This is a genomic window from Labrenzia sp. 011 (genome assembly GCF_003075075.1).
GTDB lineage: Bacteria > Pseudomonadota > Alphaproteobacteria > Rhizobiales > Stappiaceae > Roseibium.
Genome location: NZ_QCYM01000009.1, coordinates 56608 through 111869, shown reverse-complemented (window position 1 = coordinate 111869; position 55262 = coordinate 56608). Strand labels below are relative to the sequence as shown.

General features: G+C 63.0%; 58 protein-coding genes (1 of these 58 running past the window's edge). 31 read left to right on the top strand and 27 right to left on the bottom strand.

Translation table 11 applies throughout. The annotated features are described in order from the left end of the window. Positions 1-134 precede the first annotated feature (134 nt). From DCO57_RS11815 to DCO57_RS11760, 12 genes are all read left to right on the top strand, one after another. Positions 135-638 carry an NUDIX domain-containing protein gene (locus DCO57_RS11815; protein ID WP_116699098.1) on the top strand — a complete coding sequence of 168 codons (504 nt, stop codon included), beginning with the start codon at positions 135-137 and terminating at the stop codon, positions 636-638. 199 nt (positions 639-837) lie between these two features. Then, the gene (locus DCO57_RS23790; RefSeq protein ID WP_208977909.1) at positions 838-1140 is read left to right on the top strand and encodes a hypothetical protein; all 303 of its coding nucleotides are present in this window, start codon (positions 838-840) and stop codon (positions 1138-1140) included. Continuing rightward, positions 1127-2134: an NAD(P)H-dependent glycerol-3-phosphate dehydrogenase gene (locus DCO57_RS11805; protein WP_116699096.1), complete on the top strand. Its 1008-nt coding sequence runs from the start codon at positions 1127-1129 to the stop codon at positions 2132-2134. The genes DCO57_RS23790 and DCO57_RS11805 overlap by 14 nt, the downstream gene beginning before the upstream one ends. A 145-nt stretch (positions 2135-2279) precedes the next feature. Continuing rightward, positions 2280-2570, top strand: a complete 291-nt coding sequence (locus DCO57_RS11800) for a YciI family protein (protein WP_116699095.1) — start codon at positions 2280-2282, stop codon at positions 2568-2570. Next, positions 2571-2996, top strand: a complete 426-nt coding sequence (locus DCO57_RS11795) for an EVE domain-containing protein (protein WP_116699094.1) — start codon at positions 2571-2573, stop codon at positions 2994-2996. It abuts the gene before it with no gap. Positions 2997-3055: 59 nt separating this feature from the next. Then, positions 3056-3736 (top strand): methyltransferase, encoded by a 681-nt coding sequence (locus DCO57_RS11790; RefSeq protein WP_116699093.1) that lies wholly within the window; start codon positions 3056-3058, stop codon positions 3734-3736. Positions 3737-3900: 164 nt separating this feature from the next. Then, entirely contained in the window at positions 3901-5073 is a 1173-nt protein-coding gene (locus DCO57_RS11785; protein ID WP_116699092.1) for a M20 aminoacylase family protein, read from the top strand. A 170-nt stretch (positions 5074-5243) separates the two neighbouring features. Continuing rightward, complete coding sequence (locus tag DCO57_RS11780) at positions 5244-6038, top strand: ATP-binding protein (RefSeq protein WP_116699091.1); 795 nt, start codon at positions 5244-5246, stop codon at positions 6036-6038. Position 6039: 1 nt separating this feature from the next. Further along, a complete protein-coding gene (locus tag DCO57_RS11775; protein WP_208977908.1) occupies positions 6040-6813 on the top strand; it encodes a sulfite exporter TauE/SafE family protein in 774 nt (257 codons plus the stop codon). Positions 6814-6954: 141 nt separating this feature from the next. Continuing rightward, entirely contained in the window at positions 6955-8067 is a 1113-nt protein-coding gene (gene leuB, locus DCO57_RS11770) for a 3-isopropylmalate dehydrogenase (protein WP_116699090.1), read from the top strand. 77 nt (positions 8068-8144) lie between these two features. Continuing rightward, positions 8145-8564 carry a hypothetical protein gene (locus DCO57_RS11765; RefSeq protein WP_116699089.1) on the top strand — a complete coding sequence of 140 codons (420 nt, stop codon included), beginning with the start codon at positions 8145-8147 and terminating at the stop codon, positions 8562-8564. A 7-nt stretch (positions 8565-8571) separates the two neighbouring features. Further along, positions 8572-8937, top strand: a complete 366-nt coding sequence (locus DCO57_RS11760) for a VOC family protein (RefSeq protein WP_116699088.1) — start codon at positions 8572-8574, stop codon at positions 8935-8937. Positions 8938-9226: 289 nt separating this feature from the next. Here the strand turns inward: DCO57_RS11760 and ampH are convergent, their stop codons facing one another. From ampH to DCO57_RS11725, 7 genes are all read right to left on the bottom strand, one after another. Beyond that, entirely contained in the window at positions 9227-10333 is a 1107-nt protein-coding gene (ampH, locus tag DCO57_RS11755) for a D-alanyl-D-alanine-carboxypeptidase/endopeptidase AmpH (protein ID WP_116699087.1), read from the bottom strand. 109 nt (positions 10334-10442) lie between these two features. Further along, positions 10443-10688 carry an NnrT protein gene (locus tag DCO57_RS11750; protein WP_116699086.1) on the bottom strand — a complete coding sequence of 82 codons (246 nt, stop codon included), beginning with the start codon at positions 10686-10688 and terminating at the stop codon, positions 10443-10445. Continuing rightward, positions 10685-10873 (bottom strand): hypothetical protein, encoded by a 189-nt coding sequence (locus tag DCO57_RS11745; RefSeq protein ID WP_116699085.1) that lies wholly within the window; start codon positions 10871-10873, stop codon positions 10685-10687. The genes DCO57_RS11750 and DCO57_RS11745 overlap by 4 nt, the downstream gene beginning before the upstream one ends. Position 10874: 1 nt before the next feature. Continuing rightward, complete coding sequence (locus tag DCO57_RS11740) at positions 10875-12797, bottom strand: VWA domain-containing protein (RefSeq protein WP_116699084.1); 1923 nt, start codon at positions 12795-12797, stop codon at positions 10875-10877. A 13-nt stretch (positions 12798-12810) separates the two neighbouring features. Next, the gene (locus tag DCO57_RS11735; RefSeq protein WP_116699083.1) at positions 12811-13620 is read right to left on the bottom strand and encodes a CbbQ/NirQ/NorQ/GpvN family protein; all 810 of its coding nucleotides are present in this window, start codon (positions 13618-13620) and stop codon (positions 12811-12813) included. Beyond that, entirely contained in the window at positions 13617-14972 is a 1356-nt protein-coding gene (locus DCO57_RS11730) for a cbb3-type cytochrome c oxidase subunit I (protein ID WP_116699082.1), read from the bottom strand. Before DCO57_RS11730 ends, DCO57_RS11735 begins: the two co-directional genes overlap by 4 nt. A gap of 12 nt (positions 14973-14984) precedes the next feature. Then, complete coding sequence (locus tag DCO57_RS11725; protein ID WP_116699081.1) at positions 14985-15437, bottom strand: cytochrome c; 453 nt, start codon at positions 15435-15437, stop codon at positions 14985-14987. A gap of 193 nt (positions 15438-15630) precedes the next feature. Here DCO57_RS11725 and DCO57_RS11720 point away from each other — a divergent pair, with 193 nt between their 5' ends. Beyond that, positions 15631-15840, top strand: coding sequence for a DUF1858 domain-containing protein (locus DCO57_RS11720; RefSeq protein ID WP_116699080.1), 210 nt, complete (start codon positions 15631-15633; stop codon positions 15838-15840). A 44-nt stretch (positions 15841-15884) separates the two neighbouring features. Here the strand turns inward: DCO57_RS11720 and DCO57_RS11715 are convergent, their stop codons facing one another. Continuing rightward, positions 15885-16580, bottom strand: coding sequence for a Crp/Fnr family transcriptional regulator (locus DCO57_RS11715; protein WP_116699079.1), 696 nt, complete (start codon positions 16578-16580; stop codon positions 15885-15887). Positions 16581-16680: 100 nt separating this feature from the next. Here DCO57_RS11715 and DCO57_RS11710 point away from each other — a divergent pair, with 100 nt between their 5' ends. Both DCO57_RS11710 and DCO57_RS11705 read left to right on the top strand, forming a co-directional pair. Beyond that, on the top strand, positions 16681-17112 hold the full coding sequence (locus DCO57_RS11710; protein ID WP_205756135.1) for a pseudoazurin: 432 nt from the start codon (positions 16681-16683) through the stop codon (positions 17110-17112). 95 nt (positions 17113-17207) lie between these two features. Next, positions 17208-18389, top strand: coding sequence for an NnrS family protein (locus DCO57_RS11705; RefSeq protein WP_116699078.1), 1182 nt, complete (start codon positions 17208-17210; stop codon positions 18387-18389). Here DCO57_RS11705 and DCO57_RS11700 read toward each other — a convergent pair. The 3 genes from DCO57_RS11700 to DCO57_RS11690 all read right to left on the bottom strand — a co-directional run bounded on the left by DCO57_RS11700 (position 18356) and on the right by DCO57_RS11690 (position 21304). Beyond that, complete coding sequence (locus DCO57_RS11700; RefSeq protein WP_116699077.1) at positions 18356-19177, bottom strand: SUMF1/EgtB/PvdO family nonheme iron enzyme; 822 nt, start codon at positions 19175-19177, stop codon at positions 18356-18358. The genes DCO57_RS11705 and DCO57_RS11700 overlap by 34 nt on opposite strands. 78 nt (positions 19178-19255) lie before the next feature. Continuing rightward, positions 19256-20404: a copper-containing nitrite reductase gene (gene nirK / locus DCO57_RS11695; RefSeq protein ID WP_116699076.1), complete on the bottom strand. Its 1149-nt coding sequence runs from the start codon at positions 20402-20404 to the stop codon at positions 19256-19258. A gap of 162 nt (positions 20405-20566) precedes the next feature. Next, complete coding sequence (locus DCO57_RS11690; RefSeq protein WP_116699160.1) at positions 20567-21304, bottom strand: SDR family oxidoreductase; 738 nt, start codon at positions 21302-21304, stop codon at positions 20567-20569. 99 nt (positions 21305-21403) lie between these two features. Here DCO57_RS11690 and DCO57_RS11685 point away from each other — a divergent pair, with 99 nt between their 5' ends. Beyond that, positions 21404-22297, top strand: a complete 894-nt coding sequence (locus DCO57_RS11685; RefSeq protein WP_116699159.1) for a LysR family transcriptional regulator — start codon at positions 21404-21406, stop codon at positions 22295-22297. Between the two features lie 77 nt (positions 22298-22374). Beyond that, a complete protein-coding gene (locus DCO57_RS11680; protein WP_133192661.1) occupies positions 22375-23190 on the top strand; it encodes a hypothetical protein in 816 nt (271 codons plus the stop codon). Between the two features lie 185 nt (positions 23191-23375). Here the strand turns inward: DCO57_RS11680 and DCO57_RS11675 are convergent, their stop codons facing one another. From DCO57_RS11675 to DCO57_RS11660, 4 genes are all read right to left on the bottom strand, one after another. Then, positions 23376-24182, bottom strand: a complete 807-nt coding sequence (locus DCO57_RS11675; RefSeq protein ID WP_208977907.1) for an inositol monophosphatase — start codon at positions 24180-24182, stop codon at positions 23376-23378. Continuing rightward, entirely contained in the window at positions 24179-25240 is a 1062-nt protein-coding gene (locus DCO57_RS11670) for an ABC transporter ATP-binding protein (protein WP_116699074.1), read from the bottom strand. The genes DCO57_RS11675 and DCO57_RS11670 overlap by 4 nt, the downstream gene beginning before the upstream one ends. Beyond that, the gene (locus DCO57_RS11665; protein ID WP_116699073.1) at positions 25237-27447 is read right to left on the bottom strand and encodes an iron ABC transporter permease; all 2211 of its coding nucleotides are present in this window, start codon (positions 27445-27447) and stop codon (positions 25237-25239) included. Before DCO57_RS11665 ends, DCO57_RS11670 begins: the two co-directional genes overlap by 4 nt. 73 nt (positions 27448-27520) lie before the next feature. Continuing rightward, complete coding sequence (locus tag DCO57_RS11660; RefSeq protein WP_116699072.1) at positions 27521-28543, bottom strand: ABC transporter substrate-binding protein; 1023 nt, start codon at positions 28541-28543, stop codon at positions 27521-27523. A 155-nt stretch (positions 28544-28698) separates the two neighbouring features. Between DCO57_RS11660 and DCO57_RS11655 the strand changes: the two genes are divergently transcribed. Then, complete coding sequence (locus DCO57_RS11655; protein ID WP_116699071.1) at positions 28699-29694, top strand: LacI family DNA-binding transcriptional regulator; 996 nt, start codon at positions 28699-28701, stop codon at positions 29692-29694. Between the two features lie 25 nt (positions 29695-29719). Here the strand turns inward: DCO57_RS11655 and DCO57_RS11650 are convergent, their stop codons facing one another. After that, entirely contained in the window at positions 29720-30439 is a 720-nt protein-coding gene (locus DCO57_RS11650; RefSeq protein ID WP_116699070.1) for a spermidine synthase, read from the bottom strand. A gap of 194 nt (positions 30440-30633) precedes the next feature. Continuing rightward, on the bottom strand, positions 30634-31671 hold the full coding sequence (locus DCO57_RS11645) for an aldo/keto reductase (RefSeq protein WP_116699069.1): 1038 nt from the start codon (positions 31669-31671) through the stop codon (positions 30634-30636). A gap of 99 nt (positions 31672-31770) precedes the next feature. Here DCO57_RS11645 and DCO57_RS11640 point away from each other — a divergent pair, with 99 nt between their 5' ends. Continuing rightward, positions 31771-32676, top strand: a complete 906-nt coding sequence (locus DCO57_RS11640) for a LysR family transcriptional regulator (protein WP_116699068.1) — start codon at positions 31771-31773, stop codon at positions 32674-32676. A 104-nt stretch (positions 32677-32780) separates the two neighbouring features. On the opposite strand, the gene DCO57_RS11635 is transcribed toward DCO57_RS11640, so the two are convergent. Continuing rightward, the gene (locus DCO57_RS11635; RefSeq protein WP_116699067.1) at positions 32781-34994 is read right to left on the bottom strand and encodes an esterase-like activity of phytase family protein; all 2214 of its coding nucleotides are present in this window, start codon (positions 34992-34994) and stop codon (positions 32781-32783) included. A gap of 310 nt (positions 34995-35304) precedes the next feature. On the opposite strand from DCO57_RS11635, the gene DCO57_RS11630 reads away from it, so the two are divergent. Continuing rightward, positions 35305-36504 (top strand): multidrug effflux MFS transporter, encoded by a 1200-nt coding sequence (locus tag DCO57_RS11630; RefSeq protein ID WP_116699157.1) that lies wholly within the window; start codon positions 35305-35307, stop codon positions 36502-36504. Between the two features lie 166 nt (positions 36505-36670). Here the strand turns inward: DCO57_RS11630 and DCO57_RS11625 are convergent, their stop codons facing one another. Continuing rightward, positions 36671-37180, bottom strand: coding sequence for an arsenate reductase ArsC (locus DCO57_RS11625; RefSeq protein WP_116699066.1), 510 nt, complete (start codon positions 37178-37180; stop codon positions 36671-36673). Further along, positions 37173-37535 (bottom strand): metalloregulator ArsR/SmtB family transcription factor, encoded by a 363-nt coding sequence (locus DCO57_RS11620; protein WP_116699156.1) that lies wholly within the window; start codon positions 37533-37535, stop codon positions 37173-37175. Before DCO57_RS11620 ends, DCO57_RS11625 begins: the two co-directional genes overlap by 8 nt. Positions 37536-37695: 160 nt before the next feature. On the opposite strand from DCO57_RS11620, the gene DCO57_RS11615 reads away from it, so the two are divergent. From DCO57_RS11615 to DCO57_RS11590, 6 genes are all read left to right on the top strand, one after another. Then, positions 37696-38778: a pyridoxal-phosphate dependent enzyme gene (locus tag DCO57_RS11615; RefSeq protein WP_116699065.1), complete on the top strand. Its 1083-nt coding sequence runs from the start codon at positions 37696-37698 to the stop codon at positions 38776-38778. Continuing rightward, positions 38771-39913 carry a Xaa-Pro peptidase family protein gene (locus DCO57_RS11610; protein WP_116699064.1) on the top strand — a complete coding sequence of 381 codons (1143 nt, stop codon included), beginning with the start codon at positions 38771-38773 and terminating at the stop codon, positions 39911-39913. The genes DCO57_RS11615 and DCO57_RS11610 overlap by 8 nt, the downstream gene beginning before the upstream one ends. Before the next feature lie 13 nt (positions 39914-39926). After that, positions 39927-40670 carry an aspartate/glutamate racemase family protein gene (locus DCO57_RS11605; protein WP_116699063.1) on the top strand — a complete coding sequence of 248 codons (744 nt, stop codon included), beginning with the start codon at positions 39927-39929 and terminating at the stop codon, positions 40668-40670. Between the two features lie 97 nt (positions 40671-40767). Continuing rightward, the gene (locus DCO57_RS23530; RefSeq protein WP_165814723.1) at positions 40768-40905 is read left to right on the top strand and encodes a hypothetical protein; all 138 of its coding nucleotides are present in this window, start codon (positions 40768-40770) and stop codon (positions 40903-40905) included. Positions 40906-41013: 108 nt separating this feature from the next. Beyond that, positions 41014-42048, top strand: a complete 1035-nt coding sequence (locus DCO57_RS11595; protein WP_116699061.1) for an aspartate-semialdehyde dehydrogenase — start codon at positions 41014-41016, stop codon at positions 42046-42048. 342 nt (positions 42049-42390) lie between these two features. Next, positions 42391-44031 (top strand): methyl-accepting chemotaxis protein, encoded by a 1641-nt coding sequence (locus DCO57_RS11590; RefSeq protein WP_208977906.1) that lies wholly within the window; start codon positions 42391-42393, stop codon positions 44029-44031. Positions 44032-44151: 120 nt separating this feature from the next. Here DCO57_RS11590 and DCO57_RS11585 read toward each other — a convergent pair whose 3' ends face one another. The 3 genes from DCO57_RS11585 to DCO57_RS11575 all read right to left on the bottom strand — a co-directional run bounded on the left by DCO57_RS11585 (position 44152) and on the right by DCO57_RS11575 (position 47638). Further along, positions 44152-44805, bottom strand: a complete 654-nt coding sequence (locus DCO57_RS11585) for a carbonic anhydrase (protein WP_244287930.1) — start codon at positions 44803-44805, stop codon at positions 44152-44154. Positions 44806-44983: 178 nt separating this feature from the next. After that, on the bottom strand, positions 44984-45358 hold the full coding sequence (locus DCO57_RS11580; RefSeq protein WP_116699059.1) for a hypothetical protein: 375 nt from the start codon (positions 45356-45358) through the stop codon (positions 44984-44986). 282 nt (positions 45359-45640) lie between these two features. Then, the gene (locus DCO57_RS11575; RefSeq protein ID WP_116699058.1) at positions 45641-47638 is read right to left on the bottom strand and encodes a protein meaA; all 1998 of its coding nucleotides are present in this window, start codon (positions 47636-47638) and stop codon (positions 45641-45643) included. A 288-nt stretch (positions 47639-47926) separates the two neighbouring features. On the opposite strand from DCO57_RS11575, the gene ccrA reads away from it, so the two are divergent. Together ccrA and DCO57_RS11565 are read left to right on the top strand one after the other, a co-directional pair. Next, positions 47927-49222, top strand: a complete 1296-nt coding sequence (gene ccrA / locus DCO57_RS11570; protein ID WP_116699057.1) for a crotonyl-CoA carboxylase/reductase — start codon at positions 47927-47929, stop codon at positions 49220-49222. 498 nt (positions 49223-49720) lie between these two features. After that, entirely contained in the window at positions 49721-50251 is a 531-nt protein-coding gene (locus DCO57_RS11565) for a CAP domain-containing protein (RefSeq protein WP_347876554.1), read from the top strand. 81 nt (positions 50252-50332) lie between these two features. On the opposite strand, the gene DCO57_RS11560 is transcribed toward DCO57_RS11565, so the two are convergent. Further along, positions 50333-50791 (bottom strand): SH3 domain-containing protein, encoded by a 459-nt coding sequence (locus DCO57_RS11560; RefSeq protein WP_165814722.1) that lies wholly within the window; start codon positions 50789-50791, stop codon positions 50333-50335. Positions 50792-51022: 231 nt separating this feature from the next. Here DCO57_RS11560 and DCO57_RS11555 point away from each other — a divergent pair, with 231 nt between their 5' ends. Further along, positions 51023-51514, top strand: a complete 492-nt coding sequence (locus DCO57_RS11555) for a hypothetical protein (RefSeq protein WP_208977905.1) — start codon at positions 51023-51025, stop codon at positions 51512-51514. Positions 51515-51563: 49 nt separating this feature from the next. On the opposite strand, the gene DCO57_RS11550 is transcribed toward DCO57_RS11555, so the two are convergent. Further along, complete coding sequence (locus tag DCO57_RS11550) at positions 51564-52295, bottom strand: GH25 family lysozyme (protein ID WP_116699055.1); 732 nt, start codon at positions 52293-52295, stop codon at positions 51564-51566. A gap of 333 nt (positions 52296-52628) precedes the next feature. On the opposite strand from DCO57_RS11550, the gene xth reads away from it, so the two are divergent. Beyond that, positions 52629-53438, top strand: a complete 810-nt coding sequence (xth, locus tag DCO57_RS11545) for an exodeoxyribonuclease III (RefSeq protein ID WP_116699054.1) — start codon at positions 52629-52631, stop codon at positions 53436-53438. 24 nt (positions 53439-53462) lie between these two features. Here the strand turns inward: xth and DCO57_RS11540 are convergent, their stop codons facing one another. Beyond that, positions 53463-54437, bottom strand: a complete 975-nt coding sequence (locus tag DCO57_RS11540) for an NADPH:quinone oxidoreductase family protein (protein WP_116699152.1) — start codon at positions 54435-54437, stop codon at positions 53463-53465. A gap of 176 nt (positions 54438-54613) precedes the next feature. Here DCO57_RS11540 and DCO57_RS11535 point away from each other — a divergent pair, with 176 nt between their 5' ends. Next, positions 54614-55159, top strand: a complete 546-nt coding sequence (locus tag DCO57_RS11535; protein WP_116699053.1) for an RNA methyltransferase — start codon at positions 54614-54616, stop codon at positions 55157-55159. A gap of 73 nt (positions 55160-55232) precedes the next feature. On the opposite strand, the gene DCO57_RS11530 is transcribed toward DCO57_RS11535, so the two are convergent. Next, positions 55233-55262, bottom strand: partial view of a phytanoyl-CoA dioxygenase family protein gene (locus DCO57_RS11530; protein WP_116699052.1) — the end only. The gene runs 966 nt beyond the window's last position; the window shows 30 of its 996 coding nt (coding positions 967-996); the start codon falls outside the window, past its right edge — the gene reads right to left on this strand; it ends in the stop codon at positions 55233-55235.

Genomic DNA, 55262 nt, shown 5'->3' with positions numbered 1-55262 from the left:
AACCACTAAGCGGCATGCGGGAAGATTGCAATCGCGCTTCATCCGGGTAAGGACATTCAATGCCCTATCAAGAGGTCCCGCCTGATGCCAAGTGTGCTAGGTCGAAGTGACGTTTCAACAAGAGAAGAGATTTCATGCGCGTCTACCACAAGGCCTATGTCTACCTGACCTGCGGCACGGACCTGCTGGTCTTCGACGAACCGGACACGCCCCAGCTCGGGATGCAGGTGCCCGGTGGAACGGTGGATCCGGGCGAGAGTTTCCTGCACGGCGCCATGCGGGAATTCAACGAGGAAACCGGCCTGACACTCGACGCCGCTTTCGACCATTTTTCCGATCAGGACCTGCCGTTCGAGACGATACCGCCCCTCGGACAGTTCAGGCCCGCCCCGGACAGATCCCTGCGCGGACGCCATGTGCGGCGCAACTATCATGTCCGGATCGGCGCGCGTCCCGGCGACACATGGGAACATTACGAAATGTTTCCCAGCGGCGGCGGCGATCCGATTCGCTGCCGGTTCTTCTGGATCGACCTGTTCGGCCCCCGGGCCCGGGACCCGGAAAGATTCTTCGCCGCCTTCGGTGCACCGCTGGAGGCCCTCCGCACCCGCTTGTCCGGGACCGGAAAAACCGCCTGAGCCACCGGCACCGAGGATTCCGACCGTGCACCTCCATCACTTTTCCCCTGCCGACCTGACCTGCGGACCGGCGATTTCGGTCATTGCCGAACCGGTTCACCGCAATCCGGACCGTCAGGTCCCCGGCGGCGCGGCGGATCCGCGGAAAATCCCTTTTCAGACGCCCTGCCGCGATTTTTTCGGAGTGTCTGGACTTTCCTTGGATATCGCGCCCGAATCGTTCGCGGTTCGGGATCGCTTCATCGAAGATGCTCCCGGAAGTCTCTCCGGATTGAATCGGCGGCGGCATTTTTACGGTCGCATTCCTGAAAAGCCTGCCGAACAATGGGAACATTTCGAAAAGTCGCCGGGAACCGGCGGGCCGCCCTTGCGGTTCGGTCCGTTCCCGGGTGATCCTTTCGCGAATGCTGCACCGGCCGGGACCCGCTACTTTGAAGGGTTGGGAGCGCAGCTTGATACACTACGGTCGCGTATGGAAAGGCAGAACAATGGGCGCCATTAAGACAGTCGGCGTCATAGGCGGCGGAGCCTGGGGAACCGCTCTTGCCCTGACGGCCGCCCGTGCCGGACGCGATGTCCGCTTGTGGGCGCGCGATCCGGCCATCGTTTCCGACATCCGCTCCCGCCGGCAGAATGCCCGCTATCTGCCAGGCATCACCTTCGATGAAGACCTGAATGCCACGGATTCTCTGGCGGAAGCCGCGGACGCGGATGCCGTCCTGCTGGTCACCCCCGCGCAGACCACCCGCGCCATGCTGGCCGCCCTGAAAAAGACCGGCAAGGCCCGCGGCCCGGTCGTCCTGTGCGCCAAGGGCATCGAGCAATCCAGCGGAAAACTGCTGTCCAAGGTGATGAGCGAGGAACTGCCCGGCGTGGAACCGGGCGTGCTCTCCGGACCGAGTTTCGCCGACGATGTGGCGCGCGGACTGCCCACGGCGGTCACCATTGCCTCGACGTCCACCAAGACCGCGCTCAGCCTGTGCGAGGCCTTGCAATCGCCGAGTTTCCGTCCCTACGCCTCCATCGACATTCTCGGCACCCAGATCGGTGGTGCGCTGAAAAATGTTCTGGCGATTGCCTGCGGCGCCGTTGCCGGCCGCAAGCTGGGCGCCAGCGCCCAGGCGGCCCTGACCGCACGCGGTTTTGCCGAACTCTCCCGTCTGGGGGCCGCCATGGGCGCCCAGAGCGAGACCCTGACCGGCCTGTCCGGTCTCGGTGACCTTGTGCTGACCTGCTCCTCCACCCAGTCCCGCAACTTCTCCTTCGGCCTGCGGCTCGGGGAAGGCTTCATGGCCTCCGACCTGATTTCCGCCGGCGGGAAGCTTGCCGAGGGTGCCTATTCGGCGCGGGTCGCCGTCAAGCTGGCGGAAAAATACGATGTCGAGGTGCCGATCTGCGAGACCGTCGCACGGATGATCGACGAGGACCTGACCATCGACGATGCGCTCAACACCCTGATGGCCCGGCCGCTGAAGGCCGAGACCGAAGGCGCGTGAATTTCCGTGCAAGGATCCCTGGCCGACGGCCACCCGCCGGGGCAGGGAAAGGCCTGGCGCACCACAATCCGGCTTTCCGCCATTGAGTTTATGAAAAACCGGCCCTAGGTTCGTCCGGAATTCGACAACCCGAGGGTCTCTTCTCATGCTTTATGCCCTGATCTGCACCGACAAACACGGTGCCCTGCAAACCCGCCTCGACAATCGCGCGGCGCATCTGGAATTCCTCAAGGGACTGGGCGACAGCCTCAAGGCCGCCGGACCCTTCATGGATGACGACGGCAACATGACCGGCTCCCTGGTGGTGATCGAGGCGGCCAACCGGGATGAAATCCTCGCCATTTCCCAGGAAGACCCCTATGCCGCCGCCGGTCTGTTCGAAAGCGTCGAAATCCGCCCGTGGAACTGGGCGATCAAGAATCCGGAGAGCAAGTAAGTGCGTTACTGGCTGATCAAATCCGAGCCGGACAAATGGTCCTGGGAACAGCAGAAGGCCAGGGGCGAGGCCGGCGAGCAGTGGGACGGCATCCGCAACTACCAGGCGCGCAACAACATGCGCGCCATGCAGATCGGCGACAAGGCCTTCTTCTACCATTCCAATGTCGGCAAGGAGATCGTCGGCATCGTGGAAGTCTGCAGCGACATCCATCCGGACACCACCATCGACGACCCGCGTTGGGAATGCGTGGATTTCAAGGCGGTCCGCGACATGCCCAGGCCGGTGACACTGGCCGACGTCAAGGCGGAACCCCGGCTGGCCGGCATGTCCCTCGTCACGTCGATGCGCCTGTCAGTCCAGCCCGTCACCGAAGAGGAATGGAAGATCGTCTGCGAAATGGGCGGTCTGAAGAACCCGGCCTGAAGGACCCGGCCTGAAGCTCCTGCGCAAAACGGTTTGAACCCCGCCAGACGGTGAAGCGAATGACGCCTATCAAGGACCCTATCGACTTCATCCGCCGGGAGACCCGCATAAGGCCGGTACCGCATGCGGAGGAAATCCGCCTGCATGTGGCCGACGAGGCCATGGCGCTGTGGCAGAAGACCGAAGAGGACCTGGGAGAACTGGGCCTGGCGCCGCCCTTCTGGGCCTTTGCCTGGGCGGGGGGACAGGGCCTTGCCCGCTATATTCTCGACACGCCGGATCTGGTTCGCGGCAGACGGGTACTGGATTTTGCCTGTGGCTCCGGTCTTGTGGGCATCGCTGCCATGATGGCCGGCGCCACGTCCTGCCATGCGGTCGACATCGACCCCTTCGCCCTTGCCGCGGCAGGTCTCAACGCGGAGCTCAACGGGGTCGCCCTCAGTCTCGAAATGGCGGACATCACCGCGTCTCCACCACCGGACGCCGATATCGTCTTTTGCGGCGACGTCTTCTACGACAGGGCCATGGCGGACAAGGTGACCGGCCTGCTGGACCGGCTGCTGGAGCGGGGCACGGATGTTCTGGTGGGCGATCCGGGCAGATCCTGCCTGCCGAAAACCCGGCTGACCGAGCTTGCCGTCTACAACGTCCCGGTCGTCGGCGCCCTCGAGGACAACGAGATCAAGCGCACCTGTGTCTATCGCATGAAGTCAGAACAGGTCTTGCCGGAAGGACGATGAAAAGCGGCGCGTCCGACAGTCCGGCACAAAAGTTTTTCGTCAAGCCTACTTCCCCTTTTTACCGCTTGAGGTAGGTTATTGCACACCACCTTCCGCTTCGATGGCGGGATCCGCAATGCCCGCGCCACGCGTGCTTCCGATCCGCTGTTTTTCAGGAGACCTGCATGCCCGTCATTAACCGCCTTGCTGATCTGACCGACGAGATCACGGCCTGGCGCCGCGATTTTCACGAAAACCCGGAAATTCTCTATGAAACCGTCCGGACCGCCGCAAAGGTGACGGAACTTCTGGAGAGCTTCGGGCTGGATGAAGTCGCCACAGGCATCGGCAGGACCGGTGTCGTGGGCGTGATCAAGGGCAGGAACGGCGGCATCGGCAAAACCATAGCCCTGCGGGCGGACATGGATGCCCTGCCCATCGAGGAAGTCACCGGCAAGCCCTATGCCTCCAGGGTTCCGGGCAAGATGCACGCCTGCGGCCATGACGGCCATACCGCCATGCTGCTGGGCGCGGCGAAATATCTCGCCGAGACGCGCAACTTCGACGGCACGGTCGTGGTGATCTTCCAGCCGGCCGAAGAAGGCGGCGCCGGCGCCAAGGCAATGATCGATGACGGCCTGATGACCCGCTGGCCCATCGAGGAAGTCTACGGAATGCACAACTACCCCGGCCTGCCGGTGGGTGAATTCGCGATCCGCAAGGGCGGGATCATGGCGGCCACCGACGAGTTCCTGATCCGGATCACCGGCCGCGGCGGCCACGCGGCCAAGCCGCATGAAACCATTGACCCGATCGTTGTCGGCGCGCAGATGGTCAGCGCCCTGCAGACCATCGCCAGCCGCAATGCCAATCCGCTCGATTCCCTCGTCGTCTCCGTGACGGTGTTCCAGGGCGGCAATGCGTTCAACGTCATTCCGCAGGACGTGACGCTGCGCGGCACCGTGCGCACCCTGTCTCCGGCCATGCGCGACCTGGCGCAGGAGCGCATGGAAACCATCGTCAGATCGGTCGGCGAGACCTTCGGCGCGACCGCCGAGCTGCAATTCACCCGCGGGTACCCGGTCACGGTCAACCACGATGCGCAGACCGACTTCGCCGCGGAAATCGCCGAGGGCATTTCCGGTGCGGGCAAGGTCGACCGGGACATCGAACCGATGATGGGCGGCGAGGATTTCTCCTACATGCTGGAGGAACGCCCCGGCGCGTTCATCTTCGCCGGAAACGGCGACAGCGCCGGTCTTCATCACCCGGCGTATGATTTCAATGACGAACTGATCCCCGTCGGCTGTTCCTACTGGGTGAAGCTGGTCGAAACCGCCCTGCCCGCCACAGCGTGACACGGGTCCCGCCGAAGACCGTCCGGATTGCTGCCTCCCATGGCGGCCCGGACGGAGAGGTCGGGACCGGAGGATGTACCGGCTGCCTGCTTTCGGCGACGGGATGACGACCGACAGGTTTTCCTTTTAGACTGGCCCGGCCCCGCCGTTACTTCCCTGGACGTTTCGACATGACCCTTTCCCCCTTCAAACTCTCCTTTCTGGCGGCCTATGTGCTTGTCGGCGCCGTGGTCGGTGTCCTCGTGATCCACCCCCTGAACCTGCTAGTGATCTGGTGGGAGCTGGCGCGCGCACCCGAGGCGGCCCCCGGCCTGTATGAGTTCCTCTCCAACCGCCTGTGGCTGGTGATCTTTCCGAGGCATGTCGATGTGGCGGTTGCCTATACGGCGCTTGGCGCCGTCATCGGTCTCGCCTTCGGCATTTTCACGCGCAACTACATGCGCACGTCAACCGCCTACCGCTCCCTGCGCGAGGAACAGACCGCCCTGATTCCGGACCTGATGAAACAGGGAGAGACCAACCGGGTGGAGTTCAAGGCCTCTCTGCGCTGGGACATGAAGGAAAATCACGTCAACCGGGGTCTGGAGAAGGTCATCGCCAAGACCCTGGCCGGATTCTTCAACGCCGATGGCGGCCATCTTCTGATCGGAGTGGACGACGATGGCCGGCCGCTCGGCCTCGACAAGGATCTCGCCACCCTGAAGAGCCCTGATCTCGATTCCTTCGAACGCACGGTCAACGACATTGTCTCGAAAGACCTCGGCGGCGACCTCTGCCCCTATATCCATACCGTGTTCACGCAGGTGGAAGACAAGGATGTCGCCATGATCATCGTGAGCTCGGCGCCACGCGCGGTCTATCTGGAGGAGAACAACGCCTCGGTGTTCTACCTGCGCAGCGGAAATTCCACCCGCAGGCTCGACGTGCGCGAAGCCGTCAACTACGCCAACAAGAGATGGGCCTGACGTGAGCGAATTTCTGGGGCTGATCTTTCCCGATCAGCTCGGCACGCTCCCCACGATCCTGCTGGTGTGCATGAGTTTCTTCACATCCGCCGTCACCGCAGCCGTTGGGCTTGGCGGCGGTGTGGCGCTGATCGCCGTCATGGCGATGCTGATGCCGGCAAGCGCCCTGGTTCCGGTTCACGGCGTTGTCCAGTTAGGCTCCAATGCCGGGCGCGCCCTGGTGCAGCTGAAACATGTCGACTGGCTGATCGCCTTCTGGTTCGCCATCGGCGCTGTTTTCGGAGCCGCCCTCGGCGGCAGCATAGTGGTGGAACTGCCTGCAGCGGTTCTCAAGGCGGGCATCGGCATCTTTGTGCTCTGGGTGGTGTGGGGCCGCACGCCGAAGCTGGGCAAGGCCCGGAAACGGGCCATGGCCGCCGCCGGCTTCGCCTCCACGTTCCTGTCGATGTTTTTCGGCGCCGCCGGCCCCATCGGCGCGGCGGTTCTTGCGACACTGAATCTGCCGCGCCACGATTTCGTCGCCAACCAGGCGGTCACCGCGCTGATCATGCATGTCTTCAAGATCATCGCCTTCGGCCTGCTCGGCTTTGCCTTCGCTCCATGGGCGGGCCTGATCGTGATGATGATCGCCAGCGGATTTCTGGGAACCGTGACCGGCAGCTACCTGCTCGGCCGCATGGAGGAGAAAACCTTCAGGACCGGTTTCAGGTGGGTGATGACGGCCCTGGCCCTCAATCTTCTCTGGCAGGCCGGTCGAAACTGGACCGCCAGCTGAGCAACCGGGCCGTTTGCGGCCGTCCTTGACCTTTCGCACGCCGACGATTGAGTTCTTCGCAACCGGCTTTGCCTTGAAAGACCGCGGCCGACGCGCTAACCCAACGCGAACGAATTTCTAACAATGCGGGAGGAAGCGTCCATGGCTTCTCAAAATCTTCTGCTTTTGCCGGGTGACGGCATTGGCCCGGAAATCATGCTGGAAGTGAAAAAGGTCATCGCCTGGTTCAACGACAAGGGCGGCATGTCCTTTGAAACCGACGAAGGTCTGGTCGGCGGCTGCGCCTATGACGCCCACGGTCAGGCGATCTCCGATGCGGACATGGCCAAGGCCATGGCGGCGGACGCGGTCATCTTCGGTGCCGTCGGCGGCCCGAAGTGGGACGACGTTTCCTATGACGTGCGCCCGGAAGCCGGCCTGCTGCGCCTGCGCAAGGACATGGAGCTCTTCGCCAACCTGCGCCCGGCCATCTGCTACCCGGCCCTTGCCGATGCCTCATCCCTGAAAAAGGACATCATCGAAGGCCTCGACATCCTGATCGTGCGCGAACTGACCGGCGGCGTCTATTTCGGTGAACCGAAGGAAATTCGCGACCTGGGCAACGGCCAGAAGCGCGCTGTCGACACCCAGGTCTATGACACCTACGAAATCGAGCGCATCTCCCGGGTCGCCTTCGAACTGGCCCGGACCCGGAAAAACAAGGTCACGTCCATGGAAAAACGGAACGTGATGAAATCCGGCGTTCTGTGGAATGAGGTCGTTACCCAGACCCACGCAAACGGATACCAGGACGTCCAGCTGGAGCACATGCTGGCCGATGCCGGCGGCATGCAGCTCGTGCGCTGGCCCAAGCAGTTCGACGTCATCGTCACCGACAACCTGTTCGGCGACATGCTGTCCGACGTTGCCGCCATGCTGACCGGCTCGCTCGGCATGCTGCCGTCCGCCTCGCTCGGCGCACCCGACGAGACCACAGGCAAGCGCAAGGCCCTCTATGAGCCGGTCCACGGCTCCGCCCCGGACATTGCCGGCACGGGCGCCGCCAACCCGATCGCCATGATCGCCAGCTTCGCCATGGCGCTGCGCTACTCCTTCGAACAGGTGGCCGCCGCCGACATGCTGGACAAGGCCATCGCCAATGCCCTCGACAAGGGGTTGCGCACAAAGGACATCGCGGCCGAGGGACAGGCAACCATCTCCACCGCGGAAATGGGCGACGCCATCCTTGCCGAACTGGACGCGGTCAGCGCCTGACGGCATCGCCATTTGCACCACGAGCCGCCAGCGGGTATCCCGGTGGCGGCTTTTCTTTTCAAACCCCAGTTGGTCAGATGAACGAAGACAAACTCGCACCCTTTCTCGGTACCTGGATCCTCGACACGGAGGAAAGCGATTTCGAGCAGGGCGATCCGCCGAAAAGCGCCACGCTCCGGATCGAGGACAATTTCGGCATGGCCGTGTTTTCCATGAACCAGGTGAGCGCCGACGGCGAAGTGATCAACGACACCTTCGAAGCCCTGCCGGACGGGCCGGAAGTGAAACTGGGCAAGAGCGGGCTGGTCGACGCCATGCGCCTCGTCTTCCAGGGCGACCGCAAGCTGGTCTCCGAAGCCCGCCGGGGCGGCCTGACGCTGATGAAGGCAGAGCGGGAACTCTCCGAGGACGGCAACACCCTGACCATCACCCAGACGGTGCATCTGGTCGACGTGGCGAGCTTCACCAACATCACCGTCTACCGCAAGGCGCAATAGATCCCTCATGAAACAGGTCATCGGCGCCGTGACGCTCGTTGTCCCCGATTACGATCAGGCCATCGCGTTCTACACGCAGAAGCTCGGCTTCGACCTGATCGAGGACACCCGGAATTCTGACGAGAAGCGATGGGTGCTGGTTGCCCCGCCAGGCAGCAAGGAGACCCGCCTCCTGCTCGCGCGCGCGGACGGAGAGGACCAGCAGGCCGCCATCGGCAACCAGACCGGCGGCCGGGTGTTCCTGTTCCTGAACACGGATGATTTCGACCGGGACCATCAGGCCATGCAGGACGCCGGCGTCACCTTTCTGGAGGCGCCGCGCACGGAGCCTTACGGCAAGGTGGCCGTGTTCCAGGATCCCTTCGGCAACTGATGGGATCTGATCGAACACCGCTGAGGGCACCAGACCAGCGCCGTCACCCCTCTTGCGTTCTGCCGGTCTCCTGCCAGGGCTCACGCCACCGGGCTGCACGGACCGTCCGCTTTCCTCACCACCCGGGACATATTGCACCGGCAGTCCGGCCCCGTTTTCAGGCCCGGATCTCCCGGATTGCTCGCCTCTCCCCCATTCCGGGGGAGAGGGTTTTGACAGGAAACAGACGTCAGGACATGACGCGATTTTCGCCGAATGCGCCGCGCCACGCCCTGTCAGGCCGCCCGCGTCAGCGCGGTGCCAGGTTGGTGATCAGGTCGTTGGCGACCTGCGCCATGTCCAGACCGGCGGCAAAGTTGAACTGGTTGATGGCCATGAAGACACCGACGCCGCGGTTCGGGGCAAAAGCGAGATAGCTGAACACCCCATCGCTGCCGCCGGCCTTCTGGATGATCAGCGGACGATCGCCCTCGGGCATCATGATGACCCAGCCGAGACCCATTGCGTCCATATGGCCGGATTCGTCCAGGCCGTAGACCGGGTCAAGTCCGTCCCGGATCACCCAGGCCGCGTGGCTTATCGCACGCACTTCCATGCCCTCGCTGCCGAACCGGTCGAGGTTCCACTCAAGATACCGCAGCATGTCGTTGGCCGTGGTGAAGATCTGCGACGCACCGTATCTGTTGGGGATCTCGCCCCCGCCGTCAATCTCGTTGCCGTTCCAGTCGTAACCGGTCATGACATTGTCGCCGGTCGGCAGACTGTAGCTCGTCGCGGTCAGGCCGAGCGGGTCAAGCACCTTCTCCTTCAGAAGATCGTCGTAGGGCTTTCCGGCGGCTCCCGACAGGGCCATGGCAAGCACGTCGAAACCGACGTTGGAATAAAGCAGACCGGTTCCCGGCGTGAACAGCAAGTCGGCGTCCTTGAAATTGGCCGCGAAGGAAGCGTCGCTGTATTTCTCGACGTTATCGACGGGGGTGAGTTCGCGCGGAAGGCCGCTGGCCTGGGTCGCAAGGTCGATGAGCCGGATCTCGTGACCGTCGCGTTCGGGCAGCTTCCCGATGGAGTCGACCAGCGGCCCGGCCGGATCGGTAAGCGCGACCGTTCCTTCGGCGGCCAGAGTTGCAAGTGTCAGGCCCGTGAACGATTTGGTGATCGAGCCGATATTGAGTGTCGTGTCTCCGTTCGGCGCAATGCCGCTGCCCTTTTTGAGTTCGCCGACACCGACAACTGCAGTCTCCCCATCGCGCACCACCGCGGCAATCATTCCCGGAACGCCTGTCTGCAGCTGGAATATTCCCGACGTGAAATCCAGGGTTTCGGTAAGAAGCGCATCCTCGGCAACGACCGGCGTTGCCGCGGTCAAGAGTGCGAGGGTCATGACTGTGATTTTCATTAAAATCTCCTGACAATTAAAGGTCGGTCTGCATCCTTCGGTGCGACCCCCGCACGGTAGCCGTCCCGCAAACCCCATGCCAGAAGATTTTCGTCCCGAAACCGGCCGCTCAGGCGCGGGGCTCGGCCTTGTCCATCAGCCGCCTGATGTGCCGCGCGAAGGCCCAGGTGGCGGGCAGGCCCAGCAACAGCCCTCCGGTAACTGCCTCGTAAGGCGTCAGCACCCGCCAACCGACCCAGCTAGCGATCAGCGAGGCGAAGAACAGGTTGACGGCCGCGGCACCGGCGCCGAACGGATAGAGCGCGGCAAGCAGTTTCCAGCCCGGCCGGGATGTCCGGTCGAAACGCGCGCTCATCGTCGTGCGACCAGCCAGTGCACCGCGGCCAGCGCCAGCAGAAGCCCGACCGAGGCCACGAAGAACCACAATTCGGCGGTTGCCGATTGCGGATTGGGAATCGGCCGCTGCACACCGGCGGCAAGAGCCTGGACCGGTGCCGCCAGCACAGCCGGAAGGGCAGCAAAAACGGGAAGGACGCGCATGTCAGGTCTCCTGTATCAGCGAACGATAGATGTCGGGAAGCGCGCGGGTCAGGCGCGCCGGATCGGGCAGAAGAGTGAATCCGGCCCGGTTGAAGATCCGTGCGAACCAGTCCTGGCCGTCCGCATCGATGATGATGGCATGCACCGCCTGCCCCTGCATGCGCGCTTCGCGCACCGCCATCCGGCTGTCCTCGATACCGTGCACGCCCTCATAGTGATCGAGATCGTTGGGCTTGCCGTCGGTCAGCACGAGCAGCAGCTTGCGGGTCGCGGTTTCCTTCGCCAGCTGCGCCGACGTGTGACGGACCGCGGCGCCCAACCTTGTGTAGTGCCCCGGGCGCAGACTGCCGATGCGGGCCGTGACCGCAGCCGACATCGGCGTATCGAAATGCTTGCAGCGGGTCAGGAAGACCCTGTCGCGGCGCAGCGACGAGAAACCCCAGATGCCGAAACGGTCGCCCGCCGCATCGATGCCGCCGGCCAGCGCCACCAGCGCCTCGCGCGCCGTGTCGATCACCGAGCGCTCGCCGATGACCGCCTCCGTCGACCGCGAGCAGTCCATCAGCACGGCCACGCTGAGATCGCGTTCGGTCACCCGCAGGCTCTGATAGATCCGGTCGCTGCCCGCACCCGTGGCCCGCACCGAGACCTGGGCGGCGATCAGCGCATCGAGATCCAGTTCCGCCCCTTCGATCTGGCGCGGACGCAGGATGCGGCGCGGATGCAGGGTCTCGAACTGCCGGCGCACACGGGTCACCAGGCGCGGGTCGGCAACCACGCCCTGCCGTTCGTCGGCAATGGCCTCGGCTTCCAGTACCCGGCAGTGATCGGGCATGAAGGCGCCGGAGCGGTGGTTCCATTCCGGATAGGTACTGGGAGCCGCCAGGCGTTCGTGATCGGCGTCCTGGGGGGCCAGATCCAGATGCAGGCGCAGCCGTGTCGCCGCGCGCCTGTTGTTCTGCGACAGGGTGATGTGATCCTGGTCCTCGGCCGCCTTGCTGGCGTTGTCCTGATCGTCATCGTCGACCGAGCGGTTGAGGTTCATGCTCTCGACCCAGCTCAGGATCGCCTCGAACCGGTGGATGATGAAACTGTCCTTGCGGTTGGCTTCCTCGCGATCCTCGCGGATGCCTACTTTCCGCGTCGTCGTCGCCAGCCCCGGCGGCGCCGTTCCGGCCTCCGGATCGGCAGCCGCCCTTCCGGGCGCCGCACGCTCCAGCCGCAGCCAGATCGGCACCGGTGCGGGCGGCGCATAGCCGCGCGGCGCCTGCAGCGTTCCGGTCCGGTACCGGCGCATCAGATCGCCGGCAGGCTCCGTGAGCAGAGCCGGCGCGCCCAGATGCCAGCAGATCAGCTCTTCAACCAGGGTCTCCACGCCACCATTGGCGTGGGATTCGCGGCTGTCGAGCAGTGACGCGCGCAGTGCCGCATGCGGGCCCTCCAGTCCCGGGCAGACCTTGAGGACACGGGCCGTCACCGCTTCCATCGCCACCAGATGGTGCACATCCGCGGCCAGCGGATCGGCGGGCACTTCCGCGTCCGTCAGGCCGTCGCCGCAGGCCGCCATTGCCGCCAGCCACAGATAGGCGGCACGGTTGAGATCGCGCGCCGGAAACATGTCCATCACCGGCGGCAGCCGCAGGCGCTCGCCGTCGAAACTGGCCGTATGTTCCAGTTGCCGAGAATCGCCGATGGTGCGCAACGCGCCGAGGCGATGGCGCGCGGCCGTGGCCGGCGCCGCGTCAATCTCCACGCCGCCCGCACCGCCAAGCGCGCGAAACAGCACCGCAAGACTGACGCGCACCGCTTCCAGGGGAACCGCACAGTCCCGATAGCCTTCGGTCGAGGCCATCCGGCTGGCCCAGTCGTGCCAGAGATTGCCGACGGTTTCCTCCGGCTCCATCAGGTCCAGCGGACTGATCATGACGATCCTCCGTTCACCCGTAGACCACGGCGATCAGGTCGCGCAGGGCCTGTTGCACATCCGCCTCGTCCGTCAGGGGCTCGATCACCGCCGCTTCCAGCGCCCGTTCAAGCGGCATGCCGCCTGCGATCAGCGTCGCCGCATAGATCAGCAGCCGCGTCGAGATCCCTTCCTCCAGATCCATCCCCGACAGGGACCGCACACGGCCGGCGAGCCGTACCAGGGGCGCAACCCGGCTTTCCTCAAGGCCACTCTCCCGGGCGACAACAGCCGTTTCGGTGGCCGCATCCGGAAAGTCGAAGCCGATCGACAGGAAGCGCTGCCGGGTAGACGGTTTCAGGCGCTTGAGAATATTCTGGTAGCCGGGGTTGTAGCTGGCCACCAGCATGAAGCCCGGCGGGGCGGTCAGTTCCTCGCCGGTCCGGTCGATCAGCAGCCGGCGGCGGTTGTCGGTCAGCGGATGCAGCACAACGGTGACATCCTTGCGCGCCTCGACCACCTCGTCGAGATAACAGATGGCGCCTTCGCGCACGGCCCGCGTCAAGGGGCCGTCGACCCATTCCGTCTCGCCGCCGCGCAACAAGTAGCGGCCGATGAGATCGGCCGCCGAAAGATCGTCGTGACAGGCCACCGTGTAGAGCGGACGGCCGAGTCTGGCCGCCATATGCTCCACGAACCGCGTCTTGCCGCAGCCGGTCGGCCCCTTCAGAAGAAGGGGCAGACCATTGGCGTGAGCCGTCTCGAACAACGTGCATTCGTTGCCGACGGGGCGGTAGAAGGGAATGGACAGGCCCTCGACCGCATCTTTCATGGGAGCGTTCATGCCCGGCTTCCTTCGGCAGCAGCCGCCTCGTTGCCCTCCTTGACGATCTCGCTGCGCGGAACGAGCAGGCTGTAGATGAACAACAGGGCCCCCAGCACCACGGCCGCACCGGCGCCGAAGCGCATGATGTAGAAGATCTCGAGCTGGTCCTGCACATCCATGTAGTAGTCACCGACCACCCGCTGCATATGGGTCTGGATGGTGCCGGCAAATGTCAGCACGAAGGTCATGAAGGCCATCCCGCCGGTCATCAGCCAGAAGCTGGCCATGTTCAGCACCTGGTTGTAGGGCGCCCGGCCTTTCAGCACCGGCATGGCGTAGGTGAACATCGCCAGATTCAGGGCCACATAGGCGCCATAGAAGGACAGATGCCCGTGCGCCGCCGTCACCTGCGTGCCGTGGGTGTAGTAGTTCACCCCATGCAGCGTGTGCAGGAAGCCCCACACGCCGGCGCCGAAGAAGGCAACCGTCGCGGACCCCAGCGACCACAGCAATGCCGCCTTGTTGGGATGATTGCGCCGCCCCTTCCAGACCATCAGGAAGGCAAAGCTCATCATGGCGAAGAACGGCACCACCTCGAAGGTCGAGAACACCGACCCGACCCACTGCCAGTATCCGGGCAGACCGATCCAGTAGAAGTGGTGGCCGGTTCCCAGAATACCGGAAAACAGCGCCGTCGCGACAATGACATAGAGCCATTTCTCGATCACCTCGCGGTCGACGCCGGTGAGCTTCAGCATCAGGAAGGCGAGGATCGAGGCCATGACCAGCTCCCAGGTGCCTTCCACCCACAGATGGACGATGAACCACCAGTACATCTTGTCGAGACTGAGGTTCGCCGGATTGATGAAGGCGAAGATCCACAGCAGCGACAGCATCCACAGACCGGTGAGCAGCACGTTGGTGATCGCGGTCTTGCGACCGGCGAGCACCGTCAGTGAGATGTTGATCAGGAAGATCACCGCCGCCACCAGGATGCCGAACTTGACCCAAAGCGGCTGCTCCAGGAATTCCCGCCCGCCGTGGATGCCCACCAGATAGCTCGCCACCGCGCCCAGCGTGCCGACGACAAGGATGATCAGCTGCAGATAGGCCAGCTTGACCGAATAGATCTCCCGTTCGCTTTCCTCCGGCACGAGATAATAGGCCGCTCCGAAGAACCCCAGCAGAAGCCAGACGATCAGGGCGTTGGTGTGGATCATGCGGATGATGTTGAACGGCAGAAGCTCGGACAGCGTGTTGGGGGAAATGTAGATCCAGCCCGCCAGCAGACCGCCGATCACCTGGATCCCGAACAGCCCCATGGCCGCCAGGAAGTAGGCATAAGCCACTTTTTGCGATTGATATTTCATGAAGTTTCTCCCTCAGCCCGCGTCGTTCGGCGGCCAGTTCTGGGTATCTGTCTGATCGGCCCAGCGCAGGAATTCGGCCAGGGCGCGCATCTCTTCGTCGTTGATGTCGAAATGCGGCATCTGGCGGCGCCCTTCCACGCCGGAAGGCTGCGCCTTCATCCAGCCGTCGAGGATTTCATAGGCCGACTCCGGGTCTTCCATGACGCCCCAGCGCGTCATCACGTTGCCCAGTTCGGGCGCGAAATAGGCCCCTTCGCCATGCAGCGTGTGACAGTTGATGCAGCTGTGACGCTCCCAGACTTCCTTGCCGAGCTTGACGTCCTCCGTCAGCGGCATGCCTGCGGTCGATGTGGACACCACATAAAGGTGACTGTGAATCGTCATGGCCACGAAAACGACTATGAAGAACAGCGATCCCCCATAAAAAACGTTTCTGGCCCGCGACTTGGTAAGGATCTCTGACATGGTGCCAAACCTGATCGTTGTTGCGGATCAGACCGGGTTACAGCGAACGGAAAGGGCCAATGTTGTTGCAGAACAAAGAAGTCGAAGAATTCTCATGTCATGAAGGAGACAATTCACCGTCAGGTCTCGGGGGCTCCTGACATTTCCGAACAACACGCGTTGGGGCACTTCGAAATGCACGGGAGATCGTGCCATGCAACAAGCGAAGATCGACGATCCTGATCTGCCGTTGACCCTGCTGTTCAGGGTCTGGCCACAGACCCCTTCCGTGTTCATCCGGCACCGGATGCTCTGTTACGGATGCCCCATTGCACCGTTCCACACGGTCATCGATGCCTGCAGGGAATACGATCTGGACGAACAGGTGTTTCGTGCCGAGCTGCGCGCCGCGGCGGGGCTGTAAACACGCGTTCCATGGTTCTGGCCGGCCGGATGGACCGCCGGGGCTTAGCCGGAAACCCCGCTCAACAGCACCAGCTGATGCGGCTGTGTGACCACGATGTGCCGCCGCGTGCTTTCCACGACGCCCTGTTTCTGCCAGGCACTCAGCACCCGGCTAACCGTGTGCAACGTCGTGCCCGTCATTTCCGAAATGTTCTGCCGGGTCACCGGAAAGGCGATCTCGATGCCGTTGTCGACTTTCCGGCCGGACTGGTTGACCATCCTGAGCAGCGCCGACGCGAGCCGCTGTTCCACGGCCTGCGTCGCCAGTTCGGACAGCTGCGACTGGATATCCTGCAGCCTGTCGCCGACCACCTTGTAGGTCTCGGAGGCGAACCCGTCGTATTTCGAGGTGAATTCGCCCCAGAGCCGTACCGGCCATGACAACGCCAGCGTTTCCGCAGCCGTGATTGCCGTTGCCGGATAGCTATCACGCCCGAGCGCCGGTGCTATGCCGAACAGCTGGCCGGGGGAAATATGCATGGCGATGATATGTTCGCCGCCCGGCGTGGTCTTCACCGCGCGGATATAGCCGTCGAGCAGGAGATAGAAGCGTTCGGCGGGCATGCCCTCGGAAAACACCGCCACGCCCTCGTCGAACCTCTTCGAGACAGCAAGGTCGAGGATCTCTCGGATCTCTTTCCGCTCCAGACGCCGGAAGGGCGGAATGCCCGCCAGCAGGCTTTCGTCAATTTTCGTCACGCGTCGTTCCGGAGTTTGTTGCAGCACAAAGTCTATCCACGGGGACTAAAGCATAACGGGGCCACAGAAAATACTCCGGAAACGAAGAAAGGGCTTTCCGATGTTACGCAAAACTCTCGCGCTGGCCGCCATTCTCACCCTGATGACCGGGGCCGCGTTTGCGGAAACCCATGAAGTCAAGATGCTCAACAAGGGCGAAGCCGGATCCATGGTGTTCGAACCCGACTATATTGCCGCTGAACCGGGCGATACGATCGTCTTCGTTTCCGTCGACAAGGGGCACAATGCGGAAGGCATCAAGGGCATGCTCCCGGACGGGGTTCCCGCATTCAAGAGCAAGATGAGCAAGGATTTTTCCCTCGTCGTGGAAGCCGAAGGCGTCTATGGCATCAAATGCACACCCCACTACGGCATGGGCATGGTGGCCCTGATCCAGGTCGGCGAAGCCACCAACCTCGATGACGCCCTCGCCGTGAAGCAGAGGGGCAAGGCCAAGAAGCGGTTCGAGGCGATCTTTGCCAAGGTCAAGTGACCGGCAAACCTGTCGAAAGAACTTCGGGGCGGTGCTGAGAACAGGCATCGCCCCTGCCTGTTGAAACGAAAGGCAACAAGACCGGAGGTACTGTCATGACAAATACGAACCGGCCCCCCTTCCGTGGACCGGCGCTGTTCAGCTACGGCTTCCGGCCCTTTTTCCTCGCGGCGTCCGTTTTCGCCATCGCGGCGATCGTGATCTGGATGCTGGTTCTGGACGGAAGCCTGACCATTGCCGGCCCGTTCACCCCGACCGACTGGCATGTCCACGAGATGCTGTTCGGCTATGCCTCCGCCGTCATCGCAGGCTTTCTGTTCACCGCAATTCCCAACTGGACAGGCCGGATGCCGAAGCGTGGCTGGCCGCTGGCCATCCTGGTGGCGCTCTGGATTGCCGGGCGGCTTGCCTGCGCCGGGCTTTTTGGCGCGGGTGCTGTCGTGGTGATGCTGATCGACGCCGGATTTCTGGCCGCGATCGTCGCCATGGTCGTGGTGGAGATCGTCGCCGGGCGCAACTGGCGCAACCTTATGGTCGTGGTGCCGGTCCTTCTCCTGTTCGGCGCCAACCTGCTGTTTCATGTCGAAGCGCTCAACCAGGGCAGCGCCGACATCGGCCGCCGGCTGGGTCTGGCCGTTGTCATCTTCCTGATCACTCTCATCGGCGGCCGGATCATTCCCAGCTTCACCCGCAACTGGCTGGTCAAGCGCGATCCCGCGCATCTGCCTGCTCCCGCCAGCCGCTTCGATGCGGTTTGCCTGGTGGCCGGTGCAATCGCGCTGCTGACATGGTCCTTTCATCCCGAAGGCCCAGCGGCGGGCGCCGTGCTGCTGATCGCCGCGGTGCTGCACCTCACGCGCCTGAGCCGCTGGCAGGGCGCACGCACCGGCCCCTCTCCGCTGCTGCTGATGCTGCATGTGGCCTACGGTTTCGTGCCCTTCGGCCTTGCGGCCGACGCGGCCGCCTCCGTCGGGCTTTTGCCCGTGGCGGTGGGTGTTCATCTGCTCGGTATCGGCGCCATCGGCGGCATGACCATCGCCGTGATGATGCGCGCCTCCCTGGGGCACACCGGCAACGCGCTGGTGGCCGGGCCGGTTCTGACGGCCGCCGCCGCGATGGTGTTTCTGGCAGCCCTGATCCGGGTCTGTTTCCCGGACATCTCCTTCGCCGGCCTCACCGGCCTTTGGATCGCGGCGCTGCTCTGGGCCGCCGGCTTTGCCCTGTTCCTTGTGCGCATCGGTCCCTATCTGGCGCGAACCAGCCGGAAGCCGACATAATCCGCCGGCAGGCCGACGGCGCAACCACCCACTTTCGGGTTGCGCACCAGATCGATGATGATCGCCCGGTGCTTGCCTTCCGCGATATGGGCGCCGCAATACTCCTGCTTGACGGGTGGTACGCCATCGGCGGTCAATTCCGAGTTCGCCACGCAGGTCGTGGTCCATTCCCACACATTACCGGCCATATCCGCCACCCCGTGAGAGTTTTCGCCGAAGCTTCCGCGCGGTTGCGGCTCCGGTTCGCCGCTCCCCCGGGCAGCGACATTACGCGCATAGGCGGCAAGCCAGCGCTGGGCCGGATCATCCTCCTCTTCGGGGACGATCTCGTCCTCGAAAAACCGCTCCGCCGCCGCACGTTGCCACTCCCGGTCATCGGGAAGACGCCAGTGCTGGCGGGTCTGGCGTGAAAACCAGGCCGCATAGGCGGTCGCGTCGTACCAGTTGACCTCCGTTTGCGGCAGATCCGCGCTCGTGGCACTGCCTCCCTGCGAAACCACCGATGCCTGACAGGCCCCATCGGCCACGCAGGCGGCATATTCGGCGCGGCTCACCTGAAACTTCATGATCTCCAGCGGTTTGTCCGCCACCTCCGTCTCAAGGGGCGCATCGACCAGTTTTCCGTAGAACCGGTACACCCCGGCGGGCCGGTAACTGAACGGCCCCGGTTCGATCACGACGGTTGCCGGCAGATCCGTGATGGCAGGTCGGGGGAAGATCCATATGCTTGCTACCGTCGCGGTCGCCACGACGGACAGGGCCACGCCGGCCAGGTAGAGGGATTTCATGTCAGTCCCCTTTCACATGAAAAAAGGGGCCGCCGTAAAAACGGCCGCCCCCAATTGTTAGGATCACGTCCGGCCGTTTCACGGCAACGCTGTCTTGCCCTCGAAGGCGACGTCATATTCCGTGGGGGCGACGATCTGTTCCATCAGGTCGTTGTTCCAGTCGCCCTCGACCAGCACATGCGCCGTGGCGCCCAGATTCACCGCCTCGATGAGATTGTGGTTCACATAGGCGTAGACGCCCGGCTGCAGGAATTCGTAGAGCGCGGCTCCCGCGGAACCGCCGCGGATGAACCAGGTTTCCAGATCCCGGGCAGGCGGATTGTTGAACTTGCCCATCTCCCAGACCAGATCTCCGTGCCCGCCGATCAGATGCGGCCGGGAGTCCCGGTTGGCCTGGCTGTGCACGAACAGCACCCGTTCGCCCTGATTTGCCTTCAGCGCGCCGTCGCCGGTCAGGGCGCCCACCTTGCCGTTGAACACCACATGACTTGGAATCAGCCCGTTCATGACTTCGAGCGTGTCGGCATAACTGTCGCCCACGTCCTCGAAGCGCATGTAGTCGCCGTTCTCGTCCTTCGGAATATAGAAGTCGTTCTCGCCGATGTAATAGACCCGGTCGTAGGTCACGGGCTTGCCGTTGTGATCGCTCAGCCCGTCGCGCGGCAGGACCATGATGGCGCCCGACATGCCGGAGACCACGTGCCACGGGATCATGGGGCCACCCGGTGCGCAGTGATAGACAAAGGTGCCCGGCCGTGTCGCCTTGAAGCGCAGCGTGGTCTTTTCGCCCGGATTGACCAGCGTCAGAGACCCGCCGCCCAGCGCACCGGTGGCGGCGTGAAAGTCGATGTTGTGCTGCATCATGTTGTCGGCACTGTTGAACAGCGTCAGCTCGACATAGTCGCCTTCATGCACCACCATAAGCGGACCGGGAACCGAGCCGTTGAAGGTCATGGCCTGAAGATAGGCGTCATCAGCGACCTGGATTTCCTTCTCGACGATCTTCATCTCGAATTCGACGATCCGCGGCTCGGCGGGCCCCACCTGATCGTGCGCATGCACGAAGGGTGGAGCCACCAGCTTGTGCTTGATGCGTTTGAGAGTGGACAGGTCGGCGGGCGGAGCCATGGACGTGTCCATGATCTCATCGCTCTGGGCGGCCTTTACGACAAGCGGACTCGCGGCAATGCCAGCGGCCCCCATCAATGCGGCTCTACGCGTCAACATCGGTCTCTCCTTCCGATTTCAAATTCCGTCGGAAAGAGATTTAGCAACCCGGCTGCCCCGCCACGTTGTTCCAGCACAAAGTGGAAGCACTCCGGCACGGTGGAATACGCCGGCACGCCCGCAAACCACGCGACACCCTGGCTTTCTCGCGGGGCAGTGCGGTCAGATGATGCCACCGTTGGCACGCAGGGTCTGGCCGCTGATCCAGCGTCCGTCCGGCCCGGCCAGGAAGGCTACCGCCGAGGAGATGTCCTCCGGTGTCCCGAGCCGGCTGAAGGGGGACATCTGGCGGATCTTCTCGACCATCGCTTCCGGTTTTCCGGCCAGGAAGAGTTCCGTTTCCACAGGACCCGGCGCGATGCAATTGACGGTGATGCCGCGCGCGCCGAGCTCCCTGGCCAGTACATGGGTCATGGCTTCCACGGCGGCCTTGGTGGCGGCATAGACGCCATAGGTCGGCTGATAGAGGCCGACGACACTCGAAGACAGACTGACGATGGCGCCATTGTCCGCCAGCCGGTTGGCGGCCTCGCGCAACCCCCGGAAGGTGCCGCCGATATTCACCGCGCACTGGGCATCGAAATCCGCATCGGAAACGGCGCCGACCGGTTCGCAATGCATGACGCCCGCATTGTTCACCAGCACGGTCACCGGACCGAAGGCCTTTTCGGCGGCATCGAACAGGGATTTCATGCATCCCGGTTCCGCCACATCCCCCTTGACGGCCAGTGCCCTGCCGCCGGCACCTTCGATCACCTCCACAACCTGCCTGGCGCTCGTCTCGTCACGAGCGTAATTCACCACCACCGCGTGACCGTCGCCGGCAAGGCGCTGCGAGATCGCTGCGCCGATACCCTTGCTGCCCCCCGTCACGATGGCTGTCTTCCGTTCCTGGGTCATATCGGTCTCCTTGTTGCCGAGACCTGACATCTAGCGAAGAACAGCTGCCGAACAATCTGTCTGGTTTCGGAAAATCAATTCGGTTATTACGAACAAATGATCGATCGCCTCGAAACAATGCGCCTGTTCGTGCGGGTGGTGGAACGCGGCAGCTTCTCCAGGGCCGCCTCCGACATGAACATCCCCCGCTCGACCGCCACCGAAGCCGTGCAGCGCCTGGAAAAGGCTCTGGGCAGCAGGTTGCTGGAGCGCACGACCCGGCATGTCGCGCCGACGCCCGATGGCGAGACCTACTACCGGCGCTGCGTGGCGATCCTGGCCGATCTGGAAGAGGCCGAAGGCGCTCTGCGGGGGCACGAACCTTCCGGCCTGCTGCGGGTCGATGCACCTGGCACCCTGACCCGCGTTTTCCTGCTGCCGCATCTGTCCGGCTTTTTCGAGAGATATCCCGGGATCACCCTGCAGCTGGGCCAGAGCGAACGGCTGGTGGATCTGGTCCGCGAGGGCGTCGACTGCGTCCTGCGCGCCGGAGATCCCGACGACAGCGGCATGATCATGCGCAAGCTGGCCAGTCTGCCGGAAATCACCTGCGCCAGTCCGGCCTATCTGCAACGTTTCGGAACGCCGGCATCGGTCGGGGATCTCGCCGGTCACCGCATGGTCGGCTTCCTCTCCTCGCGCACCGGCGCAGCCCTGCCGCTGGAGTTTCAGACCGGCGACCGCCGGGAAGAGATCACCCTGCCCGCAACGGTGATCGCCAACGATGCCGACACCACCCATCACCTCGCCCGGCAGGGTTTCGGTCTCATCCAGGCGCCCCGCTACCGCTTCCGGGAGGACCTTGCCGCCGGACGGCTGGTGGAGGTCCTGCCCGACACGCCACCCCCGCCCCTGCCCCTGGCCGCCTTCTATCCCCAGAACCGCCAGCTTTCGCCCCGCGTGCGGGTGTTTCTGGACTGGATCGTCGGCATATTCGCGCGCGCGGAGATGTGATGTTTCATACTTGGAGCCATGCTGACTCCAACGGTTTGAAACACCTGATTGGATGAGAAGAGGACATTTGGCACCGATTGCAAAAGGACAGCAATGCGTCATTTGCTGATCATAACCTTCTTGCCTCAATATTACAGAGAAAGGCGTCTGTAGATTGGTGGGGAATTCAGAACGGGGTGAAAATGCAGGATAGATATGCCGGTGATGTCGGAGATTTCGTAAAGCTCGGGCTATTGCGCGCAATCGCGCCGGGCCACCAGCTTGGTCTGGCATGGTATCGTTTTCCGGATGAAGCCCACAACAAGGATGGCCGCCACATCGACTATCTCCAAAAACCAGATACCTACAAGGCTCTCGACCCGGAACTCTTTGATCATCTTGGGAAGGTCGTGCTTAGCGCGCGGAAGCTCGCAACCTTGTTGCCCGTCCTGCCGGGCGCTATTTCATTTGAGGAAAGCCTAGAAGTCACAGGTGTCCCGGCACGAAAACGGCGAGATTGGCGACAGAGCTGGTTCTCAAGAGTCATCCAGAAACTCAAGGGATGCGACCTTGTCTTCGCAGATCCTGACAACGGTATTGTTGATGATAAAGACACGCGTAAGGGGCGAGCCACGTTCGGCAAACAGATACCACTCTCTGAGGTTCGTGATCTGGCGCGCGGGCGTTGTGCGGTGATTTACCACCATAACACGCGCCGCCCTGGCGGCCATGATGAGGAAGTAAACCACTGGATCAATCAATTCGGAATGCCAGCAATAGCCATTCGGGCAACAGCATACAGCCCGCGGACATTTTTCGTTATAAACCCGTCACCCGAAATCGAACATCGTGCTGAAGCCTTTTGCGCAAGCTGGCGCACTATGAAAGTCCGGCTACACGTGACAACCAGCTAAACCAGTCCATCTATTCCGGCATTGCGGTGCAGCGGTTGACGCAGACAATCTATACCTTCTCGCCGCTTGAACCCCACCCGGGACCCCTCGCGAACTCAATTCTCGCATCAAAGGCGAAACACATCACCGCAGCACTCTTGGGTCCCAAAACGATCTCTGACGCTCTTGCCCCTTGCAGATAACTCCTACCAGTCCGGAGTCGATCCGAAGGCGCAGATCTCGTGGAGTTCGTCGTAGGCGCCTGCACAGGTTCCCATGACCGGTGCGGGAACCAGCAGGCCGGGGCCGTCGGGGAACGGCAGCACGCGCCCGCCCGCCTCGTTGATCAGCACATAGCCCGCCATGCAGTCCCAGGCGTTCATGCGCGGTTCGGCATAGCCGACCAGCCGCCCGGCGGCGACCCATGCCAGCATCAGCGCGCCGGAACCGTAGCGCATCCAGCCGACGCCGGCGTCCATCAGGTCGGTCAGCATCTGGCCGACCCGTTCGCTGGCCACCCGGTCGTTGGCACCGATCCCCAGCAGACCGGCGCGCAGATCGCCCCCGAGCGCCTGGATCGGCGCTCCGTTCAGCGTGGCGCCCTTGCCCCGGAAGGCCACGAAGAGCTCATCCAGCACCGGCGCATAGATCACGCCCAGCGCCGGCCCGTCGCTATCACAGGCGCCGATGGAGACACACCAGCCTGGCAGACCGTTCAGGAAGGGCGCCGTCCCGTCGATCGGGTCGATCACCCAGGTGAAGCCGGAGTGCCCTTCGCTCAGGCCGTGTTCCTCGCCCAGTTGCGCGTCGTCCGGAAAGGCCTTGTCCAGGGCGGTGCGGATCAGCGTTTCGAGTTCCCGGTCCGCTTCCGACACCAGATCCGTCACATGGCGCTTCGTCTCGACAACAAGCGCGTCGCGCCGGCGGAAATAGTCGAGACCCAGGTCTCCGGCACGCCGGGCCAGATCAACGGCCAGCTTGAGCCGCTCTGCATTCATGTCACTGTGCATCATGCACCTCCAGGGATCAGTGCAACGCCCCGCGGGCGCACTTCCAGGGCAACCGCCGTGCCCGAAGGCAGGGGCGTGTCGCTTTCATCGTCAACCACGAAAATCCGCCCCAGCGGACCGTCGATTTCATATTCAACATGATCGCCGAGATAGGCCGAAGAGGCGATTGTGCCCGGCACCCCGGATCCATCGACCGTCACTTTCAGCGCATTGGATCGCAGCGACAGCTGAACGGGGCCCGGATCCTGTCCCCGCGCGGGCAGGGACAGCGTCACACCGCCCAGTTCCACCTGCGCGACATCGCCTGCCACCGACAGCACCCGGCCGTCGACCACATTCGCCTCGCCGATGAAGTCGGCGATAAACTCGGACGCGGGAGATTCGTACAATTCCCGGGGGGTGCCGATCTGGGCGATCCTCCCGTCCTTCATGACGACAATCGTGTCGGAGACCGCAAGAGCCTCTTCCTGGTCATGCGTGACATAAACGGCCGTGAACCCGAGCCGCTGCTGCAATTCGCGGATGTCCGTACGCACCTTGCGGCGCAGCCGCGCGTCGAGATTCGACAGCGGCTCGTCCAGCAGCAGAACCTGCGGTTCGAGCACCAGCGCCCGGGCCACGGCGACACGCTGCTGCTGACCGCCGGAAAGCTCCGCCGGCAGCCGGCCCGACAGACCGGCCAGGCCCACCAGTTCCAGAGCCTCTTCCGCGCGCTTGCGCGCCTCGGCCGTTTTCATGCCGCCCGCTTCCAGCCCGTAGGCGACATTCTGGCCGACCCGCATATGCGGGAACAATGCGTAGCTCTGGAACACCATAGACACGTCGCGCCGATCCGCAGGCAGGCGGGTGACATCGTCACCGCCGATCAGGATCTGACCGTCCGTCGGACTTTCCAGCCCGGCCAGCATGCGCAGGGTGGTTGTCTTGCCGCACCCCGAGGGACCGAGGAGCGTGACCAGCTTTCCCGGCTCGATGTCCAGCGACAGGTCGGGAATGGCAGTGAAACTGCCGAAGGTCTTCCGCACGTTGCGGAAAGTCACAGCGCCCTTTGTCTGACTCATGCTCGTGCTTCCTCTGCATGGGGAATGGACGTGGCGTCCGTTTGCTCGGTCCGCCGGATACGGCGTTCGCCGACCAGCAGCTGGAAGCCGCTGATCACCGAGATCATCACCAGGATCAGGACCGAGGAATAGGCGATGGCAATGCCGTATTCGCCGTTTTCGACCAGCCCGACGATATAGGCCGTGGCCATGTTGTATTTCGCGCTGACCAGGAAGATCACCGCCGAGATCGAGGTGATTGCCCGCACGAAGCTGTAGACCAGCGCGGCGAGGATCGCCGGCCGCATCAGCGGCAGGATCACCTTGCGCATCGTCCGGCCCGAGCTGGCCCCGAGCGTCAGCGACGCTTCGTCGAGGGAGCCGTCAAGCTGGGCCATCGCGGCCACCCCGCCACGCACGCCCACCGGCATGTTGCGGAAGACGAAGCAGGCGATCAGGATCGCGGCGGTGCCGGTCATCTGCAGGGGCGGCAGGTTGAAGGCCATGATGTAGCTGATGCCGATCACCGTGCCGGGAATGGCGAAGCTCATCATCAGCGCGAACTCGAAGGCCGAGCGCCCCGGAAACCTCTGCCGCACGATCAGCCATGCGGTCAGCAGCCCCACCGCCGCGGTGAGCGGGGCGGCGATCAGCGCGATCTCCATCGTCGTCCAGAAACTGCTCCAGGCGACGCCGGTCCACAGGATACCGCCGTCCCAGCCGATGCCGAAGGCCTTGGCATAGTGATCGAGCGTCAGGGAATGGTCGAGGCCCCAGATCTTCACGAAGCCTCCGAACAGAATCATCGCATAGACCGTGATGGTGAAGGCTGCCCAGGCGACGGCGACCGTGATGACCGGCCATCCGACCCGGCGCGGCAGACTGATATGCCGTCCGCCGTCCCCCTTGCCCGTCACCGTGGCAAAGTTGCGCCCGGACAGCCAGAGCCGCTGCGCCAGGAAGGCCGAAAGGGTGAAGACCAGAAGGATCATCGCCAGAACCGCGGCACGGGCCGGATCGTTCTGCGCGCCCACAACGGCGAAAAAGATCTCGGTCGACAGCACACCGCCGGAGCCGCCCAGCACCAGAGGGTTGCCGAAATCGGCCATGGACTCGATGAAACCGATCAGAAAGGCGTTTGCCAGTCCCGGGGCCATCAGCGGCAGAGAGACCTTGCGAAAGGTCCGCCAGCGGTCGGAACGAAGGGTCTGGCTTGCCTCTTCCATCGAGGGACTGATCCCGTCCACGACCCCGATCAGCACAAGGAAGGAAATCGGCGTGAAGCTCAGCATCTGGGCGATCCAGATGCCGGTCAGGCCATAGAGCCAGCGCCCCAGCTCCCAGCCCGTGGCATCTTCGATCACATGGGTCAGCGATCCGGCACGGCCCAGCAGCATGGTCAGCGCAAGGCCGACGACAAAGGGTGGCGTGATGATCGGCAGCACCGTCAGCAGGCGCAGCGACTTCTTGAACCTGAATCCCGTCCGTGTCGCCACCAGCGCGAACACCAGGCCGAGCAGCGTCGTGCCGGTCGCGGTACAGATCGCGAGGAAGAAGGTCCGCCAGGCAACGCCGCAGTTCCCGCCCCAGAGGCACGCCAGCGACCAGATCTTGGGATCGACGATGTTGCGGCGCACCCCTTCGCTTGTGAAGGAGCCGTCGAAGTCCTGGAAGGCGCCGGCAAACATCGACACCAGCGGATAAAAGACAAATGTGGCGACCAGCAGCACCAGCAGCGTGATCGCGCCAAGCACGAAGGCGTCGCCCTTGAGCGCCCCGCGTTCCGCGGCGCCAAAGGCAATCATCAGGGCGAAGAGGGTCCCCAGAACGACAGCACCGGCACCGAACGCCGGCTGTCCGGCGACCTCGCCGAAAATCGCTTCCAGCAGTCCCCAGTTCCAGCCGCGCAGGCCGACGGCAAGCCCTTCGGCCACCATCCAGACCAGACCGGCGACACCGACGGAAATCAGTGCAGCGCCACGTTTTCCGGGCGCCCGGGTCAGCCGCAGGAAGACGGCCACGCCAAGCAATGCCAGAACGGGCCATAGCTGCCAGCGTCCCGTCAGTCCCTGCACCAGACCTGGCCAGAGTTTTTCCGAGGAAATGAAGTCGGTCAGCCATTCGAAGCCGAAGAAGCCCGAGCGAATGTGATACCAGGGCATCGCGATCAGCGCGAAGACCCCGGCCGCGAGGATCAGATCGAGCCTGCGGTTGTCTCTGGATGTCATGGATCAGTCCGATGGGTCAGAAGGCCTGGCTGCGGGTGACCGGACGGCCACCCGCTCTCTTCGGGATGATCGATTACTGAAGCGGCAGGGAGCCGACTTCCTCATCCCAGCGCGCCAGCAGCGCCTTGCGCCGTTCGGCACTCCCATATTCCGCGAAGTCGTAATCGATCAGCTTGATCGTCGACAGGTCCGGAGCCTCCTTGGGCGGCGTTGCGCTGGCATTGGACGGGATCTGGAACGAACCGGCTTCCGGCATCATGTTCTGGACCTCCGGCGTCAGCACCCAGTTGTAGAATGCCTCCGCGGCTTCGGGGTTCTGGGCGCCCTTGACGATCGACATGGAGCCGATTTCGTAACCCGTCCCCTCACAGGGGGCGACGACGCCGATCGGGAAACCGGCAACGGCCTGCGAGACCGCATCATGCTGGAAGACGATCCCCAGGCCGGTTTCACCGCGTGCGGCGGCCTTGACCGGCGCACTGCCCGACTTGGTGTACTGCGAGACGTTGGCATGCATCTTCTTGAGGAAGTCGAATGCCTCGTCTTCACCCATAATCTGCACCAGCGTTGCCAGCGTCGTATAGGCGGTTCCCGAGGAATTCGGGTCGGCGATCTGGATCTCGCCCTTCAGCGCGGGATCCAGCAGATCGGCCCAGCAGGCTGGCGGCGTGATGCCTTTTTCCTCAAAGATTTCGGTATTGTAGCCCCAGCCGAGCGCACCGGAATAAACGCCCACGGTATGGTAGTCCGACACTTCGGCCTGCCCCTGCGCCCAGTCCTGAAGCTTGTCCAGCATGGGCGATTCATATTTCGCGGTCAGCCCGTCATGGCCCGCCTGGAGATGCGGATCGCCGGTGCCCCCCCACCAGAGATCGGTCTGCGGATTGCGGGCCTCTGCGCGGATCTTGGCATAGGCTTCACCCGACGACAGGCGCACCATGTTCACGTCGGTATCCGAATGGCTGGCCTCGAATTCGCTCACGAGCTTCTCGCAGATGACAACATCAGCCGAACAGATCAGATTCAATTCATCCGCCATCGCACTGGCGGGCAACATGGCAAGACCGCCCAGAAGGGCAAATTTCAATGACTTCATGATTTCCTCCCATTTTTCCCGAAAATTCGGGAACAGGCGTTATGCACACCTGTGCATCAAACTGGAATCAACGCCGTCTTTTGTCAAGAAACTGTCAAGGCTATGTTGTAATTAGTCCCGGAGAGACCGGCTGCACAGCATTGCGAGAACCCGAAATGAAAAAGAATCAAGTCAGCGCGAAGGACGTAGCGGAACTGGCCGGCGTATCGCGCACGGCCGTCTCACGGGCTTTCACGCCAGGGGCATCCGTCTCTTCCGAAACCCGGGCAAAAGTCCGCGCGGCGGCCGAAACGTTGGGGTATCAGGTCAACAATCTCGCACGCGGACTTCTGACGTCGAAGACCGGCATGGTTGCGCTGATCGCGGCGGAAATCCAGACGCCCTACCGCTCCCTTCTGCTCGCCACCCTGTCCGAGAAACTCCAGGCCGCGGGCAAGGTCGCACTGCTGATCAATTCGGACCGCTCCGACGAAAGCGTGGCGCAGGCGCTGCGGCAGGCCATTTCCTATCGCACGGATGCCGCTATCGTGCTGTCGGGCATGCCCGACGCCTCCCTGGCCGAGATCTGTCTGCGCAACGGCATGCGGCTGGTTCTGATCAATCGAAACGAGGAACGGGCAGGCGCCCTGCGGGTCAGGCTGGACGACTTCGAAGCCGGCCGCCAGGCATTCGCCTCGCTTTCCGCAGCCGGATGCCGGCGTTTGGCACTTGCCTCCTCCCTGGCGGGAACCCCCAGCCTAGAGGACCGATGCAGGGGGTTCCGTGCGGCGGCCGAGGAAGCGGGGACCGAGGTCATGGAAGACGCCAGCGGCATGACCTCCTATCAGACCGGCCTTGACGTGGGCACACGGCTCCTGACGCGGCCGGAAAGACCGGACGGGATCTTTTGCGTGACGGATCTGGTTGCCTGCGGCGTTGTCGATGCCGCCCGCCGCCGCTTCAAGCTGCGCGTGCCGGAAGATGTCTCCGTGATCGGATTCGACGATATCGAGCAGGCCTCGTGGGAAAGCTACAACCTGACGACATTCCGCCAGCCTGTGGAGGAAATAGCCGAAGCAGCGATCACCTATCTTTCCGGCCCCTGGGACGACACGCCACGCACGGTCACTCTGCAGTCGCGCCTGATCTGGCGCGGCAGCATCCTCGACTGACAAGAAAGCCTGAACCGGAGGCCGCTCAGGCCTTGCGGCCCAGATACACGGCCTGTGTCACCTCACGCCCGTCCTGCAGGGGATTCGCGAAGACGACCGGTTCGGCCCAGGCTTCCTCGAAGGCTTCGCCCAGCAAACCGCTGATCACCGCGTCCGGCCCCTCGTCGGACCACAGGCCCACCACCCCGCCGGGCTTCAGAAACCGCTTCAGGGCCCGCAAACCCTCGGCGGTATAGAACCCTTGCGAGCCGCCATGAAGCAAACGCTCGGGCGTATGGTCGATGTCGATCAGGATAGCGTCGTATTGACGGGCAGGCCGGTCTGCATCGAAGCCCGCATCCGAAGCCGCCAGGGCAAAGAAATCCCCTTGCACCAGCTTGCAGCGCGGATCGTCGGCCAGCTCGGTCTTCATCGGCACCAGCCCTTCCCTGTGCCAGCGGATCACCGGCTCCAGAAGGTCGACGACCGTGAGCCGGGCAACGCTCTCATGCGCCAGCACGGCCCGGGCGGTGTAGCCGAGACCAAGCCCGCCCACCAGCACGTCCAGTTCCCCGCCGCTTAACGCGGCGAGCCCCAGATCGGCCAGCGCCACCTCCGACGCGGTGAACAGGCTCGACATCAGATGCTCCTCGCCGAGCAGGATCTCGAAGACATCGGTCTTGAGGGCAAGGATATGCCGCCGGCGCAGGGAAATCGCGCCGATGGGCGTGGGGGCGTAGTCCAGTTCTTCAAACAATGCGCTCATGCGGGCACCATGGCGATAGACAGGCACTTTGGGAAGGGAGAATTCGGGAAGCCGTCTGCATCCGGCGCAATCCTGTCCGGTTGCCCCCGGCCACTGACGTTCAATAATGATCCGACAACCGAAATTGCCGGGTCTCTTGCGACGAAACAGGCAGATGCCATCGCCCAGGCCAGATGCGGCAAGTCCGTAGGCAGCTAACCGGCGAGCGATGGATTCAACAGGGCAAAGCCTTCCTGCCGCCGGTAAGGGAAATGCGGATAAGGTGCTGTTACCTCACTGGCAGCATCCAGCCTGCCGATCTGCTCGCCCGAGAGGGACCAGCCCACAGCACCAATATTCTGGCGAAGCTGGTCTTCATTGCGCGCACCTATGATGACAGAGGAGACCGTGGGACGCTGCAGAAGCCAGTTGAGTGCGACCTGTGGCACGGTTTTCCCGGTCTCGCAGCTCACCTCGTCCAACACGTCCACCACCTTGAACAGATGGTCGTCATCCACGGGCGGACCGAACCGGGCGGTTTCGTGCAGACGGCTCCCCTCGGGCAGCGGCATGCCCCGTCTGATCTTGCCGGTCAGACGCCCCCAGCCGAGCGGGCTCCAGACAAGCGCCCCGAGTCCCTGATCGGCACCGAGCGGCATCAGATCCCATTCGTAATCGCGTCCGATCAGTGAATAATAGACCTGATTTGCGATGTAACGCGGCCAGGCGTTTTTTTCGGCGACCGCCAGAGATTTCATGATCTGCCAGCCGGAAAAGTTGGAGACACCAGCATAGCGGATCTTGCCGTCCCGCACGAGTGTGTCCAGCGTGGCAAGCACCTCCTCCACCGGCGTGAATGCGTCGAAGGCATGAAGCTGGAAAATGTCGATACGATCGGTGCCGAGCCGTTTCAGCGCGTCTTCCACCGCCCGGATCAACCGCAGCCGCGATGTCCCTGCCTCATTCGGTCCGTCCCCCATCGGCAGGCCTGCCTTTGTCGAGATCAGCACCTCCTCCCGCCGACCGCTGACCGCCGCGCCCAGGACTTCCTCCGATGCGCCAGCGGAATAGACATCGGCTGTGTCGAAGAGATTGATCCCCGCTTCGAGACAGATGTCGACAAGACGGCCGGCTTCCTTGACGCCGGCACTCCCCCATGCGCCGAACAAGGGCCCTGATCCACCAAAGGTGCCTGCGCCGAAACTCAGGACAGAGACTTTCAGACCGGACCGGCCGAGCGGGCGGTATTCCATCGGATTTCCTTTCGGTTGTCGTGCTGACACAAAGATAGACGCAGAACCTTTGTTGAATTAGATTGCCCATAAGCACATCATTTATGAATTGAAGGAAACATGGAGCGCTCCCAGGTCAATCGATCCGGAGAAATGGAAGTCTTCGTTCAAGTGGTTGAACAAGGGGGATTTTCGGCTGCCGCCCGCACCTGCCTGATGACACCGTCCGCTGTCAGCAAACTCGTCTCGCGTCTGGAAACCCGGCTGGGTGTACGGCTTGTCAACCGCTCGACACGCGCTCTTCAGCTCACGCCCGAGGGCTGTGCATTTTATGAGCGATCCGCAGGCATCCTCGCGGATATCGAGGACGCGGAACGCAGCGCGCGGGCCGGAGAGGAGCCTGTCGGCCGCATCCGCCTCAATACCAGCGCTTCCTACGCGGCCCATGTCCTGGCCCCGGTTCTGCCGATGTTCATGGAGCTTCATCCCGGCATCACGCTGGATCTTGTCCAGACTGACAGGGTCATCGATCTTCTGTCGGAGCGGACGGATGTGGCGGTGCGCGCCGGTCCGATGAAAAGTTCAAGCCTCGTCGCCCGCAAACTCGGCGAGACGGCCATGGTGATCGTCGGTTCTCCCGCCTATCTCGACCGTTTCGGCGTACCGGCAAGCATTGACGACCTCAAGAACCATCGCCGACTGGGGTTCGGCTATGCGAGGACGGTCGATGGCTGGCCGCTGAAGGAAAAGGGCAGGACGATCGTGCTGCCGGTTGCCGGCCGAGTGCAGGCAAGTGATGGCGAAGCCCTTCGCCGGCTCGCCCTGAGCGGAAACGGGCTCGCCAGGCTGGCTACCTTTACGGTCCGCGAGGATATTGCCTCCGGCCGCCTCATCCCTGTGCTCGATCATCTCAATCCCGGTGACAGGGAACCCTTTCATGCCCTCCATATCGGTCAGGGTGGCCCTCTACCTTCCCGGGTTCGGGCTCTGCTCGATTACCTGGCGGACCATGGCAGGGTTTCCTGAGGCATACCCTTTGTGTGCTGGTTCTTTTGATGACAAAAAAGACCCGGCAGCCGCAACCACCGGGTCTTTCGTCAGGTCTTGGGAGGACCTTGAACCTTTCGGTCTCAGTTCAGGCGCGATGCCGGGCCGAGATCGATGAGCTGGGTTTCGCCCGGCGCGCCGTCGACGCCGTCATTGTCGGTCACCAGGATCAGCCGGCCGTCGGCGGTGATGGTCAGGCCTTCCGGCTTGTCCAGAACCCAGCCGTTACCGGCCGCCATGGCGGGCAGCACGTCCATCGCGAACTTCTTGTCCAGAACCGGAAGCGCATCGCCGTAAGTCGCCGGTGTCACGCCATCCAGCGAGATCGTGGCGATCTGCTTGATGACCGCATCCTCGCCGCCCATGTTGTCGCGTTCCAGGATGGCGAATTTGCCGTTGCCCATGGAAACGATTTCCGACAGGCCGACCCAGCCGCCGGCGGCGCTTTTCGGCGTGTCGAGCGGGTAGTGGACGAAGCCCCAGGAGCTTTTCGCCGGATTGTAGATGGCCAGTTTGACCATACCCTTCGGGTCGTCCTTCCACCCGCGCTGAACCGCGACGGCAACCAGAGTTTCGCCATTCATCTCGAATTCGGCAACGCCTTCGTAGGAGTGGCGCTCCGACTGCGCGACCAGATCTTCCGGCAGGGAGATTTCTTCCTGCACGGTGCCGTCGGCGCCGACTTTCAGGAGCAGGTGCTGCAGCTCCTTTTCCGGATTGCCTTCGGAAGCCAGCCAGAAGCCGCCGTCCTTCGCAACGGAAATGCCTTCCAGGTCGAGTTTCGCCTGCTTGCCGCCGCGAACCGTCACATAGGAGGTGATCCGTGCCGGTTTGGAGGAGATGTCCAGCGTGAAGATGCGGGCATCGTCATAGAAACTGTCGCTGACCGCATAGAGCGTATCCGGATCTGCCGGATCGGCGGCCAGGCCGGACAGCGCACCCCAGCCGATCGGAGCGTGCTTTTCCGGGTCCATCGCGGAGATGACCGTCGGATAGGCCGGAGCCTCGGCGCCGAACCTGTAGAGCGAGACATGCGCACGCACGCCGTCTTCATCCACTTCGTTGGCAACGGCGAAGAGATCGCGGTTCGGGATCGCCAGTAGCCCCTCCGGTCCCACATGGGTCGGCAGGAACTGGACGAACTCCGGTTCCGCACCGGTGTCCCTGTAGACCGCGACGAAGTTGCCGCGCTCCGAATTGACGAAGATCAGGGTTTCGCCGCCGAACTCGCCCACGGCCACGCCCTCCGGCTCCGTGCCCTTCTTGGACGCACGCTTGGCCGGGTAATGGCCGTGCGCCATGCCCAGATGCTCCATCTGGTTGCCGCTGTCGAACAGAACCTCGCCGCTGGCATTCCAGATGGTGAAGCCGCGCGAACCGCCCTGGTAGTCGCCTTCGTTGGCGGTGACGAACCGCTCGTCGTCGATCCAGGCAACCGCATCGGGCTCACGCGCCACATTGTCCGTGGACCCGGAGGCGTCGCTCATGCGCGCATTGGTGACCGGAATGTTTTCGGCCGAGGCCGCTCCGGCGGAGAAATGACCGACGATCTCGCCGCTGGCCAGATCGACGATGGCAATGTGGTTGTTTTCCTGAAGCGTGACGACCGCCTGGTTCTTCGAGTTGATGGAAACGAATTCCGGCTCCGGATCGCCCGGCGCCACCTCGGACAGACCGGTCATGTCCACAATGCGTACCGCGTCGCAATTGGTCGGCATTCCGTTGTCGTCCAGATCGAAGATCGCCAGATGACCGGCCGGCATCTGCGGCAGGACGCCGTCGTTCAGATCCTCATCCCGTTCGTTCTCGATGGCGATGGCAACGAACTTGCCGTCAGCGGAAATGGCGACGCTGTCCGGCTGGCCCCTGGCATCACATTTCGCGGCAATGCCGAGACCATCGAGAGCGATGACCGCCAGATGACCGCTGGCGTTGACATAATCGGCGCTGGTGTTGACACCGGCATAGGCCATCCTGGTACCAACGGCCACGGACGTCGGCTCGCCACCGAGGGCCGTGCGGCCCAGCGGCCGAAGAGACAGCGGGTTGCTGGCATCGACGAAAACGATGTCCTCGCCCGGACTGTCGGTGAACACCAGAGTGCGGCCGTCCTTCGAGGCGTAGATGATCTCCGCAACCGTCTCGGTGGCCGGATCGGCACCTTCGGCAAGCGTCTTGTAGACAGGATAGGTGTTGATCCGCTCAAAATACTCCGCCTGAGCCGCGGAGACGGCACCAAGGCCGAATACGGCGGCAAGACTGACACCTTTCAGGAAACGTCCGCGAAGAGTCGCCATTGCACTAGCTCCCATGTCGTTGGGGTTAAGGTGGGCGCAAGCTAGTGCTGAAGATTACAGATCGGGTGACACATGCGTGAAGCTTTGGTGACGGCCTGGCAAACCGGGCCCTCGTCTTCTCACCGGAGCAAAGCTGCATCTCCGCACCATTGCCCGCCCAGGATGCAACCCTGACCTGCGATTTGCGCATGGCCGGAAACCAGAAAGGACTCGACTTCCTCAACCCCTTCTTCCAGTCTGCCCCCTCTTCAGATTTGGCGCTCCTTGCGCGGCTTTGCGCTTCCGCGTGATTTTTATCGGATATTGTCTCATGCAGATCGGATTTGTCCGCTCAGCCGTCGTGCTGGGCCTTCTGGCCGTCGTCGGGCCGTTCGCGATTGATCTCTATCTTCCCGCGATGCCGGAGATCGTCCGGGACCTGAATACCAACGACGCGGCCGTTCACATGACCTTTACGGTCTATTTCATTGCCTTCGGCGTTGCGCAACTCTTCTACGGACCGCTTGCCGACCGGTTCGGCCGCAAGCCCCCGGTCTTCATCGGTCTTGTCGTGTTCATCGCCGGTTCCGCGCTCTGCGCGACCGCACCCGATGTCGCCACGCTGACTCTCGGCCGTTTCGTCCAGGCCCTCGGGGCCGCCGCCCCGATGGTGATCGTGCGCGCCGTGGTACGTGACCTGCACACAGGCAGCCAGGCGACCCGGCTGATGGCACTGGTCATGCTGGTCATCAGCATTTCGCCCATGCTCGCCCCCCTGACAGGCAGCCTGATCATTGCCTTCGGCAACTGGAGACTGATTTTCTCCGTCCTCGGTGTCATTGCCATGGCGGCCATGGTGCTGATGGCCCTGCAATTGCCGGAAACCCTGCCGCCGGAACGCCGCGGCCGGATCGACCCCACAGAGATGATCCGCAGCGCCATCTATCTGTTGAAAGATGCGCGTTTCATGGGCCTGACGCTGATCGCCGGGTTTTCCCTGGCCAGCTTCTTCGTGTTCATCGCTGCGGCTCCGCTCGTCTACATGACCCGCTACGAACTGACGCCGACGGGCTTCAGCCTTGTCTTCGCGCTCAACGCCGTCGGCTTCTTCACGTCGTCGCAATTCGCGGCAACGCTCGGAGACCGCTTCGGCATGGCCCGCGTCGCCCTGCTGTCGGTCTGCGGCTTCGCCTCCGCAACCTCGCTGCTCTTCATCCTGGTCTGGAACGGCTTCGACGACCTGCCCGTGCTGATGGCGCTGCTGTTTGTCGGCAACACCTTTCTGGGACAGGTCATCGCCCCGACCATGGTCATGGCGCTGGAGGAGCACGGCGAGCACGCGGGCATGGCATCCTCTCTCGGCGGAACCTTCCAGATGGTTTCCGGTGGTGTGATGATCCTGATCTGCAGCCCGTTCTTCGACCGCACTCCGCTGCCGCTGACCGGCGCGGTCGCCACCTGCGCGGTCACGGCGCTGGTCATCGCCCTGCTGACCCTGCGCCCCGCGCGCGCGGGCAATGCCACGGCCTGAGGGCCGATTGCATGGTCAAGGCAGCCGATGCCCCGCATTCCTGATCGGCGACAGTCCGGTTTCTCATGAACCGCGACCTGCCCTTGCCCCTGAACGCCAAACGCCTGCGTTCGAGTGAACACAGGCGTTTGCTGTCCCCGGTGCAAGCGGCTTTTCAGGTGTGCCTTCAGGCCGGTTCGCGGGTGGTCTTGCCGATATCTTCCAGCTTCTTCTGAAGGGATAGCCGGTCGAGGGAGGCCATGGGCAGGTTCGTCATGATCGAGATGCGGGTATTGAGCATCCGGAAGGCCTCGTTGAAGGCGACCTGTCTTTCCGCCTCCGTGCCGTCCACGGCCGCCGGGTCGGGCAATCCCCAGTGCGCCGACATCGGCTGGCCCGGCCAGACGGGGCAGCTTTCCTTCGCGGCATTGTCACAGACAGTGAAGACGAAATCCATTACCGGGGCATCCGGCCCGGCAAATTCGCTCCAGTCCTTGCTGCGCAGGCCGTCTGTCTTGAAGTTCAGTTTCTTCAGAAGCGCCAGCGCTTCCGGGCGGACCTCCCCGGCAGGATTGGATCCGGCGGAATAGGCCTTGAACCGGCCCGCACCGTTTCGGTTCAAAATGGCCTCGGCCATGATCGACCGGGCGGAATTCCCGGTACAAAGAAACAATACGTTATAAACACCATCAGACATTTGAATCTCCTTGTACGAACGACAATTTCCGGCAGGCCACCGCTTCAAGGACCTGCGCGCAAAGCTGGGGATGACCGCCGCAGCAGTCGGCCATCAGGAACGTCAGCAAACCCTTCGTGGTTTCCATGTCGGCGAAATAGCGGACAGTCCGACCCTCGCGCTCGTTGCGCACCAGACCCGCCTGCAGCAGCACCGACAGATTGGCCGACATCGTGTTTTGGCGAACCCCGAGCGCCTCGCCGATCTCCCCGGCAACCATCCCTGCAGGACCGGCACCAACCAGGAGCCGGAAGACCTCCAGCCGGGTTTTCTGGCTGAGCGCGCCAAAGGCGCTCAGGGCATCATTCACATTTATATCCATAATTCATGATATCTTGAATAGTAATCTGTTTTCAACCCCCAAAACCGCCCTCATGAAAGCCAGGATCCCGCCTGGCCCTGCCAGGGGAAAAGGAAGACTTGAAATCCATCGCCACTGCTGCTGACCTGCAGGCACAACAGCATCGGGGACACGCATGGACGCATTCAACAATCCCTGGCGGGGCAGGGGCCTGCCGGAAAGTGCCGACCTTGCCGGCGGAGACCTCTCCGAAACGGCCTCGGAGGCGGCTCTTTTTCTGGAAAGAAGCCCGGACCGGCGTCCGTCCCCGCTGCTCGAAGCGGCCGCTCTTGCTGCCGCATTCGGCGTCGGCGCGCTTTACCTGAAGGACGAACGCAACCGGATGGGTCTTGGCAGTTTCAAGGCTCTCGGCGCCGCCTATGCAATCGCCAAACGCGCCGCACGGAAGGTCCGTGAGGGCGATGCCAGGGATCACGGCACCGCCCTTGAAGGCACCACCTTCGCCTGCGCCAGTGCGGGCAATCACGGAATGTCCCTCGCCGCAGGGGCGCCCCTCTGCGGCGCCAGGGCGGTTGTTTTCGTCGCCGAAACCGTTCCGGAGGCCTTTGCCGTCCGGCTCCGGAACAAGGGCGCCACGGTCGTGAGAACCGGCGCAACCTACGAGGACAGCATGGCCGAAGCCGAAAGACAGGCCGAGGCCAACGGCTGGATCCTACTGCCCGACAGCACCTGGCCGGGCATGACCGAGGCCGGCCGCGATGTGATGGAAGGTTATCTGATCATGGGGGACGAAATTTCCCGGCAGATGCCGGAACCGCCGACCCACGTCTTCCTGCAGGCCGGTGTCGGCGGGCTTGCGGCCGCCTGCGCGCTGAGCGCCCGTGCCACCTGGGGCCCGGACGTGACGATCGTGGTGGCGGAACCGGAATACGCCCCCGCCCTTCAGGCCGGGATCAAGGCTGGAAAAGCGGTCACCGCCCCCGGACCCGTATCGGTCATGGGACGACTCGACTGCAAGGAACCCTCGCATCTGGCCCTGAAATACCTCGCCCGGGAAGCCGATGTCTTCACGACGATCACGGATGAGGAAGCCGCCGAGACAGTCGCCTTGCTCGCCACCCACGACCTTGCGACCACGCCATCGGGCGCCGCCGGCATCGCCGCCCTGCATCATGCGGGCACAGAGGCCACCGCCCTGAGTCTGGGGCCGGATGCGCGCGTCCTTTGCTATCTGTCGGAAGGCCCGGAGGATGTCTGACGCGGATTTTCCCGAAACCGAGTTCGCCGAACGCACCACCCGGGCGCAGCGGGCCATGCACGCGGCCGGACTGGACGCGCTTTTCTTCACCACGGAAGCGGAGGTCCGCTATTTTTCGGGTTTCAGGACGCTTTTCTGGCAGAGCCCGACCCGGCCGTGGTTTCTGGTGCTGCCGGCTAGCGGCAAGCCGATTGCCGTGATCCCGCAGATCGGCGCCAGGCTGATGGCCGCCACATGGCTGGACGACATAAGACCGTTTTCCGCTCCGCACCCGGTGGACGACGGCATCGGCCTGCTGGCCAACGTCCTGAAGGATTTCGGCACGATCGGCATGCCCATGGGCCGCGAAAGCTGCCTGCGCATGCCCCTTGACGACTTTCGCTCCCTGCAGAAACGCCTTGCCGGATCGCAATTCGTCAATGCCTCGGACCTGGTCCAGACCCTCAGAATGGTGAAATCCGATGCCGAACTGGAAAAGCTGCGCCGCATCTGCGCCATCGGATCCGCGGCTTTCGCCAGAGCGCCCGACCTGTTCCGCAAGGGACAGACGCTCAGGGAGGCGTTTCGGGCGTTCCGGATAGAGCTTCTGACACAGGGCGCCGATGATGTTCCCTATCTTGTCGGCGGTGCCGGCAAGGGCGGCTACGGCGACGTGATTTCCCCGCCCACCGACCGGCCGCTTGAGGAGGGCGACGTGCTGATGCTCGACACCGGGGCCGTCCGCGACGGCTATTTCTGCGATTTCGACCGCAACTTCGCGGTCGGACAGGCAACGGATGATGTCAGGCGCGCCCATGAGACCCTGGTGGCGGCGGTTCATGCCGCGGCGGCGATTGCCAGACCGGGCCGCACCTGCGTCGACCTTTACCGCGCCATGGCCGAAACGATTGGCCAGAAGGACGGCGACGTCGGACGTCTCGGTCACGGCCTTGGCATGCAGCTCACCGAGGCGCCTTCCCTGACCGGTTTCGACGGGACGGTCCTGCGGGAGCACATGGTCCTGACCCTCGAACCGGGCATCGATCTGGGCAACGGGAAGCTGATGGTGCATGAGGAGAACATCGTCATCCGCGACGGCCCCCCGGAATTTCTCAGCTGCCCCGCCGAACCGGACATTCCGGTCCTCCTCAATTGAACCGGTGAGCCCGATGCAACTGCCCTTCAGACTCGATTGCGACACCCGGCAGAGAAAATCCCTCGGCCTGATCGTCCTGTCCGTGGACGAGACCATCGAGGCAGAGTTCCGCCCCCTGTTCTGCCGCGACGACGCGGCGCTCCATCACAGCCGGATCGAAAGCGCGCCCGAAGCAACATCGGCAACACTTGCACGCATGAAGGACCGCATTGCCGACGCAGCCCGCCTGCTGCCCGCAGCACGGCCGCTGGATGTCGTCGGCTTTGCCTGCACCTCCGGCGCGACCGTGATCGGCTCCGACCGGGTCGACGCCGCCGTTCGTTCCGTTCAGCCCGGGACCGTCGTCACGGATCCGGCCCGCGCCGTTGTTGCCGCTCTCGGTCATCTGAATGTGTCCCGGATCGGAATCGTCTCGCCCTATGTCGCCGAGGTTTCCGACGCCATATGCGCCTTGCTGGCGCAAAACGGACTGTCCCCCGTCAGCGTCGGCTCCTTCGGGCAGGCGGAAGAAGCCGTTGTCGCCAGGATTGCGCTCCCCTGTGTGGAAGATGCGATCTGCGCCGTGGGCAGCACGCCGGACGTGGAAGCCGTCTTTGCCTCCTGTACCAACCTGCGCTCCCTGGAGGTGATCGAGGCCTGCGAGCGGCGGCTCGGAAAGCCGGTCATCAGTTCCAATCTGGCTCTCGCCTGGCACATGATGACTCTCGCCGGCCTGTCCGTGAAAGGCGCCGGACCGGGGCGGCTCTTCAACAGGTGACGCGCGAATGTCGCCCGGAGCGGCTTTCCCGGTTGACTCCGGTGGATTTCCGGGCAAAAACAGCGCCGTCTCAAGTTTTGACGATTGCGAGCTTCCGATGATCCGGCTGAAAGCCGACATTCTGGATATCATGTCCAAGGCCCTTGCCAGCGCGACCTTCCTGCGCGGCGAGACCCGGACGGCTGCCGTAACCGCTCTTAAACACACAACCAAGACAACCAAGACCACCGCCTGACGGTGCCGCTCATCCCGCCTCCCCGGGGATGGGAGGTGCCGGGAGCCGGACACGCCCATCGAATTCGGGCTGCCGGTGATGCGGGGAGACGGACAAGGACTGATCCAAATGGGTTTCAAGATCGCAATCGCAGGCGCAACCGGCAACGTCGGCCGTGAAATGCTGGACATTCTCGCTGAACGCGGATTCCCGGCCGATGAAGTCGTCGCCCTGGCTTCACGCCGCTCTCAGGGAACGGAGGTCTCCTTCGGCGACAAGACGCTGAAGGTCCAGACGATGGAGAATTACGACTTCTCCGACACCGACATCTGCCTGATGTCCGCCGGCGGCACCGTTTCCAAGGAATGGGCACCGAAGATCGCCGCCAAGGGCTGCGTCGTCATCGACAATTCCTCCGCATGGCGCTACGATTCGGACGTACCGCTGATCGTTCCGGAAGTCAACGCGGACGCCATCACCGGTTTTTCCAGAAAGAACATCATCGCCAACCCGAACTGCTCGACCGCGCAGCTCGTCGTGGCGCTGAAGCCGCTGCACGATCACGCGAAGATCAAGCGCATCGTCGTCTCCACCTATCAGTCCGTGTCCGGCGGCGGCAAGGACGCGATGGAAGAACTGTTCAACCAGACCCGCGCCATTTTCGTCAACGATCCGATCGAGCCGAGCAAGTTCACCAAGCGCATCGCCTTCAACGTCATCCCGCATATCGATGACTTCATGGAAGACGGCTACACCAAGGAAGAATGGAAGGTGCTGGCCGAAACCAAGAAGATGCTCGACCCGGCCATCAAGGTGACCTGCACCGCCGTGCGCGTACCGGTTTTCATCGGCCATTCGGAAAGCGTGAATATCGAATTCGAAAACGAGATCACGGCAGAGGAAGCGCGCAACATCCTGCGTGAGGCGCCGGGCTGCCTGGTGATCGACAAGCAGGAAGACGGCGGATACATCACGCCGTATGAAAGTGCCGGTGAGGATGCGACCTATATCTCGCGCATCCGCGAGGACGCGACAATCGAGAACGGTCTCAACCTGTGGGTCGTGTCCGACAACCTGCGAAAAGGCGCTGCACTCAACACCGTTCAGATCGCCGAAGTGCTGGTCAACCGCGGCCTGATTTCGCCGAAGAAGGCAGCAGCCTGAGGTCTTGCCAAAATATCTGACCGGCTTCCAGGACAACTCCGCCTGAATGCCACTGATCCAGCGGGCGCTCTCCGGCGCCCGCTTTTCTTTTGCCCCCCGCGCCATGACGCAGATGCATTTTTCACATTTCACCCTTTATCTCGTTGTTTACGTTAGGAAATATACCTCCCGTCGCAGAATTTCAGAGAGCAACCTAAAGTGTAAGTAGTTCTGACTATGTTTACCTCTCAGTGATAAACAATAAAAAAAATATCCAGAGGTCCGAAAATGAAAAACTTTTATTCTCGCCTAAGCATAACGTCAACTCTTGCTATAGTTGCAACAGGACTACTTGTCACATCCATGTTTGTGGTCGGTGTCATCCTCTATCAGGTCGCCCTGGGACAGGCCCAGGACGCGGCCCTGAAGAAACAGGACGTCAATCTGCGTGTGGCAGCAACACTACTGGAAGAGCGCATCGAGGGCGCCCGGGTCTCCTGGGATGCTTCCGGGAACGTTTCGAAGATCGAACTGGCCGCCATTCCCGGCTTCGAAGATCACGACATGATCGACGTGATCGGCCGCATGACGGGCGAGACGGCAACCGTCTTCGCCTGGGATCCGGAAACCAGGGATTTCTGGCGCAAGTCCACCAACATCATCAAGGGTGACGGCAACCGCGCAGTCGGTACGCCGCTCGGTCAGAAAGGTGCCGTCTATCCTGTCGTGACGAAGGGGGATACCTTCCACGGCGAGGCGACCATCCTCGGCAAGGACTATTACACCGTCTATCAGCCGATCTTCGCCAGCAAGGGTGACATCATCGGCATCCTCTATGCAGGTGTCGAAAAGGCGGCCGTGCAGGCCAATGTTGCCGAACTCATGAACCGCTACATTATCTGGGCGCTGCCGGTCATGGTAATCTCCATGCTCCTGCTGACCTACGCGATCCGTCTGCAGATGCGTCCGGTGACACAGCTCGCCGAAATCACCGGCGAAATCGCCCGGGACAATCTGGATATCGAGGTGCCTTATGAAGGCCGTACCGACCAGATCGGTATTCTGGCGAAAGCGGTCACCACGCTCAGATCGCGCGCCATTGAACGCCTTGAGCTCGCCGAGCAGCAGCAACAGTCCGAAGCGGCAGCCCTGGGGCGGCAGAGCACCGTGCAGGACCTGATCAGCACCTTCCGGAGCAATGTTTCCAACGTTCTGAATTCCGTGAACGAAACCGTCCACGGCCTTGAAGGCACCGCTGGCCGTCTGTCGGACCTCTCCGGCCAGAGCGCCTCCAGCGCGACAGAGACCCTGAGCTCCGCCGATGAAGCGACATCCAGCGTCCAGACCGTGGCGAGCGCCGCCGAGGAGCTGTCCGCCTCCATCGGCGAGATCTCCCGCCAGGTGTCCCAGACCACCGAAGTTGTCGGCCGAGCCACCGAAGGCACGCGGATCACCAACGAGAAGGTCGAGGGTCTGGCGGCCTCCGCCTCGAAGATTGGTGAGGTGGTCACGCTCATTCAGGCGATTGCCGAGCAGACCAATCTCCTGGCGCTGAACGCCACGATCGAGGCGGCCCGGGCAGGCGAGGCCGGCAAGGGCTTTGCGGTTGTTGCCTCGGAAGTGAAGGAGCTGGCCACACAGACGTCCCAGGCGACCGAGGAAATCAGCGCCCAGATCACGGCGATCCAGGAGGCCACCAAGGAATCGGTCAGCGCCATCGCGGAGATCACGACGATCATGCAGGAAGTCAATACCTACACCGGCACCATCGCGGCAGCAGTCAACGAACAGGGATCCGCCACCGGCGAGATTTCGCAGAATGCCCAGAAGGCCGCCGAGGGGACCACTTTCGTGTCCTCGCGCATGTCGGATCTCTCCGGCACCGTGAACCAGACGTCGGATTCTTCCCAGGAGGTCCTGGACGCATCCGGCCTGCTCGCGTCCCGCACGGATGAATTGAAGCAGGAAGTCGAGAACTTCCTCAGGAGCGTCGAAGCGGCCTGATAGCGCCCCGCGACAAACCTGGACAGAAAAAAGCGCGGTGGCCGGTCGGCCATCGCGCTTTTTCGTTTCCGGACCCGGTCGATCCGGAAGCGCTCCGCCTACCCCGCCGACGACAGCATGTCAGTCCTCTGTGACCTCGGGCTCCGCCTTTTCGAACCGCTGGCTCTCCGGGTCCATCACCCGCAGTTCGCCCGAACCGATGTCGAACCACGCCCCGTGCAGCTCCAGCGAGCCGTCGCGAACGGCCTCCTGGACAAAGGGAAAGGTCATCAGGTTCTTCAGCGACTGACGGATACCCGCATATTCCATGGCAAGCTGCGGATCGTCCGCCTTGTCGATCGGCATGCAGGCCATGGCGATGGCCGCCGGTTCCAGAAGCTTGATCCAGCGGCCGATGAACTTGCCGGTCGACAGCGGTGCATTGGCGTTTTTACGGAACGCCGTCACCCCGCCGCACTGACCGTGTCCCATGATGACGATATGTTTGACGCTGAGTCCCTCGACGGCGAATTCGATCGCCGCGCTGGTCCCGTGCTGGCCTTCCGTGTCCTCGTAGGGCGGCACCAGATTGGCGACGTTGCGGACCACGAACAGCTCCCCCGGCCCGACATTGAAAATGCCTTCCGGCGTCACCCGGCTGTCACAGCAGGAAATCACCATGACCTCGGGCGTCTGGCCGTAGAGCGCCAGACGCTCATGGGTTTCCTTGTTGCGAACGAAGCCCTTGCCCAGGTAACGGCCGTAGCCTTCCAAGAGATGTTCCGGAAATTTCAAGATCCTTGCCTCCAATCACGCAAAAGCTTCCCTGGTGCGGCCCGGGGTCTTCCTGAGCGCCATTGATAAGGGCTGGTGACCGGCAGGCCAAGGACTTTCGGAGACTGAAACCCGGATGTGCGACGGGGTCCGACACCGCCCCAACGGGCGGATCCCCGCGAACGAACCGCGGGACCGGTCAGGTCGCCACGTTCACCTCATGCGGCAATTCGTCTTCGGCATGTTCCTCATAGGCGTGACGCACACTGCCTGCCGGAAGCCGGTCGACCGGCCCGGGCAGCGGATTCACCGGTCCGTGGTCGATGCCCGGCTCGAGCACTTGCAGCGCCGCCGCCTGATAGGCGGCAACACCATCCAGCGTGTGGTTCACGAGATGATGGGCGTCAACGAGAACGGCCGGATTGTCATCGGCCTGTCTGCTGTCCGGTTCCTGGCGCTCTGCGAGGTCACTTTTTCTGCGGTCGTGACCGGTTCCATCCCCGTCCCGGTCCGCCGGATACTCTGTCGCATGCGCCACGACCTGGGCCGATTGCGGCCTTTCGATCGTCGCCATTCGGGCCTCCTGGCCTTCACAGAATTGCCGCCTTCTGGCGGAACCCCTCCAGTTTCTCAACAAACAGTTAACAAAGCTTTACATCAGGTTAACCCGCTGTTCCCCTGAAGAGATTCAGCACCGGAACACAAGATCTCACAGCAAGCCACCTTGGCCGAACCCGGGAACGGAGCCGCTGTTGCCCGGTCGCCCAAAGCAGTCGGCAGGTTTCACCGGCAAGCTGCTTGCCCTCTTCTGCGTTCGCGCAGCACAGGAAGGCAACCGGCAACGCCCCGGAAGAATCTAGGCCGCCTGCCCGGACCTGCCGCCGACAATCCTCGCAACGTCGGCCATGATGTCCGTGAGCTGGAAATCCTTCGGCGTATAGACTGCCGCAACACCCATGGCCTTCAGCCGTCCGGCATCCTCGTCGGGAATGATCCCGCCGACGACGACGGGAATATCGTCGGCTCCTGCCGTCCGCAGCCGCTCCATGACATCCCCCACCAGCGCCAGATGCGAGCCGGACAGGATGGACAGACCGATGACATGCACGTCCTCTTCCACCGCCGCATTGACGATCTGCGCAGGCGTCAGCCGGATGCCTTCATAGACGACCTCCATGCCGCAGTCGCGCGCCCTGACCGCGATCTGCTCCGCACCGTTGGAATGCCCGTCGAGTCCGGGCTTGCCCATCAGGAATTTCAGCCGGCGACCAAGCCTGTCGCTGACCGCCTCAACCACGCTGCGGACCGCCGCCAGATCGCCCGCATCGTTGCGCACCGCCTGGCCGACCCCCGTGGGAGCCCGGTATTCGCCGAAGACATCGCGCAGCACACGCCCCCATTCGCCGGTTGTCACCCCGGCCTTCGCCGCCGCGATGGACGGCTCCATGATGTTGCGGCCGTCCCGCGCGGCGCTTTCCAGATCTGCCAGAGCCGCTTTCACGGCCGCCGCATCGCGCGCTTCGCGCCAGGCAGCGAGCTTGCCGACCGCCTCTTCCTCCACATGCTCCGGCACGGTCAGGATCGCCCCGCCCTCTCCGCCGGCAAGCGGAGACGGTTCGCTGTCGGTCCATCGGTTGACCCCGACGACGACCTGCTCTCCGGCCTCGATTGCCGCCAGCCGTGCCGAATTGGCTTCCACGAGCTGTCGCTTCATGTAGCTGGAATCGACAGCGGCGACAGCTCCGCCCATGGCGTCGATACGGGCAAGCTCCTCCCGTGCCTCGTCCTTCAGGGCCTCGACCTTTTTCGTGATTTCGGACGAACCCTCGAAAATGTCGCCATATTCCAGAAGATCGGTCTCATAGGCAACGATCTGCTGCATGCGGAGCGACCATTGCTGGTCGAACGGCCGGGGCAGGCCCAGCGCCTCGTTCCAGGCCGGCAGCTGCACCGCGCGGGCGCGGGCATTCCTGGAAAGCACCACGGCAAGCATTTCGATCAGGATGCGATAGACGTTGTTTTCCGGCTGCTGCTCGGTCAGGCCCAGGGAGTTCACCTGAACCCCGTAGCGGAAGCGCCGGTAGCGCTCGTCCTCGACGCCGTAGCGCTCCTGACAGATCTCGTCCCACAATTCGGTGAAGGCGCGCATCTTGCACAGCTCGGTGACGAACCGCATGCCCGCATTGACGAAGAAGGAGATCCGCCCCACGGCCTTGGGAAAATCCTCATCCGGGATGGCACCGCTCGCCTTCATGGAATCGAGAATTGCGACTGCCGTTGCCAGGGCGAAGGACAGTTCCTGCACCGGCGTCGCGCCCGCTTCCTGCAAATGGTAGGAGCAGACATTCATCGGATTCCATTTCGGCATGTTGGAATAGGTCCAGGCGATCACGTCCGTCGTCAGCCTGAGAGACGGCGCCGGCGGAAACACATAGGTGCCCCGGGACAGATATTCCTTGATGATGTCGTTCTGCGTCGTGCCGGAAAGCAGCTTGCGGTCCGCGCCCTGTTCGTCGGCCGCGGCGATATAGAGCGACAGCAGCCAGGGGGCAGTCGCATTGATCGTCATGGAGGTGTTCATGCGCTCCAGCGGGATTTCATGAAACAGGGCGCGCATGTCGCCCAGATGGGCCACCGGCACCCCCACCTTGCCCACTTCCCCGCGCGCCAGAAGATCATCGGGATCGTAGCCGGTCTGTGTTGGCAGGTCGAAGGCCACCGACAGGCCGGTCTGACCCTTGGCAAGATTGCCACGGTAGAGCTTGTTCGATTCAGCGGCGGTCGAATGACCCGCGTAGGTCCTGAAAATCCAGGGACGGTCCCGTCCCGCACCGCTGCCACCTTCTGAACTCATGCCGCTACTCCTCCTAAGGCATTCTACCGCCTGATTTTTTGTGTTTAAGCGCACCCTTCGAGCCGGTTTTTCCCGTTCCTGCAAAAGTGTGCAGGAGTTTGCACAGCTGCGAAACCCCTAATGTGCAATGCAAAATATGCTTGGAGTCAAAACGCAAGTTAAGCAATAGTCGTATAGAGTGCGACACAATTTTGAACAATAGTTGCGCAAAATCGGGTTCATGCCCGGCAAAGCCTTGTGCACTTGCGAAGTGGCGCGGCAAACGACAGCCCGGGGAGGGGGACAGGAATGACGACAGCAGCCGAAGCCAATGACAACCGAACACGTGAGGACGCTCCGGTGAAAGATCTTTATGAAATCGGTGAGATCCCGCCGCTCGGACACGTTCCGAAGAACATGTATGCCTGGGTCATCCGGCGTGACCGCCACGGCCCGCCGGAACAGGCCATGCAGCTTGAGGTCGTGCCGACCTGGGAGCTGGACAGCCATGAGGTTCTGGTCCTCGTGATGGCCGCCGGTGTCAACTACAACGGCATCTGGGCCGGCCTTGGCGAGCCGATCAGCCCCTTCGACGGCCATGGTGCAGACTATCATATCGCCGGATCGGACGCCGCCGGCATCGTCTGGGCGGTCGGCGACCGGGTCAAGCGCTGGAAGGTCGGCGACGAGGTCGTCGTCCATTGCAATCAGGACGACGGCGACGACGAGGAATGCAACGGCGGCGACCCGATGTTCTCCACATCCCAGCGCATCTGGGGCTACGAGACCCCGGACGGTTCCTTCTCGCAGTTCACCCGGGTACAGGCGCAGCAGCTCATGCCGCGGCCGAAGCACCTGACCTGGGAGGAAAGCGCCTGCTACACGCTGACGCTCGCCACCGCCTACCGCATGCTGTTCGGCCATCACCCGCATGAACTCAAGCCGGGCCAGAACGTTCTGGTCTGGGGGGCCTCCGGCGGTCTCGGCTCCTATGCCATCCAGCTCATCACCGCCGCGGGCGCCAACGCCATCGGCGTGATTTCCGAGGAGGACAAGCGCCAGTTCGTCCTCGATCTCGGCGCCAAGGGCGTCATCAACCGCAAGGACTTCAACTGCTGGGGCCAGCTCCCGAAGGTCAATTCGGCCGAATACGCCGAATGGTTCAAGGAAGTCCGCAAGTTCGGCAAGGCGATCTGGGACTTCACCGGCAAGGGCAACAATGTCGACATCGTCTTCGAGCATCCCGGCGAGGCGACCTTCCCGGTCTCGACCTTCATCTGCAAGAAGGGCGGCATGGTCGTGATCTGCGCGGGCACCTCCGGCTTCAACTGCACCTTCGACGTCCGTTACATGTGGATGCACCAGAAGCGCCTGCAGGGCTCCCATTTCGCCCATCTGAAACAGGCTTCGGCTGCCAACAAGCTGATGATCGAGCGGCGGATCGACCCCTATATGTCCGAGGTCTTCCCCTGGGACCAGATCCCGAAGGCCCACACCAAGATGTGGAAGAACCAGCATGCGCCGGGCAACATGTCCGTTCTCGTCTGCGCCCCGACCACCGGCCTGCGCACCTTCGAGGATGTGCAGGAGGCCGCCAACCGCTGATCCTGCGGATTGTGCCCTCCGCCCGTCGGCGGATGCCCGAAAAGCTCCCGAAAGGCTGTTCTGCAGCCGGACCAGCCCGCTCCGGCGGGCTGGTCATCTGTTCTGCGCCCCGGTTCTCCTGAACCGCTGACGGCGGCATTTGCAGCCACACGGCGTGGCCGACCCGGCCGCAGAACGTGAAACCGGCATGAGACGCGCTGTCCTTTGCCCATATCCCCACACCTGGGCGGGGCTGGTGAATGCTGTCATGACACCCCCGGGGCTTTCCCGATCGGTCAATTGCACAGGTGCAGCGAAAGCGCCTCACCGCGCATCACGTTACTTCGTGTGTTGCGAAAACTGTCTCCGGTCAGGGAGAGCGGACATTTTCGCAAGACGGTCGAGCGGGAGCTTGTTCACCGCATTCGCCGGATCGCCGCAATTCTGCTCACTTGTCGTCCCATCACCGTCCCGGCTGGGGCGAATCATCCTCCCGGCAAACGCGGGATGTTCAAAACCTTGGCTGACACTCTTATCGGTTATCGATCGCTGATGCTCGCTGGCGTTCTGGCGCTCGGTCTCGCGGCCTGCACGGGCGAGCGCATCCAGACACCTTCCTTCTATCAGGATCTTGCCCGGGTCGATGGCCAGGTGGATGCCGCCACGGCTGCCCAGATGATTTCCCAGTACCGGATCAACAACGGCCTCGCTCCGGTAACGCCCGACGCGCAGCTGTCCGCCATCGCCAGCTCCCAGGCCGACGCCATGGCGGCCGCAGGCACCGTGAAGGCCTCCCTTGCGGGCGGCCAGCAGCTGGCCACCCGCATGAGATCCATAGGCGAACCGAAAACCGCGGCTTCGGAAAATGTCAGCGCCGGCTACCGCACCTTCGCCGAAGCCTTTTCGGGCTGGCGGGAATCGCCGAAGCACAACGAGGTTCTGCTCATGAAGGATGCCACGCGGCTCGGCATCGCCACCGCCTATGCGCCCAATGCCAAGCACAAGGTGTTCTGGTCGCTGGTGATGGCCGCGCCCAGACCGGCGCAATAACCGGCCTGCGGATTTCCGGCTTTCAGAGCGCCTCGCGTTCAAGCGCACTCACGCAGGTCCGGAAGTCGCCCGAAGCAGGCTCTAGTAGACCTGATGCTCGAAATACCGCGGCGGATAGCCCGGATAGCGTGGCCGGTAGGGCGCGGGACGCGCCGGCTGGACCGGCTCCACCACCACGACCGGCGGACGGTCGTAGATCGGATAATCGCGGTGATAGCGCGGCACCCCGAGATAGATCCCCGCACTGGGGATCGGACGTCCGTAGTAGATGCCCTCACCGCCATAGCTGAGATATCGGCCCGAGACCCAGCCCTTCACATTGGTAAAGGCGGCATCGCACCATCTGAAATCGGCGGTACAGCCGAAGATGGTCACACCACCGCCACGCGGAATGGTGGTGAGGATCTGGTAGTTGGTCCCCGGACCGGTACGCATGTTGAGATTGGCGGTCGTATAGGCGATCGCCGGACGGGACTGGGCGGCTGCGGGCAGGGCCGTCAGGACCACCGCGATCAACGACAGCGTCAACCGGATCAACATATTCAAAACTCCGAAATTTCGTGCCCCGACACTCCAGAGAAATGCGTATACAACGTGGCGAAAATATAACGCTGCATGCTTCCTCCGACTTGCCTCTCGCCACATCATTGCTCACGGAGCTTGTGTCCGGCTTGCGTTCCCGGCCTGGATGGGGGCAGATGCGAAACGGTTCCACGCCGGAAACCGGTCTTCAATTGCAAAACAACGGGCAAGATCACGGGGCAGAGCAACATGCAGAAATTTCATTTCATCGCGGTGATTCTTGCCGCGCTGGTGCCGGGGCTTGCCGCAGGCACCCTGCCGGCAGCCGCTTTCGACGCCCATGCCGGTTACTATTACCCCGAGCCTCAAACGCGGGAGGTCTATGTCTCCGGCCTTGCCGCCGCGCCGGACACCGGCAAGAAATCGCGAGCGGCCTTCGTCATCGGTCTGGCGGGCCAGCAACAGGAGCGCAATCACATCATCGGCTACCACCTTTTCGCCAAGGGGACCGACCTTGAAAAGCTGATCATCGTGGCAACCGGAGACGGCCAGTACGACACCCTGTACCGGCTGCGCGCCCTGCTGGCTTCCCTGACCTCCATGGCCCGTTCGACCGAAATCTTCGCACGTTCAGACCAGCCGCAGGATCTGAATTTCCTCGATTTCTGCAAACTGATCGGCTTCACCCAGGTCACGCTCAGCAATGGCAGGGACGTGGCCCACCAGATCGCGGTTCAATAGACCGCACGGCTCCCCGAGAACACGCCCCGAAGGCCGAAACCGCCCGCGCTCAGCGCTTGAGCTTGCCGTTCAGCCAGTCACGGAACTGGGACTTCGTGCCGAAGAAGGCATTGCGGTCCACTTCGCCGCGAATGCCGGGCACGGTTCCTTCCGCCGTATACTGCCAGAACACCCAGTCCTCGCGCTGATCGTAGATGTTGTCCGGATAGGTGGCGACGGAGCGGAGCCAGAATTGTTCGCCCTTGAGCGCCCCGACCAGCCGGTCGCGGTGAAAATCGACGGAGGAATAGATCACCGGCCGCTTGCCGTAGTGCTTTTCCATCTCGTCCAGAAAGATCTTCATGTCGCGGAGAATCTGCGGCCGCTCCGGCCGCGTCCGGCAGGTCTTGGAATGCGCGTTCCATTCCATGTCCAGAACCAGCGGCAACGCCTTCGGGTCCACCGGAACGATCTCCTTGACCCAGGCGATCTGCTCCTCAACGGGGCGGCAGAAATAGTAGAAATGATAGGCCCCGCGCGGAACCCCGGCCTGGCGGGCGGCCACCCAGTTGTCGACAAAGCGTGGATCCACGTGATCGCCGCCTTCCGTCGCCTTGATCCAGGCGAAGGCCACACCGGACTTTTTCGCCCTCTGCCAGTCGATATCCCCCTGCCAGCGCGAGATGTCGATCCCGTGGACGGCAAAATCCTCCGGAGTCGGATCGGGAAAATCATAAGCTGTACAGGAGCCTAAAAAAATAAATCCAACGATTGAACAAAATGTCTTGATCAGGGGCAGCACAGCGTCCTCGACAAGGTTAAGAAAAGCTTGTTTTAACGGCTCAAAATGCCTGTGATTTCCTAACGGAGCGTGGACAAAATCACGATTTATTCGCAAAGGTGCCCGGGCATTTGTGCCTTCAGCACTGATTAGGGCGCGATTGCGGCGGCCCGAAGACCAGACGGTGCAAGGCCGGATGAACGCGGCCTGCCCTTTCGGAGAGCTCCGGCCATCGGAACCAGGAGGCAGCGGAGCTCTCCGTGCGGCAGGAGTGTCCGGTCTGCAAAGTCATTGCACTCCCCGGTCAAATCCTTATGACTCGGAAGATCTCAGTCTCTCTCCGGCAAGGATCACATGACCGACCGCCTCAAGCTTGTTACCTGGAATATCAACTCCGTGCGTTTGCGCATGCCGATCGTCGAGCAATTGATAGAGGAAACCGCCCCGGATGTGATCTGCCTGCAGGAAACCAAGTGCCCGGACGCGAATTTCCCGGAAAACGCCTTCCGCAAGGCCGGTTATGAGCACATGGCCATCAACGGCCAGAAGGGCTACCACGGGGTGGCGACGCTCTCGCGCCGGCCGCTGAGCAACATCGAAAAACGCGGTTTCTGCGACATGGGCGACAGCCGCCATGTGGCCGTGGACGTTCCCTTCAACGGATCCAGCCTGCGCGTGCATAATTTCTACGTACCCGCCGGCGGCGACGAACCGGACCGCACGATCAATCCGAAATTCGGCCACAAGCTCGATTTCATGGCCGAGATGCAGGACTGGCTGCAGGGCGAGGAGACGGCGAAACCGGCCGTCCTCGTCGGCGACCTCAATGTCGCGCCCTTCGAGCATGACGTCTGGTCTCACAAGAAACTGCTCAAGGTGGTCTCCCACACCCCGGTGGAAACCGAACTGCTGGAGGAAATCCGCAAGGCCGGCGGCTGGCTGGACGCCATGCGCCAGTTCACGCCACTGGACGAAAAACTCTACACCTGGTGGAGCTACCGGGCGAAGGACTGGTCGAACGCCGACAAGGGCCGCCGCCTCGACCACGTCTGGGTGTCCGCCCCGCTGGCACCGCACATCAAGGGCACGACCGTCCTGCGCGACGCCCGCGGCTGGGAAAAGCCGTCGGACCACGCGCCGGTGATCGCGGAATTCTCGGTGTGATCCCTCAGTCGGCCCGTCCTGTCGTCAAGGCGTGACGATCACCTTGCCGCGCACCCGGCGCGCGGCAATTTCCTCCAGGGCTTCGGCGACCTGTTCCAGCGGGTAGACCGCATGGACATGCGGTTTCAGCCTGCCCTCGCGGACCCAGTCCAGCAATTGCGCCATGTTCTTCCGCTGTCCGTCCGGATCCCGGGTCAGCGCCTCGCCCCAGAAGACGCCGCGCATGTCGCAGCCCTTGAGAAGCAGCAGGTTCAGCGGGATCTTCGGGATGTCCCCGGACGCGAATCCGACCACCAGGAAACGGCCCTCCCAGGCGGTCGCCCTCAGGGCCTGTTCCGACAGCTCACCACCGACGGGATCGTAGACCACATCGACACCCCTGCCGCCGGTCAGTTCCTTCAGCGTCTCTTTGAGATTCTGCCGGGAATAATCGAGCGTCTGGTGAGCGCCGAGCGATTCCGCAAAGGCCAGCTTTTCCTGCGACGAGGCGCAGGCAATCACCGTGGCGCCCATGATCGCGGCGATCTCGACAGCCGCCTGGCCGACCCCGCCCGACGCCCCGAGCACCGCCACGGTTTCCCCGGCACGGAGCCCTGCCCTGTCGCGATAGGCATGCAGCGTCGTGCCGTAGGTCACCATCAGGCCCGCGGCGGTTTCGAAGGCAACCTCCTCCGGCAGCGGCACCAGATCCTGCGCGCGCACAGCAACCTTCTCCCGCGCAGCCCCCCAGCGCATGTACCCCATCACCCGGTCCCCGGGGCGGAACGCGGTCACGCCCTCCCCGGCCGTCTCCACGACCCCGGCGAATTCGGCGCTCGGTGAAAACGGCAGCTCCGGCCTGAACTGATACTTTCCCTGAATGATCAGGGTATCGAAGAAATTCAGCGCACAGGCCCGTACCCGCACCACAACCTCGCCCGGCGCGGCCACCGGCTCGGGAATATCCTCGACGACGAGATCCGAAGCAGGACCCAGGGACTTGCAAAGACAGGCTTTCACGACGACCTCCTGAAGCGGAAACGGGACGGGCACGTTAGCAACGGGCACCCGTCGCAGAAATAGGCTTTCCGGATAAGCCGTGCGCCATGCGCGGGCCGGCCGTGACCGGCGAGCCTTTCGGCCCCGCCGACTTTCCGCTATGAGGCCTTGAGCAGCAGGAACAATGGAAAGACAGAATGCGCGGATATTTTGCGGTCGGGGCGGAAGGCCTCTCCAAACGGATGAACCTCGGCACGCTGATGCGCTCCGCCCACGCCTTCGGCGCGAACTTCTTCTTCACCGTCGATGCGGACCAGAAGCTCCGCAAGGCGCCGCCCTCCGACACTTCCAAGAGCCCGGGCCATCTGCCGGTGTTCACCTGGGACAGTGTCGACACCATGGACCTGCCCAGGGGCTGCCAGCTCGTGGGCATCGAACTGACGGACGACTCCATCGATCTGCCGAGTTTCGGACACCCGCTGCAGGCCGCCTATGTGCTCGGACCGGAACGCGGCTCGCTGTCACCGCAGATGCTGGAGCGCTGCGACCATGTGGTGAAGATCCCGACCAGTTTCTGCATCAACGTCGCCATGGCCGGCGCCATCGTCATGTATGACCGCCACAGGGCCCTCGGCCGCTATGCGGACCGCCCCCTGACCGCTGGCGCGCCCAAGGTGGAGCGCCCCAGGCATGTCTCCGGCGGCCCGATCATGCGTTCAGGCAGGAAAGTGCCGGGAACGTGACTCTCCCGGTCCCGTGGCTTCCAGCATGCAATGGAAACACCGGGGCGGCCCCGGGTAAATTCAAGGACGCTCCTCAACACACCGCGGCATCGTTCCAGCGTCT

What these genes read in the sequence shown, in the direction of transcription:
- DCO57_RS11645 (WP_116699069.1), bottom strand. Translation starts at nt 31,671, where the DNA reads ATGGAATACCGCCCGCTCGGCCGGTCCGGTCTGAAAGTCTCTGTCCTG.
- DCO57_RS11605 (WP_116699063.1), top strand. Translation starts at nt 39,927, where the DNA reads ATGCAACTGCCCTTCAGACTCGATTGCGACACCCGGCAGAGAAAATCC.
- DCO57_RS11700 (WP_116699077.1), bottom strand. Translation starts at nt 19,177, where the DNA reads ATGAAATCCCTCTACCTGGCCGGCGTGGCCCTGTCCGTCGTGGCGACC.
- DCO57_RS11640 (WP_116699068.1), top strand. Translation starts at nt 31,771, where the DNA reads ATGGAGCGCTCCCAGGTCAATCGATCCGGAGAAATGGAAGTCTTCGTT.
- DCO57_RS11735 (WP_116699083.1), bottom strand. Translation starts at nt 13,620, where the DNA reads ATGAACGCTCCCATGAAAGATGCGGTCGAGGGCCTGTCCATTCCCTTC.
- xth (WP_116699054.1), top strand. Translation starts at nt 52,629, where the DNA reads ATGACCGACCGCCTCAAGCTTGTTACCTGGAATATCAACTCCGTGCGT.
- leuB (WP_116699090.1), top strand. Translation starts at nt 6,955, where the DNA reads ATGGCTTCTCAAAATCTTCTGCTTTTGCCGGGTGACGGCATTGGCCCG.
- DCO57_RS11725 (WP_116699081.1), bottom strand. Translation starts at nt 15,437, where the DNA reads ATGTCAGAGATCCTTACCAAGTCGCGGGCCAGAAACGTTTTTTATGGG.
- DCO57_RS11555 (WP_208977905.1), top strand. Translation starts at nt 51,023, where the DNA reads ATGCAGAAATTTCATTTCATCGCGGTGATTCTTGCCGCGCTGGTGCCG.
- DCO57_RS11535 (WP_116699053.1), top strand. Translation starts at nt 54,614, where the DNA reads ATGCGCGGATATTTTGCGGTCGGGGCGGAAGGCCTCTCCAAACGGATG.
- DCO57_RS11615 (WP_116699065.1), top strand. Translation starts at nt 37,696, where the DNA reads ATGGACGCATTCAACAATCCCTGGCGGGGCAGGGGCCTGCCGGAAAGT.
- DCO57_RS11720 (WP_116699080.1), top strand. Translation starts at nt 15,631, where the DNA reads ATGCAACAAGCGAAGATCGACGATCCTGATCTGCCGTTGACCCTGCTG.
- DCO57_RS11610 (WP_116699064.1), top strand. Translation starts at nt 38,771, where the DNA reads ATGTCTGACGCGGATTTTCCCGAAACCGAGTTCGCCGAACGCACCACC.
- DCO57_RS11560 (WP_165814722.1), bottom strand. Translation starts at nt 50,791, where the DNA reads ATGTTGATCCGGTTGACGCTGTCGTTGATCGCGGTGGTCCTGACGGCC.
- DCO57_RS11740 (WP_116699084.1), bottom strand. Translation starts at nt 12,797, where the DNA reads ATGATCAGTCCGCTGGACCTGATGGAGCCGGAGGAAACCGTCGGCAAT.
- DCO57_RS11815 (WP_116699098.1), top strand. Translation starts at nt 135, where the DNA reads ATGCGCGTCTACCACAAGGCCTATGTCTACCTGACCTGCGGCACGGAC.
- DCO57_RS11665 (WP_116699073.1), bottom strand. Translation starts at nt 27,447, where the DNA reads ATGACATCCAGAGACAACCGCAGGCTCGATCTGATCCTCGCGGCCGGG.
- DCO57_RS11650 (WP_116699070.1), bottom strand. Translation starts at nt 30,439, where the DNA reads ATGAGCGCATTGTTTGAAGAACTGGACTACGCCCCCACGCCCATCGGC.
- DCO57_RS11705 (WP_116699078.1), top strand. Translation starts at nt 17,208, where the DNA reads ATGACAAATACGAACCGGCCCCCCTTCCGTGGACCGGCGCTGTTCAGC.
- DCO57_RS11660 (WP_116699072.1), bottom strand. Translation starts at nt 28,543, where the DNA reads ATGAAGTCATTGAAATTTGCCCTTCTGGGCGGTCTTGCCATGTTGCCC.
- DCO57_RS11595 (WP_116699061.1), top strand. Translation starts at nt 41,014, where the DNA reads ATGGGTTTCAAGATCGCAATCGCAGGCGCAACCGGCAACGTCGGCCGT.
- nirK (WP_116699076.1), bottom strand. Translation starts at nt 20,404, where the DNA reads ATGTTGACGCGTAGAGCCGCATTGATGGGGGCCGCTGGCATTGCCGCG.
- DCO57_RS11670 (WP_116699074.1), bottom strand. Translation starts at nt 25,240, where the DNA reads ATGAGTCAGACAAAGGGCGCTGTGACTTTCCGCAACGTGCGGAAGACC.
- DCO57_RS11690 (WP_116699160.1), bottom strand. Translation starts at nt 21,304, where the DNA reads ATGACCCAGGAACGGAAGACAGCCATCGTGACGGGGGGCAGCAAGGGT.
- DCO57_RS11580 (WP_116699059.1), bottom strand. Translation starts at nt 45,358, where the DNA reads ATGGCGACGATCGAAAGGCCGCAATCGGCCCAGGTCGTGGCGCATGCG.
- DCO57_RS11800 (WP_116699095.1), top strand. Translation starts at nt 2,280, where the DNA reads ATGCTTTATGCCCTGATCTGCACCGACAAACACGGTGCCCTGCAAACC.
- DCO57_RS11790 (WP_116699093.1), top strand. Translation starts at nt 3,056, where the DNA reads ATGACGCCTATCAAGGACCCTATCGACTTCATCCGCCGGGAGACCCGC.
- DCO57_RS11675 (WP_208977907.1), bottom strand. Translation starts at nt 24,182, where the DNA reads ATGATGCACAGTGACATGAATGCAGAGCGGCTCAAGCTGGCCGTTGAT.
- DCO57_RS11750 (WP_116699086.1), bottom strand. Translation starts at nt 10,688, where the DNA reads ATGAGCGCGCGTTTCGACCGGACATCCCGGCCGGGCTGGAAACTGCTT.
- DCO57_RS11745 (WP_116699085.1), bottom strand. Translation starts at nt 10,873, where the DNA reads ATGCGCGTCCTTCCCGTTTTTGCTGCCCTTCCGGCTGTGCTGGCGGCA.
- DCO57_RS11635 (WP_116699067.1), bottom strand. Translation starts at nt 34,994, where the DNA reads ATGGCGACTCTTCGCGGACGTTTCCTGAAAGGTGTCAGTCTTGCCGCC.
- DCO57_RS11655 (WP_116699071.1), top strand. Translation starts at nt 28,699, where the DNA reads ATGAAAAAGAATCAAGTCAGCGCGAAGGACGTAGCGGAACTGGCCGGC.
- DCO57_RS11805 (WP_116699096.1), top strand. Translation starts at nt 1,127, where the DNA reads ATGGGCGCCATTAAGACAGTCGGCGTCATAGGCGGCGGAGCCTGGGGA.
- DCO57_RS11630 (WP_116699157.1), top strand. Translation starts at nt 35,305, where the DNA reads ATGCAGATCGGATTTGTCCGCTCAGCCGTCGTGCTGGGCCTTCTGGCC.
- DCO57_RS11760 (WP_116699088.1), top strand. Translation starts at nt 8,572, where the DNA reads ATGAAACAGGTCATCGGCGCCGTGACGCTCGTTGTCCCCGATTACGAT.
- DCO57_RS11730 (WP_116699082.1), bottom strand. Translation starts at nt 14,972, where the DNA reads ATGAAATATCAATCGCAAAAAGTGGCTTATGCCTACTTCCTGGCGGCC.
- DCO57_RS11590 (WP_208977906.1), top strand. Translation starts at nt 42,391, where the DNA reads ATGTTTGTGGTCGGTGTCATCCTCTATCAGGTCGCCCTGGGACAGGCC.
- DCO57_RS11785 (WP_116699092.1), top strand. Translation starts at nt 3,901, where the DNA reads ATGCCCGTCATTAACCGCCTTGCTGATCTGACCGACGAGATCACGGCC.
- DCO57_RS23530 (WP_165814723.1), top strand. Translation starts at nt 40,768, where the DNA reads ATGATCCGGCTGAAAGCCGACATTCTGGATATCATGTCCAAGGCCCTT.
- DCO57_RS11780 (WP_116699091.1), top strand. Translation starts at nt 5,244, where the DNA reads ATGACCCTTTCCCCCTTCAAACTCTCCTTTCTGGCGGCCTATGTGCTT.
- DCO57_RS11765 (WP_116699089.1), top strand. Translation starts at nt 8,145, where the DNA reads ATGAACGAAGACAAACTCGCACCCTTTCTCGGTACCTGGATCCTCGAC.
- ccrA (WP_116699057.1), top strand. Translation starts at nt 47,927, where the DNA reads ATGACGACAGCAGCCGAAGCCAATGACAACCGAACACGTGAGGACGCT.
- DCO57_RS11710 (WP_205756135.1), top strand. Translation starts at nt 16,681, where the DNA reads ATGTTACGCAAAACTCTCGCGCTGGCCGCCATTCTCACCCTGATGACC.
- DCO57_RS11625 (WP_116699066.1), bottom strand. Translation starts at nt 37,180, where the DNA reads ATGTCTGATGGTGTTTATAACGTATTGTTTCTTTGTACCGGGAATTCC.
- ampH (WP_116699087.1), bottom strand. Translation starts at nt 10,333, where the DNA reads ATGAAAATCACAGTCATGACCCTCGCACTCTTGACCGCGGCAACGCCG.
- DCO57_RS11575 (WP_116699058.1), bottom strand. Translation starts at nt 47,638, where the DNA reads ATGAGTTCAGAAGGTGGCAGCGGTGCGGGACGGGACCGTCCCTGGATT.